Consider the following 41,072-nt stretch of genomic DNA (forward strand, 5'->3'; position numbering starts at 1 on the left):
TCCTATCAATTACGGAGAAATTTAATTCATTTATAAATCAATAAAAATTCCATTTTTCCGTGTATCTATTATTTAACCCCACTAAACTCCCCCAAAACTTCAAAAATCTGGTGGATGTCTTGTTTGATTTCTTGATAACGACCTTGGCGGTAATAGTCCATGAAGCCTTCCAGTCCGCATTTAATAACGGTGAATTCTGTTGGGTGGTTTTCCCGTTCTGTGCAATCAATCGCTTTTTCGGCCAGATTTCCGGCTTCTCTTTCGCCAAAGCCGAATTGATGTACGAGTGCTGCCACTAGACTCGACTGCACATCGCTTCCACTCGCGTCCATTTCCGAACCAAGCATCGTGAGCATACCGAGTAAATAGGCGACGATCACCTTGATTTCTTTTTTTGAAAATTTATCTTGACTAAAATCAATCGTTTCTACAAATAAAGCTGCACATTTTCTGGCTTCTGCAAAAAATGATTTATCCAACTTCCTCAGCACTCCTTTTTTAAAGAAAAACAAGCAGTTTCTATCACTGCTTTAGTCTCCGTTTCCAAATGACAGATTCATTATAGCACTTTTATTTTCAGTGGCAAGAGGCTAAACACCAAGAATACGCTTTCTTCAAAAATTTAATCTTTTTGCGTTTAATTTGGATAAATATTGTAAAAAATAGTCAATTTATACTAAAATAAAGATAGACGATTTAATTCACATACATCGGAGGAAAAAAGCATGTCCAACAAACGTCCAGAACTATATGACTACCTGATTGAAAAAGGGCCTGTTATTGCAAAAAAGTGGTCGGAATTTATGAGCGATGCCTACACGGAACCACGAAATGACCCTGCTTACCAAGAACAACTTTATCAAGAATATTTACAAACCAATCAGCTTTTTGCATCTTATCTGCTTTCAGAAAAAGAATTTTTTAAGCAAAATTTTGATAAATGGTCCAAAAAGATTGTCGAACAGCGAATTAGCAACAATATGCCCATCACTATCATCTACATAGTAGCTTCTAAAATCCGAATTACTTACATGGAAATGATGAAAGAATATAAGAAAACCTATCCTGATTTTACCGTAGAAGAGGCGCTGAATGCTACGATCGCTATTGATGAAGCATTTGGCGTGCTAACCTCTCACTACACGCAGCGCTATCAGGAAGTCATGACCTATCGGCTTGATGCCCAAATGAATCTGATTACGGAGCTGGGCACACCGATCATTCCAATCACAAAACATGTGGCCATTCTGCCGCTAGTTGGCGGTATTGATACGTTTCGCGCGCGGAAAATTAAGGAAATCGTGCCACAAAAATGCGTCGATACGGAAATTGAGATCCTCTATATCGACTTGTCCGACTCGCCGGCACTGGATTCTGTCGTTGCTGAGGAGCTGTTCGAGTTGATGAAAATCTTGGAACTTCTCGGCATCCAATCGATGTTCTCCGGCATTCGGCCAGAAGTCGCCCAGTCTGCCATTCAAGTTGGGCTGGATTTTAATCATATTAAGAGCTACAGTTCGCTTTCCGTTGCACTGAGAGAAAACCGCGTGATTCGTTAAAAATAGGCTCCCTGCCGTCCGACTAAAATGTCCGGTTCGGCAGGGAGCCTGCTTTTTTATCTAGAGGGCACATTCGCCATCGCTACAGCCTGATGCATTCTTCCCCTGCCGGATTTGGCCACTACCGGCCTTTTCCAATACCGCTGCAAAACTTTCGACAGGCTGCGCGCCGGAGAGGGCATACTTGTTGTCGATCAGAAAGAACGGCACACTATTAATCCCCAGCTCCATCGCTTTCGTTTCATCAATGCGGACTGGTGCCAGATATTCATCCGAGCGAACCACCTCACGCGCTTTTTCCTCATCCAGCCCCACTTCTGCTGCCAGCTCCACCAAGGTCTCCTCGTCATTCAGAAAAGCCCCTTTCGTAAAGTAGGCATCAAACAGCCGCTCGACTAGTGCTTCCTTTTTGCCTTCCGTTCCGGCAAATTGGGCCAATCGATGCGCCGTAAAAGTGTTGGTCGCCTGAATCGCGTCAAAGTCATAATGAAGACCGGCCAGTTCTGCCATTTGACCAATCTGATCGTTCATTGCCCGCGCTTCCTCATAGCTTTTCCCATATTTGTTCGCAATCAACTGATGGATATCCTCGTCGTACCGCTTCGGCGCATTTTGATCCAATTCAAAACTGTGAAACTCAATCTCAATGTCTTCCCGCCCAGCCGCCGCTTTTTCTAAATTGCGCTTGCCAATATAGCAAAATGGACAGGCAAAATCTGACCACACATCAATCTTCATGCTGATTCCTCCATTACATCACTTACAAAAAGTAAGTTTTTTATTAGGATACCCTTTCATCGTGGCAATTGCAATCAATCTGTTTGTGCATGAAAAAAGTGCAGCTCGCACCGCCCAATCTGTCAGCCAGATCGAGCCGGTTCAAACTGCACCACATGTCTTTTATTGTTCTTGTTCCATCTGTTTGCGGCGCATTCTTTCGCGGACGCCGACTTTTTTGATTTGCTTGCTGCGAAGTTGTCCGCAGGCTGCATCAATGTCCGTTCCATGTTCTTGCCGGATGACACAGTTGATGCCGTTTTTCTTCAAAATGTCATAGAACGCCAAGACATCTTCTTTTTTACTGCGCTGATATTGATTGTGTTCATCGACCGGATTATAAGGAATCAGGTTGACGTAGGACAAATGGCGTTTATTTTTAAGAAGATTCGCCAATTCCTGCGCTTCTTTCGGATGGTCATTCACATCGCGGAGCATGATATATTCAAATGTCACGCGGCGGTTGGTCTTATCAACATAATACTGGATCGCTTCCATCAATTTTTCAATCGGGAAGGTTTTGTTAATCCGCATAATGCTCGTACGCAGCTCGTCGTTTGGCGCATGAAGAGAGATGGCCAGATTGACCTGGAAATCCTCATTGGCAAAATCGATAATCCGCGGAGCAAGGCCGCTTGTCGAGACGGTAATGTGACGGGCCCCAATCGCCAGACCCTTATCATGATTGATAATGCGCAGGAAGCTCATCACATGATCATAATTGTCGAACGGCTCGCCAATCCCCATGACAACAACATGGCTGACACGTTCTTCCAAGCCGCGCGCATCAAGATCATGCTGCACATTCATAATTTGGGCAACGATTTCACCAGAAGTCAGGTCCCGCTGTTTTTTCAGCAGACCGCTTGCACAAAACGTACAACCGATATTGCAGCCGACCTGCGTCGTGACACAGACGGACAAGCCATATTCATGCTTCATCAGCACCGTTTCAATCAGGTTGCCATCCGCCAATTTAAAAAGATATTTTGTCGTACCGTCGTTCGATTCTTGGACAATTTGCTGTTCCAAATGATTGATTACAAAATTTTCATCCAAAAGCGCAATACTGTCTTTTGGTACATTGCTCATTTCTGTAAAAGTCGTGACACGTTTGCGGTACAGCCAATCCCACACCTGCTGTGCCCGAAATTTTTTCTGACCGTGTGCTTCGAACCAGTCGATCAGTTCATTCATTGTCAATCCGTAAATGGATTCTTTTTCCATGGTTCAGCCTACTTTCCGTTTTTTCAAATCATCTCTATTCTAAACGTTTTAAATCGCCACCGCAACAGGGAATTTTGCCCATAAAAAAGAAACTGACAGATCATGCCGGCTTAGCAAAATGGTGAAAAAATAAGAGAAGCCAAAATCAAGCATCAGCGCCATTTCTCAAAATGGCTATTGCTTCACTTTGGCTCCTTCTTCTATCTCTGGTTCACGGTTATTTCACTTCAATGTCGCCGGAGCTGGTGGTGAGTGTGACGGTACTTGTTGCTCCACTCACACTATTCGGCACTTTGATGTTGCCGGAATCTGTTTTCGTATTGAAAATGGCTTCGGAACCGGACGGAAGTTCTAATTCGATTGCGCCGGAATCACTCTTCGCCTCTACTTTTGCCGGCAATTGGCTGAACGTCATGTCCAGATCGCCCGACGAGGACTCAGCCGAGACATTTTCCTTTAAGCCGTCCAGTTCGATCGAGCCGGAATCTGTACTCGCGGTGACTTTACCTGTTGCACCGTCTGCTTCGATATCGCCGGAGCTGGTCTTATAGCTGCTTTCTTTGCTGGCTGCATTCGCGGTTGAAATCTCACCGGAGTCTGTGCTGAGCGACAGTTGGCTGCCTGTGATCGTATCAATGTCAAAGCCGCCGGAACTTGCCGCTGCTTTCAAATTGCCTTCATGGCGTGCCACTTCCAGCTCACCGGAATCTGCTGAATAAAGTGTATCTCCTTTGGTGTCCGTCATGACCGTGTCGCCTGATCGGTTTTCAATGTTGATTTTTTCTGCATCTAAGCCGTGCAGAGCTATGTCACCGGAATCCGCCTGCAAATCTGCTTGAACGAGCTGGCCGTTTTGAACAGTCACATCTGCTGACCGCCCGTCCACTTTTAAATCCTTCAGCATATCAGGCGCTGTCAAGTAAACCGTGATCGTCTGCTCTCCGTAAACATGAAATTCAAAAAAGTTGAACCAGTCACCCTGATCAGTGGTGACCAGTGTCAGACTTTTATCGCCGTTTTCCGGCTTCGCTTTTTTCAGCTGTTCAATTTCGCCGTCGGAATAGCGGCCGCTTACTTCGATATAATTTTTACCAGTCGTGCTGTCTTTAAACTGGATATTCGTATCATGGGATGTTTCCAGTTTCAATTCATTGATGCTTTCATCTGATAATTCATAGGTTTCATTAAAAGCCGTGCCGTTATCGACCATTTCTCCCTTGTTAAAGGTAAGCAGGAAACCGATACCGCCAATAATCAGCAAGACGAGACCTGCCAAAAAGACGCGTTTCATCCATCTTGTTTTATTCATAGCGGTTGCCTCCCTTCAAAACGTAGCCGTGACTGGCGATCCAAAGCAATGTCAGATTCTTGACCCATTTGGTGAAATAAACGGCGATTGGTAAGAGCATCAGCCCCAAACCAACCATGGCAATTGATGCAAACATTTGATAAAAGGCAATGTTCTGTCCGAGAACCATCGCAATCCCCACAAAGGCAGGCGATAAGATAAAGCAGCCACTAATGCCCCAAACCGAAATTACAAGTCCCCAAGCGGTTGCAGCTACTGGAATAAGTAAAACTAAATCTAAAAAGATAAGGCCGATAAATAGTAACACACGGCTTCCCGGCGTACGACTGCTGCTACTTGTTTGTCTTGGTACATAATAAGTTTCCATTTCCTTCGTTGGATCTTGCAGAAGTTCCTCGCGCTCTGCAAAAATATCATCTGCAATGGCTTTCGGTGAGCCGAGACTCATCACAATTTCACTTTCTGATTTGCCTTCTGCCTCACCATTTCGGAAATGCTCCTCGTAGTCATTTAAAAATTCTTCTCGTTCACTTGAATTTAAGCGGTAGAGCCGTTCTTCCAGCTCAGCCATGAATTCCGCTTTCTTCATCCCGCTTTCCCTCCTTCTCCAGTAGCCGTGCCACGCTATCTGTAAAATTACTCCATTCAAAAATCAATTCATTCAAGTACATCTCACCTTTAACTGTCAGCTGATAATATTTTCGTGAAGGTCCCTCCGTCGACTCTTTCAAATAAGTCGTGCAGTATCCTTCCTTGACCAGTCTTCTAAGTACCGGATAGATGGCCCCCTCTGCTACTTCAATATAAATGGAGACTTGTTGTGCCAGCTCATATCCGTAGCGGTCCTTGGCGCGTATCAAATAAAGACAGCAAAGTTCCAATACACCTTTTTTAAACTGCGGATTTACTTCCATCATTACCCTCCATTCCACCATTTAGTAATTTAAAAACATCAGTACTAAACATTATTTACTAGTTAAATACAGTATAACACTCACTACTGTTCATTGCAAGGTACTAAAAAAATAAAATTGTCATATCTTCTTTAAAAACTTTTAAACTTAATATCTTTTACATCGGGTCGATTGTATAGTAGCATTAAAGTAACATGCAAAAAAACTACTGAAATGGTGGCCTATCCTTGACCAACCAACCATTTTTACACATAGAAAAAATATTAAATGAAATAGAAAAAGTAATTGTCGGCAAACGAAATGTGGCCAAACTCAGCCTGACTGCGCTACTAGCTGGCGGTCACGTCCTGATTGAAGATGTGCCCGGTGTCGGAAAAACCATGCTTGTCCGGGCGCTCGCGAAATCTGTCGGCACCAGCTTTAAACGAATCCAATTTACGCCGGATCTTCTGCCGGCTGATGTTACAGGCGTGTCTGTTTTCAATCCTGAAACACGCGAATTTGAATTTCGTCCTGGGCCAATCATGGGCAATATCGTACTGGCTGACGAGATCAACCGGACGGCACCTCGGACGCAGGCGGCTCTGCTTGAAGGGATGGCTGAAATGCATGTCACGGTCGACGGCATCACCCGGCCGCTGAATGACCCGTTCTTCGTGATGGCCACCCAGAATCCGATCGAATATGAAGGAACTTACCCGCTGCCGGAAGCCCAGCTGGATCGCTTTATGCTGAAAATCAATATGGGCTATCCAACACGCGAAGAAGAGCTCGCGCTACTATCTGCCAAACAAAATGGTGAGTCGATTGAAGCCGTGGAGTCGGTCGTGGCCGAAGCCGATTTGCTCCATTTAAAAGAAGCGGTGAAAAAGGTTTTTGTTAGCGAGGAAATCAAACGTTATATTGTTTCTCTTACTGAGGCAACGCGAAAGCATCCGAGTGTGGCACTTGGTGTTAGCCCGCGCGGTACCGTGGCGCTGATGCAGGCTGCTCAAAGTTTTGCCCTGATTGAAAACCGGGCGTTCGTTCTGCCTGATGATATTCAGTATCTGCTTCCGTTTGCCTACAGTCACCGGCTAATTTTAAAACCAGAAGCGCTTTACAAGGAAGAAACAAGTGCTCAAATCCTGACTGATATTCTGGCGCAAGTCCCCGTGCCAGTCGAGAAAGGGTAATGTCTGATGACGACTAAACGCGCCTTGCTACTGATGCGCTTTGGGGTTTTCTTGCTTCTTTATGTCGCTTTGTGGACGTACACGCTTTTTCAAGGGGATTTTGCCAGCTGGTTTCTGACTTACTTTTTTAGTTTTATATTGCTGCTACTCGTTTGCGGCTCATTATTCAGACTGAAAAATTGGCAGATTAAACGTGACTTTCATAAAGCGCGGATTCAGGAGGGGGAGACCGTTCGACTGACGGTACATTTTGCTAGAAAGCGGGCCTTTCCAATGGGCTATTTGCTGATGCAGCAAGCTATGCCGGAGACTCTCGGGAATCTTCCGGGCCGCCAGCAGGTGATCTATCCCTTCTTTAAGCGCTCGATTACTGCCGATTTGGCGCCGTTTACGGCGGTGCGCGGCAAACACGTTTTTCCAGCTGTCGAGGCGGAAACGAGTGATCCGTTTGGTTTGATGGAAAGAAGCGCTCGACTAGGGGAAGCCGTAGAATTGACCATTTATCCACGCTATTTTCCAGATATTTTGATGAAAATCAGTGAGAACTCGCCTGAAAACGAACGAAATGCGACGAACTGGACGTTCAAAAAGAATCAGAACATCCACGGTTTGCGCGAATTCACGCCTGGTGACCGGATTTCTTGGATTGACTGGAAATCTTCTGCCAAAACGGGCAAAGTCATGGCTCGCGAGTATGAAAACAGTTCTTCCAGTCGTGTTCGGGTGATTTTTTATGGACAGCAGCATCCGCATTTCGATTTTGCGCTTCGGGCCGCCTATTCTTTCGCACGCAAAATGCTGGAACAAAATGGTGAGGTCAGTGTGGCGGTTCTTGGCGAGAATGGGCAGACGTTCGGTTTTAGCCGCGGTCATGCCAAATTGGAAGACATTGCAAAAGCTTTTGCCGAGGTGGCTCCTGCAACGGCTGAAAAACTGGCGGAACCGCTGACCAGCTTGCTAGCTCAAAACCAGCGAACCATTCTTTTCACTCCATTTGTCGACCCGGCTCTCCAAAAAGCCGTTCGCTCTAGCGTGCAAAAACAGACGATTCAACTAGTCAGCATTTTAGACGGGGGACAGATGGATGCTGGAACCATTTACCTACCGAAAAAAGCGCTCGCCCTGCCTGAAACAGCTGATGGAGGTGACACCGATGAAAATAACCGCTAAAATTGCCCCTTTCGTCCTGTATCTGCTGGCACTTTTGCTGATTTCCGAATGGATTTATCCGTTTGTATATCTGACAAAGCTTTCCGGTGCAGGCTGGGCCATCCTTTTCGTCGCATTGTCCCTTGCCATGTATTTTCTGCGGTGGCGGTTTTACATAACGCTGCCAGTGCATCTTTTACTCCTGTACCTTTTAACAGGGATTTACTATCATAATGGCCATCCGTTTGATCCAAGCTGGCTGCCTTCTTTTCTCACAGCGCTCAAAAACGGCTTGATCAATCTCTTGTCCTTCAACGCCAGCGATATCGGGATGATTTTTGTTACATTCATTTTCTTCGTGGCGCTCTGGCTGCTCAGTTATATTACCGCCTACAGCATTTTGCGCAAACAGCGGATCATGAGCGTGCTCGTTTTGACAGTTGTCTATTTGACGGTCGTAAATACTTTTACAGGCTATAATGGCGGTTTCGCACTGATTCGGACGATTATTCTTGCTTTTGTGATCCTTCACTTCGCCTTATCGATGCGACTTGAAACTTCAAACCGGCTTTCCGGCCTCACGTCCAAATGGCGACCGGTCGTTTATCATACCAGCATCCTTGCCCTATTGATCGTTTTCATTTTGGCAAGTATGGCGATGCCGCGGCAGGGTCCGTACTGGGCCGATCCGGTGCCGGCTATCAAAAGCACGCTTGGAATTGGGACGACTAAAACGGTGGGCTATAGTGAAGATGACACACGGTTAGGCGGTTCGCTCGAAGCGGATCACAGTGAGGTTTTCCAAGTACAAACGGATCGCCCCCACTATTATCGCGTCGAAGCCAAACGCACCTATACGGGGGTCGGCTGGGCCAATCAAACAAATACCAAACAGACTTATTTTGAGTCAAACAGCCGCATCCCGCTGAGCCTAAATGAAACTTATGCGGATGAAGCGACCGATTTGACGATTTCTTTCGCCGCGTCCAATGACTATCTCGTATATCCATATGGCAGCCAGTCGATCCAAGCGGCCGATCAAACCTTTGCCATGATGAATACGACTGAAAAAATCACACCGGCCGACACGATCAAAAATTATTCGGTCACCGTTACAGAGCCGGTCTATGATACGAAAAAAATGCGGGAAGCCACATATGGCGGAGTGAGCGACCAATTTATGGCTCAGTATACGCAGCTTCCAGATAGCCTTCCTGACCGCGTTCGGGACTTGGCTCAGAAAATTACCAAGGATACGACCAATCCGTATGATGCGGCCAAGGCCATTGAAAATTATCTCAGCTTTAGCGGTCGCTACACTTACAGCACGACCGAAGCAACGGACACGCTGCCAGATGCGGATTATGTCGACCAGTTTCTGTTTGAGACAAAAATTGGCTATTGTGATAATTTTTCGACAGCAATGGTCGTCCTTTTACGCGCACAAGGCATTCCTGCTCGCTGGGCAAAGGGCTTTGCTGCCGGTGAAAAAATCCAAACCGCCACTGGTGAAAAAACCACCTATCAGATTACCAATGATGATGCCCACTCTTGGCCGGAAGTATATTTCCCGGGGACAGGCTGGGTGCCATTTGAGCCAACTGCCACATTCTCCAATCCGGAGCAATTTGTCAATTCTGATTCCGGCTCTAATGCGAACACGCAAGACGGCACAAGCTCTTCCAGCGAAACACCTGCTGATCCTAATCAAGGCGGTCAAAATAGCGGTCAGACGGAACAGCAAAACGGTGCCAATCAGGCGCCACAAGAGACTGCCAAACCGTCCGCCGCTAGTCATTCGGCTAATTTCAAACTGCCCGGCTGGTTCTGGCTGGTACCGCTCGTTCTCATAATCGCCCTTGTTGCACTGGGAGTAATTTTCCAAAGACAACTCCGGCTTTTGTCGCTTGAAAGAAAGATTCGACAGGAAAAAATCACTTTTGCCAAGGCTTATCTGGCGCTCGTCAAATTGTCAGCAAAAGTCGAGCCGCGTAACGAACAGGAAACGCTCCGTAGTCATGCCGAAAAACTGGACCGAAAAATGGAGACGACCGTTTTCAGCGACTTGACGACACGCTATGAAGCCTTCCTGTATGGCAATGACCAGACGCAAATTTTAGTCGAACAAAAAGAGACTCTTCTGCAAGCTATTCAGCAACTCAAAAATTTCAAATCTAAAAAGACCCATTAAAAAATGCCTCTAGCGCTTTTTGAACGAACCGCCAAAAGGGAGACCTAAAAATCCAACTTTTGGCGGTTCGTTCATTTTCTCAAGCCGCTTAGAGGCATTTTTCTAAATTTCAATCACGATTTTCCCAATGTTTTTCCCTTCAAAAAGCGAAAGAAACGCCGGAATAATCTGATCGAACCCATGAATCAACGTTTCTTTATGTGTCAGCTTGCCTTCTTCCAGCCATTTGATCAACTGCTGCCGCCCTTCCGGAAAAGCATCTGCATAGTTGCCAACCGTGAAGCCTTTCATTTCCGCACTGGTTTTGATCAAATAGTTTTGAATCCGCGGGCCGCTATCTTCATCAGCCGTTTTATTATAACCAGAAATCGAACCGCAAACAGGGATCCGTGCATAACGATTTAAAAGTGGCCATACTGCATCACTTACTGGCCCACCTACATTTTCAAAATATACATCAATGCCGTCCGGGCAGGCCTTAGCTAAAATTTCCGGATAGTTTTTCGCACGGTAATTGACCCCCACGTCGAAGCCAAGCTCCTGCACCATATAGCGGACTTTTTCATCACTGCCGGCAATCCCGACGACCCGCGCACCTTTTATTTGGGCAATCTGACCAGCTGCTGACCCGACTGCTCCGGCACCAGCACTGACCACAACGGTTTCCCCCGGCTGCGGTTTACCGATATCCAGCAGACCAAAATATGCTGTCAGCCCTGTCAGGCCGATAACGCCCAAATAGGCCGGAGCAGACGCCAAGGTGCTGTCGATTTTTCGGACCTGCGTATCTGGCAGGATGACTTCCTTTTGCCAGGGGACCGTCGCGATCACTTTTTCCCCAACAGCGAAATCCTGACTTTTGGAACGAACGACCTCCAAAATCCCCGTACTTTCAATGGGATCGCCTAGTTTGAACGGCTCCACATAGCTTTTCACATCATTCATTCTGCCCCGCAAATACGGATCCACCGAAAGATACGTTAACCGAAGATGCAACTCACCTTCATGTAGCCCTTTTAGCTTGATTTCTCTATGTTCAAAATCCGTCTCTTTGGGAAGCCCGATTGGACGTTTCTTTAAAATGATCTGTTCCATTTTCGTCACAACCTCTCTATTTTCTATTAGGCTGTTACCACCTTCTGCGGCTTGCTAAACGCGAAACTCATTCTTAAAGCGGATGGCAGGACGATTTTCACTTGGTACAATCAAAAAAAGAGAGGAAAAAATCCCCTCTTTCGTAAGCTTTATTTCTTTTCTGTCACTTTTTTAAACTCAAAATTTTTCATCCATCCTTTTTTCCGGCGGATTGAGATGTAACCAATCACTGAAACAACAAAGGCGCCTAGGAAGTCGACAAACAGATCACCCATCGTGTCTGCAACAGCCGCATGTCCCTGCAACATCGTCCCGTTTTCAAGCATTGTTTTCTGCATATTCATACCGAAAAGGCCATCTGCTGTGAACTCATAGAATTCCTAGACAACGCCAAGTGATACGGCAAAACAGCAGGCAAACAGTGCCACAAAAAATGGACTCAGATGCATCGCTACTTTGTCATGATTGTTCAACAAATTGACAATCGAAAAGCCGAGACAGCCGAGCATGGCACCACTAAACGTATGCAAAATCGTATCCCAATTTGGAATCAAGTAATAGAAGCTGCGAACTTCCCCAAGATAAATGGCGCAATATAAGAAAATAATAAAGACGATATACATAGCTCCGGGAATTTCCAGCTTTAATTTTCGTCCAATAATCGATGGCAGGAATAAAACGACAATCCCGAGCACGCATTGCATCAACATCAGTGAGTAGTCGCCCTTCGTTTGTTCTCCCTCAGGAACCGGACCGGATGATGGAGCAAGTGCCAGATTAACTGCGGCATAAACAGTAGAAGCAAGCAACGTGATGAGTACAAAAATAGCTAGGATTTTCGCCCAATTCCATTGTTTGATTTTTTTCATTTTTTTCCTCCTTTTTACGAACATACTTCATTATAGCCGACTCCCCTATAAAAAAGAAATAAAAACAAAAATTTCTTGCAGGGTTTTTATTTTTCCAAGCGTCTAAATTTATAGAAAGGCGGTGAAGTCTTGGATAGTGATGAACAGCTGATTCAAAAAATCAACAACGGACAACACGAATTATTTGAAATCTTAATCGAGCGCTATCAAAAGCAAGTTTTTTCACTCGCTTTCAAATCCGTTCATCATGAAAAAGATGCGGAAGATCTTGCGCAGGAAATCTTTTTGCAAGTATATCGTTCGCTAGGAAGCTTCCAGCAGCAGGCCAAGTTTTCCACCTGGCTTTACCGGCTCTCAATGAATAAATGTCTGGATTGTTTACGTAAAAACGGACGGCGGCTGGAAATCCTTTCTCCAGAATTATCAGAGGAGTCACCTGCTGCAGCTTCTCCGGAAGAGATCATTCTTCGTAATGAAGAGCAGCAGCTGGCACATGAATATCGGAACCATCTGCCTGAAAAATACCGCATTGTGATCGACTATTATTATTTTCAAAACTGGCGCTATCAGGAAATTGCGGCTGAACTCGGCTTGTCGGTCAAAACGATCGAATCCAGACTTTACCGCGCTAAGCAAATGATGCGTCACAAAAGGTTAGGTGATCGAAATTGACATGCTTGTCAGAAGAACAATTGATGGCTTATTTTTCGTTTGAACTGTCCGATGCAGACAACCAGCAAGTCGAAAAGCATCTCGCACAATGCCCAGCATGCCATGAGAAAGCCGCTCTCATCGAGCAATTAACGTTAGAATGGCAGCATCCGACAAAAGAAGCACCTGTCGACTTTTCCAAGCAAATTATGCGTCGAACCAGAGCACCGCTGCCTAGGCGAAAGAAAAAGAAGCTCTATTATCAACTTTCCTTTGCTGCGCTTGCCGCACTGTTATTTCTACAATTCAACCTGCCCATGCAAATTATTCAATTCACTGATCAAACAGTCAATGCGGTTCATAGCACATCCAAAAAATTCAATCAAGTGGTTCAACATAAGAAAAATGGCTTTCAAAAAAATATGGAAGAACGAAAGGATGGAGATTTTAAAAAATGAGAACACCTAGAAAATGGATATACTTTTTCGCGCTTATGCCCGGCGCTGGACATTTTTATTTAGAATATATGACGCGAGGTTTACAGCTGATGCTCCTGTTTTTTGGGACCATTTTCATTTCCTCACAGCTTTACGGTGGGTTCCTGTTAATCTTCATTCCGGTCATTTATTTTTACAGTTATTTCGATGCCATCAAGCAGTATCATTGGATTAAAGATACCGGTTTTCGAGAGGATCGGCCAATTATTCCCTGGGAAATAATCACAATCCATCGCCGCTGGGTTGGTTGGGCACTGATTGTTTTTGCCTTTCTAATCGGCTTCAATACTTTCTTCACTGACTTTATCTACACCATTTTCCCCTATGAAATCAGTGACTTTCTCTTTAATTATGGCAGCAAGGTGTTAGCCATCATCATCATCATTATTGTTGGCATCGCGCTGATTCGCAGTGAACGCGATGAAAAAGAAAATTGGCCTGAATAAAAGCTTGGAAGCAGCACCCTCTTACGTGCCGCTTCCAAGCTTTTTATCATTTTTGAAGTTTTGCCTGATATTCCTCAAAAAGGCGATCAAATAACGCCTGATCAAATGTCGTATCTTCTCCCCTGGAAACCTGTTGCATCCTTTGCAAACACATATACCAGCCGGCCAGATCACGCGGTGTATGGGATGTCACGTTTTGAACCTCTTCCGTAAAAATCAGCTTTGTCGTCCCGTCCCTCGTTTCCTCGCTAAGGGCAAAATGCACCCGATCCCGCGCCCAGCCAAATCCCAGCTCACTTTCCTGCTGCAACTGATAAATCGGCATGGCAATCTGTTCTGTATTCGTGCTATTAAAAGCCAGAGAGCCGCCCACTTTAAACTCGGCTACAGAAAGCTCAGGAAACCAGCTCCGCAGTCCTTCCGTTGTAGAAAGGAGCCTCCAACTCGCAGCAAGATCTGTCTCTAAAAGGACGATTGCCTGATAACGTACGCCCGCTCCATTTTTTGCCCACTCAATTTGCATACTCACTCTTTCCCTTCTACAAGAGATTTGTATATGTCCGACCGTTCTCTTTCGATTTATTTTATGGATGCCCGTTTTACGACTATCACAAACCTTCAAAAAAGGCTTTGAACGAAAATGTTTTCTCGTCCAAAGCCTCTTCGATTACTTATTAATAAAATCCTGTACAGCCTGTGCATTGGCATCAATATCAATGCGAAGGACGGATCCAGCACCTGAAATATATTGATTTTCCCAAGAACCGTCGATTGGCACGGTCATCGTTTCAATATCTTTTGTTTTGCCTAGAGCAAAGTCCATGCCAGTTTTGAGAATAAGTCCTGTCGGCAAATCAGTCGATGTATAGCCCTGAATTGTCCCCAAGACACTTGGAAGTTTGAAAATACTCGTTGCGGTAAGTGCCTGTTCTTCCACTGCTTCTAGTACCTGCTGCTGCCGCTGGACTCGGCCGAAATCGCCTTCTGAGTCATGACGGAAACGGGCATATTGCAAGAGTGTCTCGCCGTCCATTGTTTGTTTGCCGGCTTTGATATCTGCATCGATATTTTCCGACATATCTTCTTTTACATCGATCTCAATACCGTCTGGCGCTAAAGTATCGATGATTTTAGGAAAACTTTCAAAATTTACTACGACATAATAATTACAATCAATCCCAAAATTTTCCTTCACTGTTTGTCGAACAAGTTCCGGTCCACCATATGAATAGGCAGCATTGATCTTGTTCTTGCCATGTCCCGGAATATCTACATATGTATCCCGCATTAGTGAAATGAGTTTCGGTGTTTTCGTTTTTGTATTATAACTTGCAATCATCAGTGAATCCGAGCGTCCTTGATCTGAGCCGCGAGAATCGCTTCCCATGAAGAGAATATTCACCACATCTCCACTCGGCTTCGTGCCATTAAATTCAAATTCTTTCATTTGGCTAGCATCCTGAGCTTCTTTTAAGCTGGAGCGATATTGTGTATACTCATAAATCGCAAGTCCTGCGATAGCCAAGACGAGTACTAATAAAATTGTGCCAATGATGCGCCCTATACGGGGCTTTCGTTTTCGCTTGTGTCTTGCCATTTTATTTCACCTCAATTTTTAACTACCACTGTTTCCCAGTAATTATATATTACAATAAAATGACAAAAAGACCGAGTAAAAACCATTTAAGAATTTTTAAAGATTTGAAATAAAAGGATTAAAAACAGTAAAATCTGCTATTATATTTTTAGTACATTGAATGTTTTAAAGGGATTCATCGCTACTTGTTGAAAGATCATCTGAACTGCTTTCATCGCTAGAAGTACTGTCATCTGTTGATCCATCATCCTGCGATGCACCGGAATTTGCGTCAGGCGGCGTCATTTGCCCATTTCCATCTGAGGAACTACCATCGCTACTTCCTGGCATCATTTGACCGTTTTGCTGCATATTCCCCTGCATGTCTGTTGCAGCTGATTTCGCTGTATAAAGTTCATAACTTAAAACGCCAATAATAATAACGGCCAGAGCACTGACAATAATTGTCGCAGTTTTCCAGCGATTAGCAGGTAATTTATTCATAAACAATGACTTCTTTTCCTGATTTTCTTCCATTTTCACATCATCCTTTCGTTAATCACCATGTTATCAGTAAAATAAGAAGAAACTATGAATGTATAAAGAAAAAAATGTAAAAACAGATCGTAATTTCTCACGCGAAACGATACAATATAAGAGTATAAATTATCGTTTTTCGTCAAAAATATATTTATCCAAAAAGAAAGTTGAGGGACTTTTATGATGAGAAAAACAGCAACAAAAAAGCGGACGAGATGGATGATCATTGCTGCAGTTATCGTTCTCCTAGCTGCGGGAGGCATTGTAGCTTATTTCTTCTTAAACGACCAGTCTGAAGCAAAAGATGCCGAAGCGGCTGGCAAGACCTTTACAGAACTATTGGCGAAGGGAAAATATGACAAGCTGGGAGGTGCCGTCACAGCAAAATCTTTGCAAGATGCTGGCTTTACAAAAGCGGCTATGCAAGAAAAATATCAAACTGTTTATGATGGAGTCGGTGTCAAAAACCTTAAAGTTTCCAATTTAAAAACAGCGGAAGACAAGGACGGGCACTATCAGCTTAGTTACGACTTAAATATGGAAACAAGTCTTGGGAAACTTAACACCCAGAAATATCAAACCACGATTTCAAAAGACGGCGACACGATGAAAGTTGATTGGAAGCCTAGTTTGATTTTTCCCGGAATGGTGAAGGATGATAAAGTCCGGATGACGACTGACGAAGCTAAACGTGGCGACATTGTGGACCGAAATGGCATTCCACTGGCGACGATTGGGCAATTCAAAGAAGCGGGCGTTGTACCCGGGCAACTTGGCGATGGGGATGAAAAGACAAAAAACATTCAGACAATCAGTGACAAGCTGGCGATTCCAGTGGATGACATCAACAAAGCGCTTGATCAGGCATGGGTCAAGGCCGACAGCTTTGTCCCCTTAAAAACGATTCTAGATAATGTGATGCCCGAAGCGACCGGCCTGACATATGCCCAGAAAGAACTGCGCACCTATCCGCTTAATGAGGCGGCTGCGCACCTGATCGGCTATGTTGGCGAAGTGAGTGCGGAAGATATTGAAAAGAATCCTTCTCTAAATGTTGGTGACGTGATTGGCAAAACTGGCCTAGAACGCGTCTATGACAAAGACCTGCGCGGCCAAAACGGCGGTGAGATCAAGATTGTCAATGATGCCACAAATAATGCAACAACCCTTCAGAAAGTCGAGCGACAAGACGGGCAAACAGTCAAACTGACTCTTGATGCCGGAATTCAAAAGAAAGCCTTTGACAGCTTGGGCAGCGAAACGGGGGCCGTCACCATGATCAATCCGCAGAATGGCGAACTGCTGGCACTTGTCAGCACGCCCAGCTATGACGCAAATCAAATGACCGCCGGAATCTCATCGGAGGACTATGCAAAATATAACAATGATGAACGCACCCCTTTCTTAGCACGCTATGCCACTCGTTATGCACCGGGGTCGACTTTTAAAACGATTACAGCGGCCATCGGGCTAGACGATGGCATTACCACGCCAGACAAGACACGCTCGATTGAAGGCCTGCAGTGGCAAAAGGATAGCTCATGGGGCAACTATTTTGTGACACGCGTTCATGAGAAAAATCCGGTCAATATGGTGGATGCACTTGTCTACTCAGATAACATCTACTTTGCACAGGAAGGGCTTGAAATCGGCAAGGATAAGCTCGAGGCTGGCTTGAAAAAGTTTGATTTTGGCGAGGAATTCGATCTGCCATTCACGATGGAGCCTGCTCAAATTTCAAATGACGGTTTGAATAGTGAGATCCTGCTGGCCGACACTTCCTACGGGCAAGGTGAGCTACTCATGAGTCCCGTACAACAAGCGGTCGCCTATTCTGCGATTGCCAATAACGGACAGATGCCTTATCCAAAACTTGTTGATGGAGCCAAGCAAGGCGACGCGAAGCAAGCTGTAAAAGCCTCTTCCGCTCAAACAGTTTCCGATGCTTTGAAAAAGACTGTTTCTGACCCCGCCGGTACCGCCCATGGACTGCAAATCGCCGGACACAATGTGGCGGCCAAAACGGGGACAGCCGAACTCAAGCTGAAACAAGGGGAAGACGGGAAAGAAAACGGCTTTGTCTATGCCTATGATGCAGATACGCCGAATTATCTGATGGTCGGCATGATTGAAAATGTAAAAGGTCGTGGCGGCAGTGGCCTTGTGATTGAAAAACTGAAACCAGTCGTTGAAATGATGTATCAAAACTAAAGAAAAACGCGAAAGTCTGCTTTTTTTAGCAAGACTTTCGCGTTTTTTTACGTCGTCCCATCAGGCCTTTAATCAAAAAGACGCCACAGGTTGCCCCGATAAAATCTAGTAGCACATCCTGAACAAGCGGTGTCCGTCCGCCCGTAAACGATTGATGAAATTCATCGCTCGCGGCAAATAGTAGCGGAATCAACAAACTGACGGCCACACACCAGCGTCTGGAACCAAAATAGCTTCTAAAACCGCCATAAAGCAGGCCGCCCATGGCAAAATAGGTTAAAAAGTGCGCGGCTTTCCGAATAAAAAACTCAATAAAACCGCTATAGCCGTCTGCTGCAATGGAAATTTCTTTGCCCGCATAGTTGAAGGAAATAGATTGAAGCTGTTCTTTAAACGGCTCGTCGGCCAGTAGTCGATCTAAAACAGGAATCAGACTTTGCTCCTCATAAGTTTCAGAGGAAGAAGAAAACAGGATGACCATGATCAGACAGACAGCCGCCATGCAAATCCAAAACCATTTTTTCATACTTTTACTCACTTTCTTCTCTTGATTTACCTGTTATTATATCACTTCCTCAAAGAAGCGGTCGATTTATTTTGCGGCGCTTATAGACAAAGAAGAAAACTGCAAGCGGCCACCACATAATGGCGAAAATCGGGTAAATCGCCCAGATCACATTCGGGCTTGTCAACATATTGACGGTGACAAAGAAAACTGCCAGTAGTCCGGCGCCTATAAAGGAAAAAGTCGTTAAATGACGCGGCAATAGCAGCATCACAAGTGGCCAAAACCAGATGGCAAAAACAGGATAGATCCACCACACGGTATCAGTCGTCGCAAAATTAGCAACAATAAAAAAAGTTGTCATCCATAACGCTGCTACAATCGAGAAAGCACGCGGATATTTGGCGAGTCCGACTGAAAGCGGCCACCACATGATGCCAAAAGTCGTAAAGATACTAAACGGAAATGACGGCTCAAAGAAAAGGTTGAGCGCCACATAACTCAGCACAAGCAGAATGCTCCAAAAAAGCGAATAGCCGACAGCCCCGCTTTTCCGACCGCCGAGAATCACAATCGGCCATGCGCACACAGCGGGAATCACATAAAGGATCCACGGATAGTTGGGCGTTTCTAAATAGTTGCTGAATGCCAAAACAGCTAGAAGAAAAAGCGCGGCAATGACCGTGTATAATTTTAGATGCCGATCGCCGCCAAGGATAAAGTATAACGGCGAAAGCAGCAGCAAAGATGTGTAGAGCGCCCAGTGCTGATCGGGAAAAACCAGCAGATTGATTGCGGCTAGGAAAAGGAGCACAAATATCGCACTTACCAGCAGAAAGCCTCTCGTACTTTTATCCATCCTATTTCAACTCCTCTTTTTTGCGGAAATAGTAATAAATCATGGAAAGTGGCCACCAAATGACCCCAAACGCTGGGTAAACAAACCAGATTGTGTTAGGTGTATAATACATGTTGATGAAGATAAATAAAGCGATTAAAAGCAGACTGCCACAAATCGCAAAGCCCATGTTCAACTTCGCAAAGGCAAGCTTTTTACTGCCGCCAATCTGAAGTTCTTCACGAATCTCATCAAAGTCACCGAATTCAATCATCACTTTATTAATCGCATCCTCTTCGGACTTGCCCTGATCCATCAGATCATAGACTTTTTCTTCCATGTCCAGAATGATTTCTTCTCGTACCAGCTGCGCCCGCTCACTGTTTGGCACATCTTCAAATAACTTGTCAACAAAATCATAAATTCTTCTCAACGCTACGTCACTCCTCTAAAAATATATCGATGATTTCTTTAATTTCTTGCCATTCTTCTTTCATTTCGCGAAGGTATGCTTTTCCTAACATCGTCACTTTATAATACTTGCGTTTTCCACCATGGCTGCGATCGCCGTAGTAGCTTTGAATTAGTCCCTTTTTTTCCAAACGCTGAAACACGGCGTATAAAGTAGCTTCTTTGATTTGAAAGCGTCCATCCGTCCGTTCGCTGATTTCTTTTGAGATCTCATAGCCATAGGAATCGTTGTCTGCTAGAATACGCAGAATGATCGAATCCAAATGCCCCCTTAAAATATCGCTGCGGATAAAAAACACCTCCAACTTTAAATTACTCTATCAGATAGAGTTCATTGACTAGTTGCAGTTTATCACTAATTACTCTATCTGTCAAAGTAATTTTAGACGTTTGAGTAAAATCAGACTCGGGAATGAGATAGAAAAAAGAAAAACAGGTGATGATATGTCAAAAATTCAAATTTTCCCAGCTGAAAGTTCAGATATCAAACACTACATTTCTGCCCAAAACCATAAAAACGACCATCATCTTCATTTTTATATGCACTTGTCCAGGCCGCTCGACTGGGTGGCTTTCAAAAAAGCAGTCCTGTCACTTGAGAAAGTATTACCGCAACTGTTCAGCCACTTTAAAGAAACGACTTCCGGCGCATGGTGGCAGGAAAGTGTTTTTGCAGCGGCCGACGTTCTTTTTTATGAGGAAACAGAGGACCCTGATGCAGCCGTTCAGCGTGCCCTCGTTCGCAAGCTCTCGACGGAAAACGGACCCCAGTTTCGCGTGACGGTGATCAGACATCAAGATGCGGAACATGTTGTCTTTATTTTGAATCATATGCTGGCAGATGGGGGCGGCATGAAGGAGCTGCTCTACCATTTGGCGGAGAATTACCGGCGATTTCTGGCCGATCCGGAGGCTGTAATTGAAGAAACGGCTGGATCGCGCAGCTTGAAAGAAGTTTTCGGCCATTTTCAGCTGCTCGACAAGTGGAAAATCATGACGGATACGCAGGAAAATGAGGCGACTGCTCAAAATAATCCTGTTTTGCCGCTAGAGGGAGATGATTTGCGCCCTGTGATTCTGACCCGCACGATTTCTGCTGACACTTTTGGCGTTTTGAAGGCCTATGCAAAGCAGCGCGGTGCCACGATCAACGACCTGCTGTTCGCCGCATTTATTCGGACGCTTTTTCGGAAAACAGACGCGGAACTGATAGATATTGACTGTCCGCTCGACTTGCGGAAATATCTCAACAAGCCGGCTGGCATTGCCAATTTCACCGCCAACCTGCTCTGCACAATGCCCGATCAGCAAAATGCAACTTTTGAAGAAACGCTTCATACCGTCCATCAACAATTCGCCGAGCAAAAGGACAGCTTGAAGCCGCTGCATATTTACTATCTGCTCGACATGATTCATCACGTGTTTCCCTATCCCAGTTTCAAGAAATGGATGGCCAAGCTCTATGACATTCCGACCACCAGTCTGACAAATATTGGCATTATCGACCACGAGCGGCTCGACTTTGGCGACAGTGAAGTCCTAACCTGTTTGATGAACGGTTCGCTTAAGTACGCCCCTTATTTTCAGGTAGCTGCGACTACTTTTAAAAATCAGCTGACCTTATCAACCAATTTACATGCGACTGCAAACGATCAGAAGTGGCTGGAAGCATTTTTGACGGATATGATAGACGAATTCCCGCTTTAAGCAAAAAAAGCAACCATCTCTCGTCAAAATAGAGATGGTTGCTTTGCTACGCGTGTTATTTTACTTCCCGCTCGTTTGTCATGGAAAAATATTGATGTCCGATCGCAGGTGCCCCGTTTAGTAGCTCGTTCACTGTGACGAACTGGTAGCCTTGCTCCTGCAGTTTTTTCAGCGTCTGCTCTAGGCTGTCTGCTGTAAACTGGTGGCTGTCATGCATTAAAACGATCGCGCCATCATCGGCATGTTTCAAAACACTATTGGTGATCTTCGCCGCATTCTTAATTTTCCAGTCCTCCGTATCGACACTCCACTGGATGATTGGCAGCCCAATCGTGGCAGCCGTTTCTTTATTAACCGCGCCATAAGGTGGACGAACACTGTCGGGAAAATGCCCGGTTTGTTCATAAACGATCATTTGCGTGGACAAGATTTGCTGGGCGACCTCCTCTTTGGACAGCTTGGTCAACTGCGGATGGTTCCAGGAATGATTCCCGATCTGATGCCCCGCCTCAAGCGTTTTTTGAACGATCCCTGGATTTTTCTGCACTTCCTTGCCGACCACAAAAAAAGTCGCCTTTGCATGATACTTCTCCAGCATGGCTAAAATTTGCGGCGTCGTTTTGGCATTCGGACCGTCATCAAAAGTCAGGGCAATTTTTTTGGCCGTGGCAGGCGGATTGGATCCTGTTTGCGCCACATTTTGCGGTAAGAATTTTTCATTGATATAGCCTGCAAAATGATCGAGCGGAACAGCCGCTTCTTGCAGTTCTGGAAAACCAGGTACGTCGACCGGAATTACCAGTTGATCATTTGTCAGCCGAAAATTCGTCGTATGTAAATCGGTTGGATATTGAACTTTTTCGAGGACGCTCAGTTGATCAAGCGGAATTTTTTTGGATGCCATGAGTGTCTCCTGCATGGCTGTTCGCAGTTCCGTCGCCGCATCTGGACGATTTTGAACAACTGCTGAAAGCCTTAGCAAATCTCCCGTATCGGCGTCCATAACCAGATTTTTACCGATTGGACGATCCTTTTGCTTGCGGAGTTGATGATCTTTTTTAGCATAGGTTTCCTGATGTAGCGTGTAACTGTATGTATGCCTGCCGTTTTCAAATTTCTTAAATGTATAAAAAATCAGCTCATCTTTTGCCATATTCTTAGAAGACGCCCGTTCAGCTTTTGCCGCATGCAAAACTTCCTGTTCGATATTCTGGTGATCCGTCTCGTCTTTTATTGTCGGCAAATAAGCCACTATTTCTGTCTTGCCTATTTTTTTCGATACTTTTTTGTAATGGTCTTTGCCGATTTGCTGTTGCATCCGTTGGTTCACATCAGCTTTTACTTGTTCAATCGATGCAGTGTACTCTTTTTGATGATAGATTTTCAGTGCTGCAAAACTGCCCGACAAAAGAAGAATAACTGATAGAGCTGCTAGTAAAATGCCTTTCTTCACGTTAACACCTCTCTAGATGGCCTTCCCCTGCCTCTAAACCTCATTATACAGATTTCAGTGATAACTTCTAGCATTTTTAGGTAAAAATTTGAATTTCTTATCCTTTTGTTCGCCAAAAATTGGCAACCGTTCCACTTTCCATCGCCTGTAAAAACTTCCGTCGAATCAGCGGATAGGAGGCGGACAAATCATTGACCAGCTTTTTCATTTCCTCACGCGTGGTCTTTTTGTCAACTGGACATGGATTATGAATGACTGGCAGTGCCATTCGCTCTACAAACCGAATAATTTCCTGCTCCTCCGCATAAATCATCGGCCGAATCAGCGTGACTTCCGTGCGAGACAAATAGCTGCTCGGTTCAAAGCTTTCCATTCGCCCGTGGATCAAAAAATTCATCAAAAAAGTTTCCAGCGCATCGTCCAAATGGTGACCCAGCGCAACCTTTGTGCAGCCGAGCTCCCGGGCCCGATTGTACAGAATCCCCCGCCGCAGATTGGCACAAAGCGAGCAAGGATTTTTTTCCTGTCGAATATCAAAGACCACCTTGGCAATATCCGTCGGCACAATGTCGAGCGCATAGCCCAGTTCCGCACAAAAAGCTTCGAGCGGCGCCAAATCCATCTCCATGCCCATATCTAAAATAATCGGTTTGATCGTAAAATGATAGCCCATCCGCTTCTGCTTATTGATCGTATCCAGCAAATAAAGCAGCGTTGTCGAATCCTTCCCGCCGGACAACCCAACAGCCACCTGCTCGCCCGGCTGAATCATTTGATAATTTGCCACCGCATGAATGACCGGATTGAAAAGTTTGCGGTTATCTGTTTTCTTACTCGCCATCATCGTATCCCCTTTCAAAATTAGCACGTTCATTATAGCACAAGAGAAAAGATTCCCCACATTCAATAAAAAACCATCCACCAATTATCTTCCATTAGCAGATGGCTTTCTCAACTATTTTTTCTCAAACAATACATATTTCACTTGTCTATTTTCTCTCTGCTGCGCATGTACAGCAATTGGTTGATAGTTTTCATGAAGAATTTCTGGCCCTATCTCATCAACTTCATCATTAATATCTCCACCAACTACTACAAAATCAACTTTCTTCTCTTTTATATAACGGTTTTGTTCATCCAAGTTTGTTGGATATACATCATAAGGAATATTCACTACTTCAAAGAAACGAACATTCGGTGTTATCCCTGCCTCTAAATAAAAACCATAGTCAATATTTCCGTAATTAAGTAAAGTAGGATTTTCCTTTTTATTATTCATAATTTCAGCAAATTCCACTTGTGCTGGTACCTTGGCGTTAGGAGTAGTATTATCCTTGTTAGGGAGTTGAACAGTTACGTTATTAGGGAAAAACTTAGAATAAATAATATTGTCGTTTACCAAAAAAGTCATCATCAAACCTAACACGAATGTAATGGTTAAATACGAGAAAAAATGATGCTTTGTCATTTTTATATTTGTTTTTTTCTGTAGTATTACAAATATGGACAATATACCAATCAATGCAAATGGTGCCAAAATCAATACATAATAGATATATGTTTTTCCTCCATAAAAAGCAAAAAAACTTGTCCCTAAAAACATTGAAAAGAGTAACATACGCAGATGGATTTTTTTAGCTAACTTATCACTATAAAGAACCGTGCCCATTCCAATCATTACACCCAGAAACAGCAAAAGATTATTTTTAAAATAATTAAACAAAATGACAAAGCTATTAAAGAATTTCCCGATCATTGTAATATCTGGTGGATACATAAACATATTAAATAAGAAATATACCTTAATCATATCCCCTATAGCCCCATGTATACCAAAATAAACAAGCCAAGGAAGACTTATTGCTATAAAACCAAGAGAGCTGTATAAAACGGCCTTAAAAAATCCTGAAAAATCTTTTTTGATGAGTAAGTATAAACCAATAAAGATAAAAAAGATAATCCATGCACCAATTAAGGTATATTTCATCCAGAATACTGCACCCATTAAAATGCCTTGTATAAAATATTCCATCGGTGTAATCTGAATCTTATTTCGTTCTTTACATAACTTAAAAACCAAGTAAAGCAATCCCATTAAAAATGGAAGAGCGAATTCCTCCGCACTATCTCCAAATTTAAAATAATTCCGGCTAAGAAGTAATGCCGGTGTCAAAAAAGTGATTAATAACGATACATTGGGGTTTAAATATAATCGACTTATTTTATAAAACAAAAAGAGAGTAATACTCAAACTTATACTTTCTATAATATATACACCAAAAAAACTTGTTGGACTAATTATGTAGGCAATTGCATGCAATAAATATAAAAGCGGACCTTTTTGCTCAAACAAATCTTGATAAGGGACTAATCCATGCACCATACCTTTTCCCATTGTAAAAAAAGCATTGGAATCTACCCAATCATTAAAAAAATATAACGGAGAAGACTTTGAGAAGATCAACATTGCAATAAGACTAAAAACTAAGAGAATGATATACTGCGGAGAAATTTTGAATCTCCTTCTTTTTAACTTTAAACGACTTTGGTCCATTCTTTCTCTCCTTTATTTTCAACGTTCATTTATCTATTTTTCATATGGACAACACTCCACATTGTTTTATTATAATATAAATGTCAATTGATTAGAAGATTATTTTTTGATTTGTATTTTTTCTAGACCTAATCGCTAAGTTTTCATTTAATCGGTCATTCGCTTAAGTTGTTACACACACAAATTATTAGTGTAAGACGAACTAATAATTAAACACTTTATGGTTTCTTTACTATTTAACCCCCTCCGAACCAGAGGCAAGTATTCCTGTCAAAAAATATAGCACTTCTACACCTACCACTATTACGACAGTTGTCAACCTCTTTAATCACTTCATCCTATTATTCACGTCAACTAATTGATGGCTACTCTGCTTCTCTTTTAACAAATATCCTTGTGTCAATTGCATATTTTCAATTGCCCGAGAAGAAGTTTAAAAGCAGAATATAGAAATAACCGATAAAATAGCAAACTTATTTAAAGGTCTTTCAATAATTTTTTTTAAGAATATAACACTTGTCAATAGTACAATTAATCTTAATAAAAACGTTTCCGAAAGAATAGTATCATTTAAGTTAATAAATGATTCGCTACTAAGATTCTTATCATTTTTTATAATACCTGATAAGAACATTTGAAATGTAATTATCAAAAAACAGCCTAAATTAATTATTCCACAAATGATGTTTAGAAAATATTTTTTCTTTTTTATTCCCACTTAAGAAGTGTATTTTTGATTAATCCACTATTGCTTATACGTAAATCCACACAAAAAGGCACAAAAAAGTGGGAGCTTTTTTTGTGCCTTCATATAGTTAACCGAAAAATCGGCGACTACCATTTGTGAAAACATTCACTTGTACAGTATAACATATTTCTGAAAATTTTCTATGCGTTTTTATCATTTCTTGACAAAATCAGCCTAGCGCAACGTCCAGCACCATCATCACTGCAAAACCGACCATTGTTGCGGCTGTCGCCAAATCGGTCGAGCCTTCCACCTGTGATTCAGGAATGAGCTCTTCAATAACCACGAAAACCATTGCCCCAGCAGCAAACGCCAACGCATACGGCAAAATCGGTGTCACAAAAACCACCAGCAGCGCCCCAATTACGGCAAAAATCGGCTCGACTACTGCCGAAAGCTGGCCATACCAAAAGCTCTTGGCCCGGCTGAGTCCCTCACCTCGTAGTGGAATCGAAACGGCCGCACCTTCCGGGAAGTTCTGAATGCCAATCCCTAGTGCGAGCACGCATGCTGTGACAAATAGTTCCGTATTGCCCGATGCAATGGCGCCGAATGCCACCCCCACCGCGGCACCTTCCGGAATATTATGAATCGTGATCGACAGGACGAGCAGAATACTTTTGCGCAGCTTGGTTTTCGGCCCCTCTTTTTCCTGCTCTGGAAAGCCTAGATGCAGATGGGGGATCAAACGGTCGACCAGACGCAAAAACACGCCGCCTAAAATAAATCCGACAAGTGCCGGTATAAATGAAAAACGCCCCATGCCACTGCTCATCTCAATCGCGGGACTAAGCAGTGACCAGAAGCTTGCTGCAAGCATGACACCTGCCGCAAATCCCAGCATGACATTTGCCATACGCTGGTTTAAATTTTTGAAAAAGAAAACCAGTGCCGCTCCAAGCGCCGTACATCCCCATGTGAAGATCCCGGCAAAAAGCGCAAGCAGCACTGGATTTAAACTCGCCAAATAGTCTAACAATTGTAATCTCCCTTTTATTTATTTTTAAAGCCGCGTTTGAGGCCTTTCGCAAATGAACCGGTTGTCAACACAGCAATTTTCGCCAGCTGGACGGAACCATATGCCGCAATCTTGGCAACATCCCCTACCACTTCACCGGCTTTTCCTGCAACTTCCCCAACTTCTCGACCAATTTTCTCGCCAACTTGCGCTACTTTTTCCTGATCGACTTTTTCAAATTCCATTTTATCCGTCATCATTTCCCCTCCGTTCTCTTTTCGTTAATCTTATGATAGCTGAATGAAAGCGATTATTCAACCCTTCTCAATTTCAGTCAAATGGCGTATACTAAGCGTGTAAAACTTCTAGACGAAAGGATGAGCTACTTTGCACAAAAACGATGCTGAACTTGCCAAACTTGCTTTTACCATCTCAGGAAGTTGCTTTCTTCTGGCAGTGATCAGCTCCATCGCCTTTCAATTTGCTCCCAGTGGCACGCTTTCAGAAAACAGCTCGCTTTATTTACTTTTCCGTCTGCTCACGGGAATTTTTCTGATTACACTTTTTCTGGGCATCCTCTTTAGCGCCCTCCATGCAAAAAAACATTCCTAACAAAAAGACCGCTACTCCTTGAACCGTGCTCACTTTTAGCACATGTTTCAAAGAATCAGCGGTCTTTCTTAATTTGCCTCAAAGTTTAGATCGACACCCGGCTCATCAAACGCAATTTCCGTTACCTCATAAGTCAGACGACGAATATAGGAAATCAGCGGCGATGAAAGTTCCCGCACGACCTCTTTATCGATCTCCGTTGCTGTTCCAAAAAAGTCGACTACCTGAACCAGACGGCTGATTTTTCCGTCGATTTTAAAACGCGGCAGGATGAGCTCGAAAGGAACTTCCACTTTGTAAATCTTCCCGTCTTTCATAATCGATTGATTTTCCTCAGTTGGTTCGACTTCATTTATATCAACTCGAATCGTCGGCTGAACCTCTTTTGGCGCCTCCAGATGTGTTTCAAAATTAAATTTTTCTACGATGATTTGATTGACCTTGACTTCCACAAAATCGCATCCTTTATCTTTAGTCTTTACTGCCTCTTTATTGTACCTGATAAAACAGCCCGAGACCAGTTATATTTCTATGAAAGTAGTCGCTGCTTAGAGAAAAACAGCCGCCGAAAGTTCATACACGATCGCAGCCAGAATCGCAGCTGACGGCAAGGTGATCAGCCATGTCAACAGCATATTTTTCCCCGTACGCCAGTTGACCTCTTTTTTATGATTGGCCGTTCCAACCCCCATAATCGAGCTGTCAATCACCTGCGTCGTGCTGACCGGCAAATGGATGAGTGTTGCTGTCATAATTACTGAAAGCGAGCTGATATCAGCAGCCACACCTGTCACCGGCTCAATGCGCATGATCTTGGTGCCCACCGTTTTGATGATCCGGTACCCACCGACCGATGACCCCACCGCCATTGAAAGCGCACAAAGGAATTGCACCCAGAAAGGCACGCCAGCCGTTTCTTTCAAAAATCCACTTGCAATCAGCGCTAGTGTGATCACACCCATCGTTTTTTGCGCATCATTCGTGCCATGTGCATAGGCTTGCAAGGCCGCTGTACCGATTTGCGCCAATCTGAATTGCCGATTGGTTTTCACCCGTTTTTTATTCCTAAAAAGCCATTTAAATAACGAATAAATACTGAACCCCACGCCAAAACCAATAATCGGCGAAATAATCAACGCAATAATAATCGTTGTAAAGCCGGAATAATTTAGCACACTAAAATGCCCAGCCGATGCAACGGATGCCCCAGCGATTGCTCCAATCAAAGCATGTGAGGAACTGCTCGGCATCCCGATCACCCATGTCATCAGATTCCAAATAACCGCCGCAACCAGACCGCAAAGAACCACAAATTCCCCATGGTCGAGCGCAAACGGGTCAACGATATCTTTCGTCAAAGCCTCAGCCACTCCCGTAAATGAAATTGCTCCTAAAAAATTCATGACGGCTGCCATCAAAATAGCCACGCGCGGCTTCAAAGCTCTTGTCGAGATGCAGGTCGCAACAGCATTGGCAATATCATGAAATCCATTAATAAAATCAAACGCCAGCCCTACGATTACAATCAGCAGGGTGACTAAAATAACCATATCCATATTGGCAGCTCCTTTTCCAACCATCCACACTTTACCCTTTTTCGGGCAAACAAAAAACATATCTGCGAAACTATGCTCGCAGATATGCCTTAGTTAAAAGTCATAATTATAGTCTTCCATCATGTTGTCATGCATGTCGTAATCATAGTCATAGTAGTAGGAATCCATGGATACCATCCCAAAAATCATCATGAAAAACATCACAATCGTCAAAATAAACGAAACGGCTGTCAGCACAATCCCAGTAATCATGAGACCTTTCCCGTTTCCAGGTTCAAAGCTTGGTTTTTTTACCAGCATATAGATAATGAAAACAATGATGACACTTGTGAAAATGGTCAGCAGACACCACATAATTCCACTCATGCCACGGTTTTCAGCATCTCGGTAAATCCAGATCGCCATAACCGCTCTAGCAGCTAGTGAAAGCAGGCCAGCAAAAATCATAAAAATCATCGAAAACATCATTATACCCATTTTGATTCATCTCCTTCATGTTCGAAATGTGTTTCTTGTTGTACACTGGAATCAACCGGTGTTTCAGGCTTATGTGTTAAAGTTAAAATTCCGGCAACTAAATACAGAATCCCTTGAATGCTGAGAATTTGAAGTCCGCCAAAAACAATCAAAACAATGCCAAAGGTTTTAACTTTTGGTGAATCTGCCTTGATTTTAAATGCGGCAATATAGCCAAAAATCGTCCCTGCGGCAATAACGAGTCCGATAATCACAAAGAAAATCAAACCGATTCCCATGAAAATATAATCCTCTGGAAGAAAATATGAATATGAATCTGCCGTGCTTACTAAAACGCCAATCCCAATCATTGCCACGTAAAAGAATACAAGAAGTGCAGCAAAAGTATTAAAAATTGCACCAATCAGTGCAAGAATAAATTCCGCCTGTCTGTTCATTTCGTCCCTCCTGTCCAATAAAATTCATGCTTATTTTAAGTGTAGCATGTTTTGGACTACTTTTGTTAAAAAAAAGAGAGAATTCGATAATTTTTAGTCAATTTTAGCTGCAACTCAAAATTTCCGCGCTATTCATTCTGCTTTTCAAACGATTCACCCGTTCCCCTCTCCATCGAAATACTATTCTAATGGGTCAAAAACTTCCCCTTCTCCCTTTCACGCATGAAAAACTTCACCAACCATTAAAAATGAGCCTGCAGCACTTAGAAAAATTCAGCTTCCCCACTATCCAATCGCCCGTCAGGCTATAAAAAAACGGTGCCCGGTGAACCACCTCCCCAAAACAGATCTGAAAATCTACTTTTTGGAGGTTGTAACACCTGTCACCGTTTTCACCTTATCGTAGCCATCTAATCTCGACTAATCTCGTTTCATGCGGTTTCAAGAACTGCTCAATTAACATGCTTTCTTGAATATCAACCTGCTTGATTGCTTGCTTCGGTTGCGCGACTTCTTTTAAATAGCGCAGCAAATCAGCCGATATTTCTCCTTCCCCCACCTCTTTCACCGTTTCATCCCATAAATCGTACACAGAACCGCATTCTTTTGATAAGACCTGCTCTTTAATCTCATATTTGCCCGCTTTGAGATGCGTTAACTTCAAGGATAGTCCCTTGATAACCTCTTCTGGAAAAGCATCATACGGATTGGCACTGGTCGTCCCGCCCTCTTTCGCATACAAATTTTGAAAATGTTGATAATGATAGGTCAAAATTTGATACTGATGCGTTCCACTTTTGGTCACAACATACCCTTCCCCTTGCGCCAAAATCCGATTGCCCAATTGGTTCAAAAATTGATACGCATAATAACCCGGTTTTTTCAGACCGCTTCGTGACACAAGCCCCATTCCGCCATGAAACTCTTGTTTAGGCGCAGAATATTCGCCGTGCAAATCACTAAACAACCAATAGCCGAAACTGTCAAGCTGATGCTGATTCTCCAAAATCGTCTTGATGATAAATGGCGCCTTAAAAGCCGTGTCATTCGTTGGTTCAGAATGGCTGAAGGTACTGTTCCACTCGGTCATATGCCACTCACAATCAGAAAATTCATGAAAAATCATTTTAAGATGCTGGATGGATTTATCCAAGTAAGTCGGGTCACTGCTGATGTAAAATTTTTGCGCCTCTGACAGGGATATCTGATAATTAAGCGGAATCTGATTGTTGTAATAAACATGAACAGAAATAAAGTCCGGCCGCAAGTCATGCGCCAAAAGATAGGTGCTGAACTCTTTCAAGAAAGTATCATTTTCCCCTCCCGGCAACGAGAATATCCCCGGCGTGCCGATTCGAGCCGTCGGACAGACTGCCCGCATCGTCTGAAAAGTTTTTTCATAGAACGGATAGAAAAGCTGCGGACTTTCCCGCCAAAATAAAAAGATATCCGGTTCGTTCCAGATTTCAAAGTACCATTCGGAAATCGCCTTTACCCCGTAACGATCGACTAAATGCTGCATGAAGGCTTCCACAAGTCCGCACCATTTTTCCTCACTCTTTGGTTGGGAAATGTTACTTTCTTCATAAAAAAGCGTTTCTGGTTTTGAAGCTAATTTCCCCGGCATGAATCCGATTTCAAAAAACGGCTTCAAATCGATTTCCAGTAAAAAATCAACAATCATATCGACATAGGTGAAATTATAAATCGGTTCATCATCCATATCCTCATCATAGACATGCAGCTCATCCGCAAAAATATCATGAAAACGCAGATACTCAAAGCCAACATCCCGCTGCAGATCCCGTAAATCAGTCTGAATCCGCGCCAGAAGCAGTTCCTTCGCCCGACTGACCGTCATTAGTTTTTTATAGGACATATCGCGTTTTTTCCCCGCCTTACTTGTTTTGATCAGAACCATCTCGCTCGATTCAGCTACAGAAAGCGCCTCTGGAAGTCTTGCCACTTCTTTATTCATCTCTAAAAAGCGGGACAACTTTTGGAAAATTTGCTTGTGATTAATCGAAACATATTCTTTTTTCCAACCATCATTGCTTAAAAGTAATTTTTTAGAACCGCCGTTTTTTCGCCGATATTCCCCGGGCGGCATCCCGTAAAATTCACGAAACAGCCTTGTAAAAGAAGATTCACTCGAAAAACCATTTTGAAGCGCAATCGTAGCCACTGTAAAGTCAGTCGTCATCAAATCCTTCACAGCCGCGTTCATGCGAATTAAATTCAGATACTGCTTGAAGGTCATTCCGAGGTGCTGCTGGATAAATTTTGATAGGTAGGTTGGTGACAAATAGACTTGTTTCGCAACATCCGTCAATGTCAGCGGACTCGCATACTGCTCACGAATGAAATCCATAATCTCAGTCAAGCGCTCCAGTTTCCTAGCCTCGGCTGATGTATCTTGCCTCTTTTCATGAACAGAAAAATAACGCATCAAGACGTCCAGCAATTCATAGTACTGACTTTTTAAAAATAATTGACTGTGCGCGCGTTCTAGGCAAATTTCCTGAAACATCTTAGCAATGATAATCCGCAAAACATCAAACGGCTTTTGATCACGCTGAGAGAATCTGGTTGAGCAACAGTCAAATGAATACTGCTCAATCTCCGGCAGCTGCTCGCTTAAATATTCTGTCGGCAACTGCAAAACAAGCAAGGTGTTATTTTCCTTACTTTGTAGCGCATGGACCTGTCTCGCATTAATTAAATATAAATCATTCTCGCAAAGCTCGATTTCCTCATTATTTAAATAGACCGTTACGCTTCCTTCCAGAACAAAAATCAGTTCAATACAATCGTGCCAGTGGTTAGTTACAAACATTAAGTGATGGACCAATAGACGGAACGGCAAACCAGCATCAGGTTCAATCAGTTCATAAGAGCGAATCAAGTTTGTCACCTCGCGATAAATTGATAGTTTCATTGTAACATAGTCAACATGTCCCGTTAAGAAAACGCTTTATCCTTTTGTTTGATGAAAGAATTTTCTGTCATATTTATTTTCATACGGATCCATGCACAAGCTCCATAGAAAAAGGTGTATTTAATTCATAGAGATGCGCTCATACTGAAAGCGTATTCAACAAACACAAGGAGGATTTATATGGAACTAGCAAAAGAAACACTCGTCGAACAGCCTCGCAGTACATCAGTCAAGCTCTCCGTGAAAGAAAAGGTCAGCTATGCACTTAGTGATACTGCCTGCAACCTTGTTTTCAGCATGATCACCATGTATTTGATGTATTACTACACAGATGTCGCCGGGCTTAATGTGGCTGCAGTCGGAACCCTACTTCTGATTGCCAGAGTTATCGACGCTTTCGACAGCCCGATTTTTGGTATTCTAATTGATAAAACGAATACCAAATGGGGAAAATCGCGTCCTTGGTTTTTGTGGCTTTGCTTACCATTTACAATTATGGCCGTATTAACCTTTTCTGTTCCTGATATCAGTGATACTGGGAAACTTGTTTATGCCTACATTACTTATATTTGTTTAGGAATTCTTTACGCTGGTATCAACTTGCCGATCGGATCTCTTCTGCCAAGCCTGACAACAGACTCGCAGGAACGGACGGTGGCTACAACATTTCGGATGATCGGCGGTCAGACCGGATCTCTAATTGTGGCTTTCCTCGGGCTGACACTCGTTGGACTTTTAGGCGGCAGCAATGAACAGCTTGGTTTCACTTTAACAATGATCATCTTTGGTGTGATTGCTGTTTGCATGTTCCTGCTTGCCTTCAAAAACACACGCGAGCGGGCTAACGTCAACGGTGGTGCAGCAGTTCCTTTCAATCAGAGTATCAAAGCCCTTTTGCCAAACAAACCATGGTGGATCCTGACGGTCGTCATGTTCGTTACTTGGACCGTTACCTCGGCAAAAATGGCCAATACCGTATACTTCCTAAAATACAATATTGGCAATGAGGCATTTGTTGGATTAGTCAACGGACTTGGTTCCATCGCAATGATCGCTGGACTATTTACCGTTCCATTCCTCTCCAAAAAATTATCGCCAAAAATGATCGTCTGCTTAGGATGCGTTGTTGGGATCGTTGGACAGTTCGTCTTACTGGCTTCTTCCATGACCCAAAGCATCACGATCGTCATTATAGGAACCATTATCGGTGGTATGGGCTCAGGACTTCCAGCTGGCATTATGGGCGTCATGATGAGCGATATTATCGACTATGGGGAAATAAAATTTGGCGTTCGGGCTCAGGGATTACTTTCCAGTGCCATTGCTTTTGGTGTAAAATTTGGGATGGGGATTGGAGCTGCGATTTCAAGTATTATTTTGGGCGCAGCTGGTTATGTAGCAAATCAAACACAGACAACAGAAGTCCTGCACGCAATCGACTTTAACTTTGTCATTATGCCGATTATCGGGTTTGTCTTGATGCTCGTCTGTATGATTTTCTATAAGTTAGACAGAGAACGCGACGATATTCGCCGTCAAATTGAACAAAAACGCTTAGATGAAGAAGGAGGACAATTTGAATCATGAGAAAAGTAGATTTAACAGCCAATCCTTATTTTTTGGATGAAAACGGTATCAACTGGGTGGAAGCAACCTTACAAGGGATGGATGAGGATGCGAAAATTAAGCAGCTTTTTGCACCGATCGTCATGAGCACCAACAAGGACGAAGCGGTCGAGTGGGTAAAGAAATACCAGCCTGCCGGCCTGATGTACCGTCCAGAAGCCAAAGAAGCTTTGCAAGATGTCTTTCGCGCCATGCAGGAAAACAGTGATGTCCCGCTTCTGATCGCAGCCAATTTGGAAGCTGGCGGCAACGGACTGGTAAACGAAGGCACCTATGTCGGAAAACAGCTGCAAATCGCCGCTACGAATGATGAAGAATATGCTTACCAACTGGGTCGAATCTGCGGGAAAGAGGCCGAAGCGATCGGCTGCAATTGGGCATTTGCGCCAGTGGTCGACATTGATTTCAACTTCCGCAATCCGATCACAAATGTCAGAACTTACGGAAATGATCCTGAGCGAGTTTTACGGATGGGACTTGCTTATAAACATGGCTTTGATGAAGTGAACGGTGCCGTCTCCATCAAGCATTTCCCAGGCGACGGTGTAGACGACCGCGATCAACATTTACACGTGACGTACAATCGGCTGAGTGTGGACGAATGGCAGAACAGCTATGGAAAAGTTTACCGCGGCCTGATTGAAGAAGGTGCTCATACCGTGATGATCGGTCATATCGCCTTCCCTGAATATTCACGTGCGAAAGGAATTGCCGACGAAAAGATCCGTCCTGCAACACTTGCCCCCGAACTGATGGGCGATCTGCTGCGTGATGAGCTCGGTTTCAACGGTATGATCGTCACAGATGCCAGCGTGATGGGCGGCTTTACCATGCTCGAAAAACGCGAATTCGCCGTTCCATATTCGATTGCAGCAGGGGCTGACTGCTTCCTGTTCAACCGTGATTTGGACGAAGATATTATGTACATGAAAAAAGGAATTGAAAACGGCATTTTGACAATGGAACGGGTGGACGATGCGGTTCGTCGTATTTTAGGGGTGAAAGCATCTCTTGGCTTGCATCAAAAAGCTGAACTCGTGCCCGGCAAAGAAGCACTTGACATCATCGGCTGTGCAGAGCATCAGGAAATCGCCCGTGCAGCAGCTGACAAAGGGATCACCCTTGTAAAAGATACACAAAATTTGTTGCCAATTGATCCGCATAAAAAACGCCGTGTCTATTTGCAAGCAGTAGGTGTCGAAGAAGATACACCCATTTATCAGTATCTGCTCGACAAATTAACGGAAGCAGGCTTTGAAGTAGATGCCAAACCGGTCCACAACTGGGGCTTCAAAGACATGAGCATCTCTGTCGAAGAAATCAAGCAGAAATACGACCTGGCAATCTTCTATGCGAATGAAGCGACCATGAGTAACCGCACGCAGGTCCGCATCAACTGGGGCATGCTCGGCTTTAATATCCCGTGGTTCATCGAAGAATTGCCGACGATGTTCATCTCGACAGCCAATCCGTATCATCTGATTGATGTCCCGCACATCAAGACTTTCATCAATGGTTATTCGGACAGCGAATATGTCGTGGATGCCATTATCGAAAAAATTCTAGGGCAGTCGCCGTTCGTGGGAATCAACCCGATCGATCCTTACTGCGACGGACGCTTTGAGCTTAAACTATAATCAAATCGAGGAGGAATCACCTAATGAAAAACTATCAGGAAACTTTGCAAGACTTGCGAAATACAACCAAAACGGTTACAGAAGAAGGCATTCTAACAACCATTCGCTTAACGCCTAATGCGGCCTCTGGCGATATTGAAGCCATCCTTTTGGAAGATATGCAAAAAAGTGCGCTGGGAACACCTGATGTCGTCTCTTCCCTCAATGAAGATGCGCCAGAAGCACCGCCAGTCATGCCTGATTTCTCCAATGTCGAAATTGCCACTCAAGCAGCGCTCCAAATGCGTGCCATGATGGGCAGCCCTAACATTGATCTGACCACCAAAATCGTAACGGCTGAAGAAACGATCAGTGGTAAACACGGCGATATTCCCGTCCGCATCTATCGGCATGAAGACCAGACTGAAAAAGCACCAGCCTTGATTTTCTATCACGGGGGCGGTTTTGTAGGTGGAACAATAGATGTCGTTGAAAACTTCTGTAAAGCCATCGCAGAAAAATTACCGGCAGTGGTGATCAATGTCGACTATCACTTGGCACCGGAAAGCCCTGCACCTGCAGCTACAGATGATGCGTTTGCAGCGGTCACCTGGGTAAATGAAAATAGCGATCGTCTTTTGATCGACTCAACGTGTATCGGTGTGGCCGGCGACAGTGCAGGCGGAAATTTGGCCGCTGCCGTCAGCTACATGGATGGTATCGCGGAAACCAACATTATCGCTTATCAAGTACTTTTGTATCCAGCTCTGACGCTTCTAGACGAAGACAATCAAACATACAGCTGGTCCATTGAACAATTTGAAGCAAGCGAAATGACCGCCAAAATCGTGACACCGATGATCGTCGGCATGGGCGGTTCCAATCAGTTGCTCAGAACGGCCTATGTGCGTGATCAAAATCCGGAAGAACCTATCTACTCTCCGCTTCGTGCACCAGATAAAAGTATCTTCCCTTCTACGATGCTTGTCAGTGCAGAATTTGACTTCTTGCGGCCGATCACATCCCATTTCGGCAAATTATTGCAAGATAGCGGCGTAAAAGTAGAAAATATCGTCTATCAAGGTGTCATGCATGCCTTCATCGATAAATATGGCATCTTACCGCAAGCAGAATCATGCGCAGATGATATCGTCAACTTCATTAAAAGCTTGTAATTTGTAAAAAAGCGCACCTCCAACGAGCGACCCATTCTACCTTTAGAATTGGCGCTGCCCGATGGAGGGCGCTTTTTTGTTTTTACTCACAAAATTCACTGTTCTTGTAGCTTATCCTCGGCAAAAGCCAGCAATTTGAAATGAGCCTCAAGCGCATTTGCTGCATTTTCCCCCACTAAATCGACTAGTGCTTTCTTCTCGCCTCTTTTTGGAACGCGAATCTTTGTTGGCAAGGTCTCTTCTAAAAGCTTTGTTGAAAAACCAGTTTCCAGCAAGACTTCTTTTGGGATTAGATGATTGGGCTCGCTATAAAAATGACTGATAAAGGACAATTGGGCCTCCTCTTGACTGCCCACATATTCAAAAACAGCCCCGTCTCTGCCATTTACAGCGCCACCACGCACGAAGAAAATTTGGACAGCCAAATAGCCGTCTTTTTCTCTAAAAGCAAAGATATCCTTTTCCCGAAAATCTGTCGTTAGCATCTTTTGCTTTTCAATCGTTTTTTCGATGGCCAGAATGAGTTTATGGGTTTCCTTGGCACGCTCAAACGCCAGCTGATCGATCTCCCGCCTCATTTTCTGCAGTAGCTTCTGCTTGACTTCCAAATGTCCCCCGTTTAAAAATTTACTGATCCGGCGAATCTGCCGTTGATAAGTCTCCTCTGAGACCTCATGATCACACGGCCCGATACACTGTCCAAGATGAAAATAAAAGCATGGACGTCCCGGCTTTCCGGAGCAGTGACATAATGGGTAGATCTTCTGCAGCAATTCTTTCGTTTCCTCTGCCGCAAAGCCGCTCGGATAGGGGCCAAAATAGCGACCGCCGTCCTGCTCAACCTCCCGCGTCACAATCAAATGCGGATTTTTTTCATGGGTAATTTTAATATATAAATAGCTGGTTCCATCTTTCAAGCGAATGTTGTAAGGGGGTAAATATTTCTGAATCAGCGTCATTTCAAGGAGTAGCGCTTCTTTTTCCGAATCCGTTAAAATAATTTCCAGATCGCGAATGTAGTGAACAAGCCGCGCCGTTTTCCCTCTATGCTTTCCGGTAAAGTAAGAACGGACGCGGTTTTTCAGATTCTTCGACTTGCCAATATATAAAATCTCGCCATGCTCACCCCGCATGATATAACACCCGGGATGCTCCGGTAAGATCGCTAGTTTTTGTCTGATGATCTCTTCCACCTGCCAGACCTCCTAAACAAACGTACGTTCCCTACATTTTACTCTCTCTACGTTTATTTGTAAACACTTTAACTTTTTAACATATTCACACTTTTGTCACAAATAAAGGCAAATTACTGGTTATTTTATATTAATCTGATGCTATACTGGATTTATCCCCAAAAAATAAAGGAGAATTTTCATATGTGTGAATACACCCCCAATATCCATTTTTACAACTATCAAGAGTTTATAAAAATTGCTCAAGCCGCTAAGATTCCTTACATCCAGCAAGATCTTGAAAAAAACGTGCAACTTTATAACTCTACACAAGCAGAGACTGACCTGTTTTTGCTAACAGATGGATTTGTCGGTGCATATAGCCGTGACTGCGATTATTTTCTGATGACGATTCTAGGCAAAGGCTCACTTGCTAACTATTTTACACTTTTAGACAACCAACCTAATCGTTTTTCCATGAAAACTCTATCAGATTGCTCTATTATCCGCTTTAAAAAGGCAGATGTCGAATACCTTTTGTCCATGTTTCCTGAGAACTATGGCTTTCATTTCTATATCACCAAGCAGCTATCGACCCACACCTATTTAAAATCTTTAGTGCTCGCCCTTCCTTCCAATGAACGTGTGAAAAGGGGCGTTACTGCTTTGGGACAGCTACTTGGAGAACCCGTCGAAAAGGATGGCAAGCAAATGGTTTGTTTATCCCGACACATCAAAACATCCGTTATCATGGAATATTGCAACTTATCAAAAGCTACTTTCTTTCGGCTATTCAAGGAATTGAAAGACTCCGGCTATTTAACGAAAGATGGTGATTGGTACATCCATGATCCACAACTTTATCAAGAGTGTCATTTCAAAACTACTAAATAAAAGCACAAGCATCCCATCGCTACCTAGAGGGATGCTTTTTGATTTTCTAGAAGCTCCGTCTATGGATTGTTTAGTACCCGCGAATTTTATCAAAATTGATTTCCCCAAGCGGTACACCCGTTTCCAAAAATGTTTTCAAGCTACTCAAAACGACCGGCCACCCATTATTGTATCCTTCAACGGTGTTAGGAGTCGTTTCAAAGTCCTCCGCCAGCAGGTGTTCATGGGTTAACGTCAGTCGCACCACCTCGCCAAGCGGCTGAATTTGAAATGAGACAATCGGCAGCGGATCATGCTTCACTTTTTGACCTACATAGCTCCACGTAAAGCGAAGACAACGATTTTCCTCGCAAGTAAGAATCGTACCAAAATCAGTCACTTGCCCATCACGTAAATATTCAACCGGTTCCCCCACTTGAAAAGTAGAGCGGATCTTGCTTCCAAAAAAGTATTGAGCCGTCTTTTCACCATCTGTTAAAGCATCCCATAGTGATTCTTTTGTCGCTTGGATATACGTTACATAAGAAAACGTTTTCATTTCAATTCGCTCCTCTCTTCTTTATTCTAACAAAAAAAGAGCCAAACCCCTAAGTTTGACCCTTTTAGATTAAATTTTCTTCACGAATTCAGATTTCAATTTCATGGCGCCAAAACCGTCAATTTTACAATCAATATTGTGATCGCCTTCCACTAGGCGGATATTTTTGACTCTCGTTCCCATTTTCAGGGGATTCGATGCACCTTTTACTTTTAAATCTTTGATGACCGTAATCGTATCTCCATCAGCAAGTAAGTTGCCGTTTGCGTCTTTTACGACAAGACCTTCTTCTGCCGGCGCGCTGCTTTCAGATGCTACATTCCATTCATGTCCACATTCCGGGCAGACAAGCATCCCCCTGTCTTCATAAGCATATTCCGAGTTGCATTCCGGACAATTTGGCAATTTTGTCATTTTGTACATTCCTCCATTTCCTTTTTATTATACTAAAAAAACCACTGCTAATGAATGCCTGATTTTCACTTTTTTCTTTCTTTTGGACAGATTTTTTAAAATAGATTTAAAAGTGTAATCTTTTTTGAATTATTTTCATAAATTTCATTTTTCATATTAACAATTGTATAATTTGAGGTTATAATATAGTGGTTGTT

41 protein-coding genes and 1 pseudogene are annotated in these 41,072 nt (G+C 43.6%); 14 read left to right on the forward strand and 28 right to left on the reverse strand.

Features of this window, described 5'->3' with window-relative positions; genetic code table 11:
- Positions 1-68: 68 nt before the first annotated feature.
- Positions 69-479 (reverse strand): Imm48 family immunity protein, encoded by a 411-nt coding sequence (gene imm48, locus CS921_RS13065; RefSeq protein ID WP_099224602.1) that lies wholly within the window; start codon positions 477-479, stop codon positions 69-71.
- Positions 480-725: 246 nt separating this feature from the next.
- On the opposite strand from imm48, the gene CS921_RS13070 reads away from it, so the two are divergent.
- Positions 726-1,559, forward strand: coding sequence for an STAS domain-containing protein (locus tag CS921_RS13070; RefSeq protein WP_099224604.1), 834 nt, complete (start codon positions 726-728; stop codon positions 1,557-1,559).
- 60 nt (positions 1,560-1,619) lie between these two features.
- Here CS921_RS13070 and CS921_RS13075 read toward each other — a convergent pair whose 3' ends face one another.
- The 5 genes from CS921_RS13075 to CS921_RS13095 form a co-directional block, all read right to left on the reverse strand.
- Complete coding sequence (locus tag CS921_RS13075) at positions 1,620-2,297, reverse strand: DsbA family oxidoreductase (protein ID WP_099224606.1); 678 nt, start codon at positions 2,295-2,297, stop codon at positions 1,620-1,622.
- A gap of 162 nt (positions 2,298-2,459) precedes the next feature.
- The gene (rlmN, locus tag CS921_RS13080; protein ID WP_099224608.1) at positions 2,460-3,563 is read right to left on the reverse strand and encodes a dual-specificity RNA methyltransferase RlmN; all 1,104 of its coding nucleotides are present in this window, start codon (positions 3,561-3,563) and stop codon (positions 2,460-2,462) included.
- A gap of 217 nt (positions 3,564-3,780) precedes the next feature.
- On the reverse strand, positions 3,781-4,872 hold the full coding sequence (locus tag CS921_RS13085) for a DUF4097 family beta strand repeat-containing protein (protein ID WP_099224610.1): 1,092 nt from the start codon (positions 4,870-4,872) through the stop codon (positions 3,781-3,783).
- Positions 4,865-5,461: an HAAS signaling domain-containing protein gene (locus CS921_RS13090; RefSeq protein ID WP_099224612.1), complete on the reverse strand. Its 597-nt coding sequence runs from the start codon at positions 5,459-5,461 to the stop codon at positions 4,865-4,867. The genes CS921_RS13085 and CS921_RS13090 overlap by 8 nt, the downstream gene beginning before the upstream one ends.
- Positions 5,436-5,786, reverse strand: a complete 351-nt coding sequence (locus tag CS921_RS13095; protein ID WP_099224614.1) for a PadR family transcriptional regulator — start codon at positions 5,784-5,786, stop codon at positions 5,436-5,438. Before CS921_RS13095 ends, CS921_RS13090 begins: the two co-directional genes overlap by 26 nt.
- Before the next feature lie 227 nt (positions 5,787-6,013).
- On the opposite strand from CS921_RS13095, the gene CS921_RS13100 reads away from it, so the two are divergent.
- Genes CS921_RS13100 through CS921_RS13110 form a run of 3 tightly spaced genes read left to right on the forward strand, consistent with a single transcriptional unit; the run spans position 6,014 to position 10,301 of the window.
- Entirely contained in the window at positions 6,014-6,961 is a 948-nt protein-coding gene (locus CS921_RS13100; RefSeq protein ID WP_099224616.1) for an AAA family ATPase, read from the forward strand.
- Between the two features lie 6 nt (positions 6,962-6,967).
- Positions 6,968-8,131 carry a DUF58 domain-containing protein gene (locus CS921_RS13105; protein ID WP_099224618.1) on the forward strand — a complete coding sequence of 388 codons (1,164 nt, stop codon included), beginning with the start codon at positions 6,968-6,970 and terminating at the stop codon, positions 8,129-8,131.
- On the forward strand, positions 8,046-10,301 hold the full coding sequence (locus tag CS921_RS13110; RefSeq protein ID WP_099224620.1) for a transglutaminase-like domain-containing protein: 2,256 nt from the start codon (positions 8,046-8,048) through the stop codon (positions 10,299-10,301). Before CS921_RS13105 ends, CS921_RS13110 begins: the two co-directional genes overlap by 86 nt.
- Before the next feature lie 102 nt (positions 10,302-10,403).
- Here CS921_RS13110 and CS921_RS13115 read toward each other — a convergent pair whose 3' ends face one another.
- Together CS921_RS13115 and CS921_RS13120 are read right to left on the reverse strand one after the other, a co-directional pair.
- Positions 10,404-11,396, reverse strand: coding sequence for an NADP-dependent oxidoreductase (locus tag CS921_RS13115; RefSeq protein ID WP_099224622.1), 993 nt, complete (start codon positions 11,394-11,396; stop codon positions 10,404-10,406).
- A gap of 149 nt (positions 11,397-11,545) precedes the next feature.
- Positions 11,546-12,265: pseudogene (locus tag CS921_RS13120) on the reverse strand (DUF2238 domain-containing protein).
- A gap of 129 nt (positions 12,266-12,394) precedes the next feature.
- On the opposite strand from CS921_RS13120, the gene CS921_RS13125 reads away from it, so the two are divergent.
- Genes CS921_RS13125 through CS921_RS13135 form a run of 3 tightly spaced genes read left to right on the forward strand, consistent with a single transcriptional unit; the run spans position 12,395 to position 13,859 of the window.
- Positions 12,395-12,937, forward strand: coding sequence for an RNA polymerase sigma factor (locus CS921_RS13125; protein WP_099224624.1), 543 nt, complete (start codon positions 12,395-12,397; stop codon positions 12,935-12,937).
- A gap of 23 nt (positions 12,938-12,960) precedes the next feature.
- Entirely contained in the window at positions 12,961-13,374 is a 414-nt protein-coding gene (locus CS921_RS13130) for an anti-sigma factor family protein (protein WP_162921772.1), read from the forward strand.
- Positions 13,371-13,859: a hypothetical protein gene (locus tag CS921_RS13135; protein ID WP_099224628.1), complete on the forward strand. Its 489-nt coding sequence runs from the start codon at positions 13,371-13,373 to the stop codon at positions 13,857-13,859. Before CS921_RS13130 ends, CS921_RS13135 begins: the two co-directional genes overlap by 4 nt.
- Positions 13,860-13,905: 46 nt before the next feature.
- Here CS921_RS13135 and CS921_RS13140 read toward each other — a convergent pair whose 3' ends face one another.
- The 3 genes from CS921_RS13140 to CS921_RS13150 form a co-directional block, all read right to left on the reverse strand.
- Positions 13,906-14,388 (reverse strand): SRPBCC family protein, encoded by a 483-nt coding sequence (locus CS921_RS13140; RefSeq protein WP_162921773.1) that lies wholly within the window; start codon positions 14,386-14,388, stop codon positions 13,906-13,908.
- A 138-nt stretch (positions 14,389-14,526) separates the two neighbouring features.
- Positions 14,527-15,456 (reverse strand): LCP family protein, encoded by a 930-nt coding sequence (locus CS921_RS13145; protein WP_099224632.1) that lies wholly within the window; start codon positions 15,454-15,456, stop codon positions 14,527-14,529.
- 165 nt (positions 15,457-15,621) lie between these two features.
- Entirely contained in the window at positions 15,622-15,939 is a 318-nt protein-coding gene (locus CS921_RS13150) for a hypothetical protein (RefSeq protein WP_240422365.1), read from the reverse strand.
- A gap of 219 nt (positions 15,940-16,158) precedes the next feature.
- Between CS921_RS13150 and pbp4 the strand changes: the two genes are divergently transcribed.
- On the forward strand, positions 16,159-18,186 hold the full coding sequence (pbp4, locus tag CS921_RS13155; protein ID WP_099224677.1) for a penicillin-binding protein PBP4(5): 2,028 nt from the start codon (positions 16,159-16,161) through the stop codon (positions 18,184-18,186).
- 25 nt (positions 18,187-18,211) lie between these two features.
- Here the strand turns inward: pbp4 and CS921_RS13160 are convergent, their stop codons facing one another.
- The 4 genes from CS921_RS13160 to CS921_RS13175 are packed head-to-tail and all read right to left on the reverse strand — an operon-like array spanning position 18,212 to position 20,263.
- Positions 18,212-18,712: a VanZ family protein gene (locus CS921_RS13160; protein WP_099224636.1), complete on the reverse strand. Its 501-nt coding sequence runs from the start codon at positions 18,710-18,712 to the stop codon at positions 18,212-18,214.
- Positions 18,713-18,761: 49 nt separating this feature from the next.
- The gene (locus CS921_RS13165; RefSeq protein WP_099224638.1) at positions 18,762-19,550 is read right to left on the reverse strand and encodes a hypothetical protein; all 789 of its coding nucleotides are present in this window, start codon (positions 19,548-19,550) and stop codon (positions 18,762-18,764) included.
- Position 19,551: 1 nt separating this feature from the next.
- Positions 19,552-19,962 carry a permease prefix domain 1-containing protein gene (locus tag CS921_RS13170; protein WP_099224640.1) on the reverse strand — a complete coding sequence of 137 codons (411 nt, stop codon included), beginning with the start codon at positions 19,960-19,962 and terminating at the stop codon, positions 19,552-19,554.
- Between the two features lie 7 nt (positions 19,963-19,969).
- Positions 19,970-20,263, reverse strand: coding sequence for a PadR family transcriptional regulator (locus tag CS921_RS13175; RefSeq protein ID WP_240422366.1), 294 nt, complete (start codon positions 20,261-20,263; stop codon positions 19,970-19,972).
- 181 nt (positions 20,264-20,444) lie between these two features.
- Between CS921_RS13175 and CS921_RS13180 the strand changes: the two genes are divergently transcribed.
- Positions 20,445-21,707 carry a module of peptide synthetase gene (locus tag CS921_RS13180; protein ID WP_099224642.1) on the forward strand — a complete coding sequence of 421 codons (1,263 nt, stop codon included), beginning with the start codon at positions 20,445-20,447 and terminating at the stop codon, positions 21,705-21,707.
- Between the two features lie 55 nt (positions 21,708-21,762).
- On the opposite strand, the gene CS921_RS13185 is transcribed toward CS921_RS13180, so the two are convergent.
- The 5 genes from CS921_RS13185 to CS921_RS13205 form a co-directional block, all read right to left on the reverse strand.
- Positions 21,763-23,160 carry a polysaccharide deacetylase family protein gene (locus CS921_RS13185; RefSeq protein WP_099224644.1) on the reverse strand — a complete coding sequence of 466 codons (1,398 nt, stop codon included), beginning with the start codon at positions 23,158-23,160 and terminating at the stop codon, positions 21,763-21,765.
- Between the two features lie 97 nt (positions 23,161-23,257).
- Entirely contained in the window at positions 23,258-24,001 is a 744-nt protein-coding gene (locus CS921_RS13190; RefSeq protein ID WP_099224681.1) for a tRNA 2-thiocytidine biosynthesis TtcA family protein, read from the reverse strand.
- A gap of 114 nt (positions 24,002-24,115) precedes the next feature.
- The gene (locus CS921_RS13195) at positions 24,116-25,714 is read right to left on the reverse strand and encodes an ArnT family glycosyltransferase (RefSeq protein ID WP_099224646.1); all 1,599 of its coding nucleotides are present in this window, start codon (positions 25,712-25,714) and stop codon (positions 24,116-24,118) included.
- A gap of 917 nt (positions 25,715-26,631) precedes the next feature.
- Positions 26,632-27,441: a ZIP family metal transporter gene (locus tag CS921_RS13200; protein ID WP_099224648.1), complete on the reverse strand. Its 810-nt coding sequence runs from the start codon at positions 27,439-27,441 to the stop codon at positions 26,632-26,634.
- A 14-nt stretch (positions 27,442-27,455) separates the two neighbouring features.
- The gene (locus CS921_RS13205) at positions 27,456-27,677 is read right to left on the reverse strand and encodes a hypothetical protein (RefSeq protein ID WP_099224650.1); all 222 of its coding nucleotides are present in this window, start codon (positions 27,675-27,677) and stop codon (positions 27,456-27,458) included.
- 130 nt (positions 27,678-27,807) lie between these two features.
- Here CS921_RS13205 and CS921_RS13210 point away from each other — a divergent pair, with 130 nt between their 5' ends.
- Complete coding sequence (locus CS921_RS13210) at positions 27,808-28,032, forward strand: hypothetical protein (protein ID WP_099224652.1); 225 nt, start codon at positions 27,808-27,810, stop codon at positions 28,030-28,032.
- Between the two features lie 68 nt (positions 28,033-28,100).
- Here the strand turns inward: CS921_RS13210 and CS921_RS13215 are convergent, their stop codons facing one another.
- The 5 genes from CS921_RS13215 to CS921_RS13235 form a co-directional block, all read right to left on the reverse strand.
- The gene (locus CS921_RS13215) at positions 28,101-28,484 is read right to left on the reverse strand and encodes a DUF1149 family protein (protein WP_099224654.1); all 384 of its coding nucleotides are present in this window, start codon (positions 28,482-28,484) and stop codon (positions 28,101-28,103) included.
- A gap of 96 nt (positions 28,485-28,580) precedes the next feature.
- Entirely contained in the window at positions 28,581-29,588 is a 1,008-nt protein-coding gene (locus CS921_RS13220; protein WP_099224656.1) for an inorganic phosphate transporter, read from the reverse strand.
- A gap of 93 nt (positions 29,589-29,681) precedes the next feature.
- The gene (locus CS921_RS13225; RefSeq protein WP_099224658.1) at positions 29,682-30,065 is read right to left on the reverse strand and encodes a peptidase; all 384 of its coding nucleotides are present in this window, start codon (positions 30,063-30,065) and stop codon (positions 29,682-29,684) included.
- Positions 30,056-30,502 (reverse strand): DUF4064 domain-containing protein, encoded by a 447-nt coding sequence (locus CS921_RS13230; RefSeq protein ID WP_205527788.1) that lies wholly within the window; start codon positions 30,500-30,502, stop codon positions 30,056-30,058. The genes CS921_RS13225 and CS921_RS13230 overlap by 10 nt, the downstream gene beginning before the upstream one ends.
- Before the next feature lie 397 nt (positions 30,503-30,899).
- Complete coding sequence (locus CS921_RS13235) at positions 30,900-33,440, reverse strand: GH39 family glycosyl hydrolase (protein WP_099224660.1); 2,541 nt, start codon at positions 33,438-33,440, stop codon at positions 30,900-30,902.
- A 180-nt stretch (positions 33,441-33,620) separates the two neighbouring features.
- On the opposite strand from CS921_RS13235, the gene CS921_RS13240 reads away from it, so the two are divergent.
- The 3 genes from CS921_RS13240 to CS921_RS13250 are packed head-to-tail and all read left to right on the forward strand — an operon-like array spanning position 33,621 to position 37,857.
- The gene (locus tag CS921_RS13240) at positions 33,621-35,027 is read left to right on the forward strand and encodes an MFS transporter (protein WP_099224662.1); all 1,407 of its coding nucleotides are present in this window, start codon (positions 33,621-33,623) and stop codon (positions 35,025-35,027) included.
- Positions 35,024-36,703, forward strand: a complete 1,680-nt coding sequence (locus tag CS921_RS13245) for a glycoside hydrolase family 3 protein (protein ID WP_099224664.1) — start codon at positions 35,024-35,026, stop codon at positions 36,701-36,703. The genes CS921_RS13240 and CS921_RS13245 overlap by 4 nt, the downstream gene beginning before the upstream one ends.
- A 23-nt stretch (positions 36,704-36,726) precedes the next feature.
- On the forward strand, positions 36,727-37,857 hold the full coding sequence (locus tag CS921_RS13250; RefSeq protein WP_099224667.1) for an alpha/beta hydrolase: 1,131 nt from the start codon (positions 36,727-36,729) through the stop codon (positions 37,855-37,857).
- 95 nt (positions 37,858-37,952) lie between these two features.
- Here CS921_RS13250 and uvrC read toward each other — a convergent pair whose 3' ends face one another.
- The gene (gene uvrC, locus CS921_RS13255) at positions 37,953-39,050 is read right to left on the reverse strand and encodes an excinuclease ABC subunit UvrC (protein ID WP_099224669.1); all 1,098 of its coding nucleotides are present in this window, start codon (positions 39,048-39,050) and stop codon (positions 37,953-37,955) included.
- 183 nt (positions 39,051-39,233) lie between these two features.
- Here uvrC and CS921_RS13260 point away from each other — a divergent pair, with 183 nt between their 5' ends.
- A complete protein-coding gene (locus CS921_RS13260) occupies positions 39,234-39,923 on the forward strand; it encodes a Crp/Fnr family transcriptional regulator (protein WP_099224671.1) in 690 nt (229 codons plus the stop codon).
- A 70-nt stretch (positions 39,924-39,993) separates the two neighbouring features.
- On the opposite strand, the gene CS921_RS13265 is transcribed toward CS921_RS13260, so the two are convergent.
- Both CS921_RS13265 and CS921_RS13270 read right to left on the reverse strand, forming a co-directional pair.
- On the reverse strand, positions 39,994-40,461 hold the full coding sequence (locus tag CS921_RS13265) for an SRPBCC domain-containing protein (protein ID WP_099224673.1): 468 nt from the start codon (positions 40,459-40,461) through the stop codon (positions 39,994-39,996).
- A gap of 69 nt (positions 40,462-40,530) precedes the next feature.
- On the reverse strand, positions 40,531-40,875 hold the full coding sequence (locus CS921_RS13270) for a zinc ribbon domain-containing protein YjdM (RefSeq protein WP_099224675.1): 345 nt from the start codon (positions 40,873-40,875) through the stop codon (positions 40,531-40,533).
- Positions 40,876-41,072 lie beyond the last annotated feature (197 nt).

The organism is Listeria costaricensis (assembly GCF_900183385.1).
In the GTDB taxonomy this organism is placed as follows: Bacteria; Bacillota; Bacilli; order Lactobacillales; family Listeriaceae; genus Listeria; species Listeria costaricensis.

Coding starts and splice junctions, on each gene's coding strand:
- CS921_RS13070 (WP_099224604.1), top strand. CDS start 726: ATGTCCAACAAACGTCCAGAACTATATGACTACCTGATTGAAAAAGGG.
- CS921_RS13075 (WP_099224606.1), bottom strand. CDS start 2,297: ATGAAGATTGATGTGTGGTCAGATTTTGCCTGTCCATTTTGCTATATT.
- rlmN (WP_099224608.1), bottom strand. CDS start 3,563: ATGGAAAAAGAATCCATTTACGGATTGACAATGAATGAACTGATCGAC.
- CS921_RS13085 (WP_099224610.1), bottom strand. CDS start 4,872: ATGAATAAAACAAGATGGATGAAACGCGTCTTTTTGGCAGGTCTCGTC.
- CS921_RS13090 (WP_099224612.1), bottom strand. CDS start 5,461: ATGAAGAAAGCGGAATTCATGGCTGAGCTGGAAGAACGGCTCTACCGC.
- CS921_RS13095 (WP_099224614.1), bottom strand. CDS start 5,786: ATGGAAGTAAATCCGCAGTTTAAAAAAGGTGTATTGGAACTTTGCTGT.
- CS921_RS13105 (WP_099224618.1), top strand. CDS start 6,968: ATGACGACTAAACGCGCCTTGCTACTGATGCGCTTTGGGGTTTTCTTG.
- CS921_RS13110 (WP_099224620.1), top strand. CDS start 8,046: ATGCTGGAACCATTTACCTACCGAAAAAAGCGCTCGCCCTGCCTGAAA.
- CS921_RS13115 (WP_099224622.1), bottom strand. CDS start 11,396: ATGGAACAGATCATTTTAAAGAAACGTCCAATCGGGCTTCCCAAAGAG.
- CS921_RS13130 (WP_162921772.1), top strand. CDS start 12,961: ATGGCTTATTTTTCGTTTGAACTGTCCGATGCAGACAACCAGCAAGTC.
- CS921_RS13135 (WP_099224628.1), top strand. CDS start 13,371: ATGAGAACACCTAGAAAATGGATATACTTTTTCGCGCTTATGCCCGGC.
- CS921_RS13145 (WP_099224632.1), bottom strand. CDS start 15,456: ATGGCAAGACACAAGCGAAAACGAAAGCCCCGTATAGGGCGCATCATT.
- CS921_RS13150 (WP_240422365.1), bottom strand. CDS start 15,939: ATGAATAAATTACCTGCTAATCGCTGGAAAACTGCGACAATTATTGTC.
- pbp4 (WP_099224677.1), top strand. CDS start 16,159: ATGAGAAAAACAGCAACAAAAAAGCGGACGAGATGGATGATCATTGCT.
- CS921_RS13160 (WP_099224636.1), bottom strand. CDS start 18,712: ATGAAAAAATGGTTTTGGATTTGCATGGCGGCTGTCTGTCTGATCATG.
- CS921_RS13165 (WP_099224638.1), bottom strand. CDS start 19,550: ATGGATAAAAGTACGAGAGGCTTTCTGCTGGTAAGTGCGATATTTGTG.
- CS921_RS13180 (WP_099224642.1), top strand. CDS start 20,445: ATGTCAAAAATTCAAATTTTCCCAGCTGAAAGTTCAGATATCAAACAC.
- CS921_RS13190 (WP_099224681.1), bottom strand. CDS start 24,001: ATGGCGAGTAAGAAAACAGATAACCGCAAACTTTTCAATCCGGTCATT.
- CS921_RS13195 (WP_099224646.1), bottom strand. CDS start 25,714: ATGGACCAAAGTCGTTTAAAGTTAAAAAGAAGGAGATTCAAAATTTCT.
- CS921_RS13205 (WP_099224650.1), bottom strand. CDS start 27,677: ATGACGGATAAAATGGAATTTGAAAAAGTCGATCAGGAAAAAGTAGCG.
- CS921_RS13220 (WP_099224656.1), bottom strand. CDS start 29,588: ATGGATATGGTTATTTTAGTCACCCTGCTGATTGTAATCGTAGGGCTG.
- CS921_RS13225 (WP_099224658.1), bottom strand. CDS start 30,065: ATGGGTATAATGATGTTTTCGATGATTTTTATGATTTTTGCTGGCCTG.
- CS921_RS13230 (WP_205527788.1), bottom strand. CDS start 30,502: ATGAACAGACAGGCGGAATTTATTCTTGCACTGATTGGTGCAATTTTT.
- CS921_RS13235 (WP_099224660.1), bottom strand. CDS start 33,440: ATGAAACTATCAATTTATCGCGAGGTGACAAACTTGATTCGCTCTTAT.
- CS921_RS13240 (WP_099224662.1), top strand. CDS start 33,621: ATGGAACTAGCAAAAGAAACACTCGTCGAACAGCCTCGCAGTACATCA.
- CS921_RS13245 (WP_099224664.1), top strand. CDS start 35,024: ATGAGAAAAGTAGATTTAACAGCCAATCCTTATTTTTTGGATGAAAAC.
- CS921_RS13250 (WP_099224667.1), top strand. CDS start 36,727: ATGAAAAACTATCAGGAAACTTTGCAAGACTTGCGAAATACAACCAAA.
- CS921_RS13260 (WP_099224671.1), top strand. CDS start 39,234: ATGTGTGAATACACCCCCAATATCCATTTTTACAACTATCAAGAGTTT.
- CS921_RS13265 (WP_099224673.1), bottom strand. CDS start 40,461: ATGAAAACGTTTTCTTATGTAACGTATATCCAAGCGACAAAAGAATCA.
- CS921_RS13270 (WP_099224675.1), bottom strand. CDS start 40,875: ATGACAAAATTGCCAAATTGTCCGGAATGCAACTCGGAATATGCTTAT.